The 57049-nt window shown below is 62.7% G+C and carries 56 protein-coding genes (1 of these 56 cut by a window edge); 17 read left to right on the top strand and 39 right to left on the bottom strand.

What is annotated here, in order from left to right:
• Window positions 1-373: the 5' portion of a peptide deformylase gene (def, locus tag CCS01_RS11500; RefSeq protein ID WP_104518998.1), read on the bottom strand. The gene continues 188 nt to the left of window position 1, outside the view; only the first 373 of its 561 coding nucleotides appear in the window; the start codon lies at window positions 371-373; its stop codon lies beyond the left edge, outside the window.
• Between the two features lie 167 nt (window positions 374-540).
• Between def and CCS01_RS11495 the strand changes: the two genes are divergently transcribed.
• The gene (locus CCS01_RS11495) at window positions 541-1020 is read left to right on the top strand and encodes an Hsp20 family protein (RefSeq protein ID WP_104518997.1); all 480 of its coding nucleotides are present in this window, start codon (window positions 541-543) and stop codon (window positions 1018-1020) included.
• 131 nt (window positions 1021-1151) lie between these two features.
• Complete coding sequence (locus tag CCS01_RS11490; RefSeq protein WP_104518962.1) at window positions 1152-1379, top strand: DUF1150 family protein; 228 nt, start codon at window positions 1152-1154, stop codon at window positions 1377-1379.
• A gap of 165 nt (window positions 1380-1544) precedes the next feature.
• Here CCS01_RS11490 and CCS01_RS11485 read toward each other — a convergent pair whose 3' ends face one another.
• The 8 genes from CCS01_RS11485 to CCS01_RS11450 all read right to left on the bottom strand — a co-directional run bounded on the left by CCS01_RS11485 (window position 1545) and on the right by CCS01_RS11450 (window position 10122).
• Window positions 1545-2336 (bottom strand): sulfite exporter TauE/SafE family protein, encoded by a 792-nt coding sequence (locus tag CCS01_RS11485; RefSeq protein ID WP_104518961.1) that lies wholly within the window; start codon window positions 2334-2336, stop codon window positions 1545-1547.
• Window positions 2337-2738: 402 nt separating this feature from the next.
• Window positions 2739-3491, bottom strand: coding sequence for a hypothetical protein (locus CCS01_RS11480; RefSeq protein WP_146101702.1), 753 nt, complete (start codon window positions 3489-3491; stop codon window positions 2739-2741).
• Between the two features lie 46 nt (window positions 3492-3537).
• Window positions 3538-4182 (bottom strand): cytochrome b/b6 domain-containing protein, encoded by a 645-nt coding sequence (locus tag CCS01_RS11475; protein WP_104518959.1) that lies wholly within the window; start codon window positions 4180-4182, stop codon window positions 3538-3540.
• Between the two features lie 14 nt (window positions 4183-4196).
• Entirely contained in the window at window positions 4197-5912 is a 1716-nt protein-coding gene (locus CCS01_RS11470) for a tetrathionate reductase family octaheme c-type cytochrome (RefSeq protein WP_204848230.1), read from the bottom strand.
• A gap of 1357 nt (window positions 5913-7269) precedes the next feature.
• Window positions 7270-8661, bottom strand: coding sequence for a cytochrome P450 (locus CCS01_RS11465; protein WP_204848229.1), 1392 nt, complete (start codon window positions 8659-8661; stop codon window positions 7270-7272).
• Window positions 8662-8723: 62 nt separating this feature from the next.
• Window positions 8724-9428 (bottom strand): flagellar type III secretion system pore protein FliP, encoded by a 705-nt coding sequence (gene fliP, locus CCS01_RS11460; protein ID WP_104518996.1) that lies wholly within the window; start codon window positions 9426-9428, stop codon window positions 8724-8726.
• Between the two features lie 185 nt (window positions 9429-9613).
• Window positions 9614-9868, bottom strand: coding sequence for a flagellar biosynthetic protein FliO (locus tag CCS01_RS11455; RefSeq protein ID WP_104518956.1), 255 nt, complete (start codon window positions 9866-9868; stop codon window positions 9614-9616).
• Complete coding sequence (locus CCS01_RS11450) at window positions 9865-10122, bottom strand: hypothetical protein (RefSeq protein ID WP_146101701.1); 258 nt, start codon at window positions 10120-10122, stop codon at window positions 9865-9867. Before CCS01_RS11450 ends, CCS01_RS11455 begins: the two co-directional genes overlap by 4 nt.
• 107 nt (window positions 10123-10229) lie before the next feature.
• Between CCS01_RS11450 and CCS01_RS11445 the strand changes: the two genes are divergently transcribed.
• From CCS01_RS11445 to CCS01_RS11410, 8 genes are all read left to right on the top strand, one after another.
• Window positions 10230-10601, top strand: a complete 372-nt coding sequence (locus CCS01_RS11445; RefSeq protein WP_239992117.1) for a flagellar basal body rod protein FlgB — start codon at window positions 10230-10232, stop codon at window positions 10599-10601.
• 2 nt (window positions 10602-10603) lie between these two features.
• Complete coding sequence (gene flgC / locus CCS01_RS11440) at window positions 10604-11017, top strand: flagellar basal body rod protein FlgC (protein ID WP_104518953.1); 414 nt, start codon at window positions 10604-10606, stop codon at window positions 11015-11017.
• Window positions 11014-11331, top strand: coding sequence for a flagellar hook-basal body complex protein FliE (locus CCS01_RS11435; protein WP_104518952.1), 318 nt, complete (start codon window positions 11014-11016; stop codon window positions 11329-11331). Before flgC ends, CCS01_RS11435 begins: the two co-directional genes overlap by 4 nt.
• A 3-nt stretch (window positions 11332-11334) precedes the next feature.
• Window positions 11335-11607: a flagellar biosynthesis protein FliQ gene (fliQ, locus tag CCS01_RS11430; RefSeq protein ID WP_104518951.1), complete on the top strand. Its 273-nt coding sequence runs from the start codon at window positions 11335-11337 to the stop codon at window positions 11605-11607.
• A gap of 3 nt (window positions 11608-11610) precedes the next feature.
• Window positions 11611-12375: a flagellar biosynthetic protein FliR gene (locus tag CCS01_RS11425; RefSeq protein WP_104518950.1), complete on the top strand. Its 765-nt coding sequence runs from the start codon at window positions 11611-11613 to the stop codon at window positions 12373-12375.
• Between the two features lie 3 nt (window positions 12376-12378).
• A complete protein-coding gene (locus tag CCS01_RS11420; RefSeq protein ID WP_104518949.1) occupies window positions 12379-13434 on the top strand; it encodes an EscU/YscU/HrcU family type III secretion system export apparatus switch protein in 1056 nt (351 codons plus the stop codon).
• Window positions 13435-13760: 326 nt separating this feature from the next.
• The gene (gene recA / locus CCS01_RS11415) at window positions 13761-14801 is read left to right on the top strand and encodes a recombinase RecA (RefSeq protein ID WP_104518948.1); all 1041 of its coding nucleotides are present in this window, start codon (window positions 13761-13763) and stop codon (window positions 14799-14801) included.
• Window positions 14770-15228 carry a cytidine deaminase gene (locus CCS01_RS11410; RefSeq protein WP_104518947.1) on the top strand — a complete coding sequence of 153 codons (459 nt, stop codon included), beginning with the start codon at window positions 14770-14772 and terminating at the stop codon, window positions 15226-15228. Before recA ends, CCS01_RS11410 begins: the two co-directional genes overlap by 32 nt.
• 279 nt (window positions 15229-15507) lie before the next feature.
• On the opposite strand, the gene CCS01_RS11405 is transcribed toward CCS01_RS11410, so the two are convergent.
• The 24 genes from CCS01_RS11405 to terL form a co-directional block, all read right to left on the bottom strand.
• Window positions 15508-15756, bottom strand: coding sequence for a type II toxin-antitoxin system HicB family antitoxin (locus CCS01_RS11405; protein WP_275112907.1), 249 nt, complete (start codon window positions 15754-15756; stop codon window positions 15508-15510).
• 678 nt (window positions 15757-16434) lie between these two features.
• Window positions 16435-18087, bottom strand: a complete 1653-nt coding sequence (locus CCS01_RS11400) for a thiamine pyrophosphate-requiring protein (protein WP_104518945.1) — start codon at window positions 18085-18087, stop codon at window positions 16435-16437.
• Between the two features lie 81 nt (window positions 18088-18168).
• Window positions 18169-19707: a hypothetical protein gene (locus tag CCS01_RS11395; protein ID WP_146101700.1), complete on the bottom strand. Its 1539-nt coding sequence runs from the start codon at window positions 19705-19707 to the stop codon at window positions 18169-18171.
• 525 nt (window positions 19708-20232) lie between these two features.
• Window positions 20233-22086, bottom strand: a complete 1854-nt coding sequence (locus CCS01_RS11390; protein WP_104518943.1) for a fibronectin type III domain-containing protein — start codon at window positions 22084-22086, stop codon at window positions 20233-20235.
• A gap of 39 nt (window positions 22087-22125) precedes the next feature.
• The gene (locus CCS01_RS11385) at window positions 22126-25398 is read right to left on the bottom strand and encodes a glycosyl hydrolase family 28-related protein (RefSeq protein ID WP_146101699.1); all 3273 of its coding nucleotides are present in this window, start codon (window positions 25396-25398) and stop codon (window positions 22126-22128) included.
• An 85-nt stretch (window positions 25399-25483) separates the two neighbouring features.
• Entirely contained in the window at window positions 25484-25969 is a 486-nt protein-coding gene (locus tag CCS01_RS32735; RefSeq protein ID WP_146101698.1) for a phage fiber-tail adaptor protein, read from the bottom strand.
• A 69-nt stretch (window positions 25970-26038) separates the two neighbouring features.
• Window positions 26039-27298 (bottom strand): glycine-rich domain-containing protein, encoded by a 1260-nt coding sequence (locus CCS01_RS11380; RefSeq protein ID WP_104518941.1) that lies wholly within the window; start codon window positions 27296-27298, stop codon window positions 26039-26041.
• Window positions 27299-27330: 32 nt separating this feature from the next.
• Window positions 27331-28014, bottom strand: coding sequence for a hypothetical protein (locus CCS01_RS11375; protein WP_104518940.1), 684 nt, complete (start codon window positions 28012-28014; stop codon window positions 27331-27333).
• Window positions 28004-29140: a baseplate J/gp47 family protein gene (locus CCS01_RS11370; RefSeq protein ID WP_104518939.1), complete on the bottom strand. Its 1137-nt coding sequence runs from the start codon at window positions 29138-29140 to the stop codon at window positions 28004-28006. The genes CCS01_RS11375 and CCS01_RS11370 overlap by 11 nt, the downstream gene beginning before the upstream one ends.
• A gap of 5 nt (window positions 29141-29145) precedes the next feature.
• Window positions 29146-29517, bottom strand: coding sequence for a hypothetical protein (locus CCS01_RS11365; RefSeq protein WP_104518938.1), 372 nt, complete (start codon window positions 29515-29517; stop codon window positions 29146-29148).
• Between the two features lie 20 nt (window positions 29518-29537).
• Window positions 29538-30059, bottom strand: a complete 522-nt coding sequence (locus CCS01_RS11360; RefSeq protein WP_239992116.1) for a phage baseplate assembly protein V — start codon at window positions 30057-30059, stop codon at window positions 29538-29540.
• A 24-nt stretch (window positions 30060-30083) separates the two neighbouring features.
• Window positions 30084-30893, bottom strand: coding sequence for a hypothetical protein (locus CCS01_RS11355; protein ID WP_146101697.1), 810 nt, complete (start codon window positions 30891-30893; stop codon window positions 30084-30086).
• A gap of 246 nt (window positions 30894-31139) precedes the next feature.
• Window positions 31140-31325 (bottom strand): hypothetical protein, encoded by a 186-nt coding sequence (locus tag CCS01_RS11350; RefSeq protein ID WP_104518994.1) that lies wholly within the window; start codon window positions 31323-31325, stop codon window positions 31140-31142.
• Window positions 31318-32061: a hypothetical protein gene (locus CCS01_RS32730; RefSeq protein WP_146101696.1), complete on the bottom strand. Its 744-nt coding sequence runs from the start codon at window positions 32059-32061 to the stop codon at window positions 31318-31320. Before CCS01_RS32730 ends, CCS01_RS11350 begins: the two co-directional genes overlap by 8 nt.
• Before the next feature lie 1131 nt (window positions 32062-33192).
• A complete protein-coding gene (locus CCS01_RS11345; RefSeq protein ID WP_193540128.1) occupies window positions 33193-33552 on the bottom strand; it encodes a hypothetical protein in 360 nt (119 codons plus the stop codon).
• Window positions 33552-33980, bottom strand: a complete 429-nt coding sequence (locus CCS01_RS11340) for a hypothetical protein (protein WP_104518936.1) — start codon at window positions 33978-33980, stop codon at window positions 33552-33554. Before CCS01_RS11340 ends, CCS01_RS11345 begins: the two co-directional genes overlap by 1 nt.
• Window positions 33981-33991: 11 nt before the next feature.
• Complete coding sequence (locus CCS01_RS11335; RefSeq protein WP_104518935.1) at window positions 33992-35554, bottom strand: phage tail protein; 1563 nt, start codon at window positions 35552-35554, stop codon at window positions 33992-33994.
• 163 nt (window positions 35555-35717) lie between these two features.
• Window positions 35718-36527 (bottom strand): hypothetical protein, encoded by an 810-nt coding sequence (locus CCS01_RS11330; protein ID WP_158258349.1) that lies wholly within the window; start codon window positions 36525-36527, stop codon window positions 35718-35720.
• On the bottom strand, window positions 36527-37171 hold the full coding sequence (locus CCS01_RS32725; protein ID WP_146101694.1) for a hypothetical protein: 645 nt from the start codon (window positions 37169-37171) through the stop codon (window positions 36527-36529). Before CCS01_RS32725 ends, CCS01_RS11330 begins: the two co-directional genes overlap by 1 nt.
• 3 nt (window positions 37172-37174) lie before the next feature.
• Entirely contained in the window at window positions 37175-37555 is a 381-nt protein-coding gene (locus CCS01_RS11325) for a hypothetical protein (RefSeq protein ID WP_239992115.1), read from the bottom strand.
• A gap of 326 nt (window positions 37556-37881) precedes the next feature.
• Window positions 37882-39204, bottom strand: coding sequence for a DUF4043 domain-containing protein (locus tag CCS01_RS11320; RefSeq protein WP_104518932.1), 1323 nt, complete (start codon window positions 39202-39204; stop codon window positions 37882-37884).
• 48 nt (window positions 39205-39252) lie between these two features.
• The gene (locus CCS01_RS11315; protein WP_104518931.1) at window positions 39253-39654 is read right to left on the bottom strand and encodes a hypothetical protein; all 402 of its coding nucleotides are present in this window, start codon (window positions 39652-39654) and stop codon (window positions 39253-39255) included.
• 7 nt (window positions 39655-39661) lie between these two features.
• Window positions 39662-41068, bottom strand: a complete 1407-nt coding sequence (locus tag CCS01_RS11310) for a phage portal protein (protein WP_104518930.1) — start codon at window positions 41066-41068, stop codon at window positions 39662-39664.
• 28 nt (window positions 41069-41096) lie between these two features.
• Entirely contained in the window at window positions 41097-42377 is a 1281-nt protein-coding gene (gene terL / locus CCS01_RS11305; RefSeq protein ID WP_239992114.1) for a phage terminase large subunit, read from the bottom strand.
• A 417-nt stretch (window positions 42378-42794) separates the two neighbouring features.
• On the opposite strand from terL, the gene tgt reads away from it, so the two are divergent.
• Genes tgt through queG form a run of 3 tightly spaced genes read left to right on the top strand, consistent with a single transcriptional unit; the run spans window position 42795 to window position 45508 of the window.
• Complete coding sequence (tgt, locus tag CCS01_RS11300; protein WP_104518928.1) at window positions 42795-43940, top strand: tRNA guanosine(34) transglycosylase Tgt; 1146 nt, start codon at window positions 42795-42797, stop codon at window positions 43938-43940.
• A complete protein-coding gene (gene queF / locus CCS01_RS11295; RefSeq protein ID WP_104518927.1) occupies window positions 43937-44401 on the top strand; it encodes a preQ(1) synthase in 465 nt (154 codons plus the stop codon). Before tgt ends, queF begins: the two co-directional genes overlap by 4 nt.
• A gap of 30 nt (window positions 44402-44431) precedes the next feature.
• Window positions 44432-45508, top strand: coding sequence for a tRNA epoxyqueuosine(34) reductase QueG (queG, locus tag CCS01_RS11290; protein WP_104518926.1), 1077 nt, complete (start codon window positions 44432-44434; stop codon window positions 45506-45508).
• On the opposite strand, the gene rsmI is transcribed toward queG, so the two are convergent.
• Window positions 45505-46398 (bottom strand): 16S rRNA (cytidine(1402)-2'-O)-methyltransferase, encoded by an 894-nt coding sequence (gene rsmI / locus CCS01_RS11285; RefSeq protein WP_104518993.1) that lies wholly within the window; start codon window positions 46396-46398, stop codon window positions 45505-45507. The genes queG and rsmI overlap by 4 nt on opposite strands.
• On the opposite strand from rsmI, the gene CCS01_RS11280 reads away from it, so the two are divergent.
• On the top strand, window positions 46383-47642 hold the full coding sequence (locus tag CCS01_RS11280; protein ID WP_104518925.1) for a penicillin-binding protein activator: 1260 nt from the start codon (window positions 46383-46385) through the stop codon (window positions 47640-47642). The two genes, rsmI and CCS01_RS11280, sit on opposite strands and share 16 nt — an antisense overlap.
• 44 nt (window positions 47643-47686) lie before the next feature.
• On the opposite strand, the gene trpS is transcribed toward CCS01_RS11280, so the two are convergent.
• From trpS to tsaD, 5 genes are all read right to left on the bottom strand, one after another.
• Entirely contained in the window at window positions 47687-48688 is a 1002-nt protein-coding gene (trpS, locus tag CCS01_RS11275) for a tryptophan--tRNA ligase (protein WP_104518924.1), read from the bottom strand.
• Between the two features lie 4 nt (window positions 48689-48692).
• Complete coding sequence (gene murJ, locus CCS01_RS11270) at window positions 48693-50282, bottom strand: murein biosynthesis integral membrane protein MurJ (RefSeq protein WP_104518923.1); 1590 nt, start codon at window positions 50280-50282, stop codon at window positions 48693-48695.
• A 63-nt stretch (window positions 50283-50345) separates the two neighbouring features.
• Window positions 50346-51308, bottom strand: coding sequence for an NAD(P)H-dependent glycerol-3-phosphate dehydrogenase (locus CCS01_RS11265; RefSeq protein ID WP_104518922.1), 963 nt, complete (start codon window positions 51306-51308; stop codon window positions 50346-50348).
• Window positions 51301-52308, bottom strand: coding sequence for a 23S rRNA (adenine(2030)-N(6))-methyltransferase RlmJ (locus CCS01_RS11260; RefSeq protein ID WP_146101693.1), 1008 nt, complete (start codon window positions 52306-52308; stop codon window positions 51301-51303). The genes CCS01_RS11265 and CCS01_RS11260 overlap by 8 nt, the downstream gene beginning before the upstream one ends.
• Window positions 52305-53360, bottom strand: a complete 1056-nt coding sequence (tsaD, locus tag CCS01_RS11255) for a tRNA (adenosine(37)-N6)-threonylcarbamoyltransferase complex transferase subunit TsaD (protein WP_104518920.1) — start codon at window positions 53358-53360, stop codon at window positions 52305-52307. Before tsaD ends, CCS01_RS11260 begins: the two co-directional genes overlap by 4 nt.
• 151 nt (window positions 53361-53511) lie before the next feature.
• Between tsaD and CCS01_RS11250 the strand changes: the two genes are divergently transcribed.
• From CCS01_RS11250 to CCS01_RS11240, 3 genes are all read left to right on the top strand, one after another.
• A complete protein-coding gene (locus CCS01_RS11250; protein WP_158258348.1) occupies window positions 53512-54231 on the top strand; it encodes a uroporphyrinogen-III synthase in 720 nt (239 codons plus the stop codon).
• A gap of 157 nt (window positions 54232-54388) precedes the next feature.
• Window positions 54389-55330 carry a COG4223 family protein gene (locus CCS01_RS11245; RefSeq protein WP_104518918.1) on the top strand — a complete coding sequence of 314 codons (942 nt, stop codon included), beginning with the start codon at window positions 54389-54391 and terminating at the stop codon, window positions 55328-55330.
• Window positions 55330-56613, top strand: coding sequence for a heme biosynthesis HemY N-terminal domain-containing protein (locus tag CCS01_RS11240; RefSeq protein ID WP_104518917.1), 1284 nt, complete (start codon window positions 55330-55332; stop codon window positions 56611-56613). The genes CCS01_RS11245 and CCS01_RS11240 overlap by 1 nt, the downstream gene beginning before the upstream one ends.
• Window positions 56614-57049 lie beyond the last annotated feature (436 nt).

Raw genomic sequence — 57049 nt, 5'->3', positions numbered from 1 at the left:
CGAAGTAGCGCACCTTGACGCGGGCCGGGCGGGTGACGTCGGCGTACTGGTTGGGCAGCGACAGGCAGCCTTCCTCGCGGGTGGCAAGATCTTCGCTGACCGCGACAATCTCGGGATTGATCAGCGTCAGCGGCTCGTGCTTGTCGTTCGGCTTCAGGTCGATGATAAGCAGCCGCAGGCCCAGGCCGACCTGCGGCGCGGCCAACCCGATGCCGGGCGCGGCGTACATGGCGGCGTACATGCGCGGGATCAGCTCGCGCACGATGTCGGCGTCCCGGTCCTCCACCGCGCGGGCGCGCGCCTTCAGGACCTGGTTGGGGGCGATCAGGATCGGGATCTGGGTGATGGCGGGGGGGGAAAGGGTTGTGCTCATGGTCTCGCTGATGTGGCGGCGTGATCGCGGCCGATCGGCACCGGCCAATGGAATGTCCCTAGCGATGAAACGGGGCCTCTTGCAAGTACGGCCGCTCTTGCCAAGATAGTGCGTCACCAGGATGCCGTCACGGGTCCCGGTAGTTGCTTCGCTCGCAGGAGGGGGCCTTGAGCACTCGAATGTTCACGTCACCGTTGTTTCTTGGCTTCGACCATCTTGAGCAGATGCTCGAGCGTGCGTCCAAAACGTCGTCCGACGGCTACCCGCCGTACAACATCGAGCAGATCAGCCAGACCGGGTTGCGCATTACGCTCGCCGTCGCCGGGTTCACTATGGATGACCTGCAGATTACCCAGGAGGATAACCAGCTGGTTATCCGCGGGCGGCAGACAGACGACAGCCAGGGGCGGATCTTTCTGCACCGCGGTATCGCGGCGCGGCAGTTCCAGCGGTCGTTCGTGCTGGCCGAGGGGATCGAGGTGCGGGGCGCCTGGCTCGACAACGGCCTGCTGCACGTCGACCTGGCAAAGCCGCAGCCCGAGGTCCGGGTGAAGAACATCCCGATCTCCCGCGCCACGGCGGGGAGCGTCATGCGGCCGAACGGGACGGACGGTGGAACGGTTGTTGAGAGTAAGGCGGAACAGTGATTAATTGCGAATGACGCAGGGGCCGCGAAGCGGGCCTGCGAAACCAAGAACGGCGACGGGGCTTTGTAAAGACCGTCGGAAAGGAGTACGAATCCATGAATATGAACTCAGGCGACCGGGCTGACACAGCCATGCAGGTCAATGAGCCAACGGTGATTGATGTCCGCCATCTGTCCGAGCAGCAGCTTGCCGCGCTGGGCATGACGCGTATTGCCTATGTGAAGCCCGTCGTCATTGACGGCGTTCCGGGTTTTGCGATCCACGCCGCCGACGGAACGCCGATGGCGGTCGCGGAAGACCGGGATGTGGCGGTCGCTGCCATCGTGCAGCATGAGATGCACCCGCTTTCGGTTCACTGATCCCCGCCATGTGTTCCACTGACCGGATGTCGCCGCCGCCACAGGTGGCAGCGACAGGCTGGTAACCCAGGGGAACGCCCAGGGCGACGTGATTGCGCTGTGGACCGGAGAGGCGCCCGGCACCCAAAAATCAGACCCAAGGGGTCCGTCCAGAGGCAGCTGGTGTTACCGGCCGATCCAGCCGGCGCTGTGCGCCAGCATGTAGAGTGCCACCGACGCCACGATCGCACCGAACACGCGGTTCAATGCTTGCCGGTTGCGCGCCAGGTGCCCGGCGACGGCTGCGCCCCCGACACCGCCGGCGACGCCGCCCGCCAGGAACAGCCCGGCGATGGGCCAGTCGATCAGGCCGGAAACGGCGTAGTTGATCGCCGTGGTCAGGCCGAAGGCGCCCACCGACACCAGCGACGATCCGATCGCCTCCAGCGTCGCCAGGCCGCAGATCAGCGTCAGCGCCGGCACGATCAGGAAGCCGCCGCCGATGCCGAAGAAGCCGGCCAGCAGGCCCGTGCCAAGGCCGCTGCCCGCGAACCGGCCGGCCAGGGCCGGGGTCAGGTGGAACGGCCCGGCGACGATGAGCCGGCGTGGCCGCTGCATCAGCGCGGCGATCACGATCATCAGCAGCGCGAACAGCACCAGCAGGCGCTGGCCGTCGAACGCCTTCCCGGCGGTGGAGCCGATGAACGCGCCCAGCACGCCGCCGGCTGCGAACACGAAGCTGGCGCTCCACCGGACATTGCCGGCGTGGGCATGCGAGATCAGGTTGACGAAGGCGTTCACCGCCACCGCCAGCGCACTGGTGCCGATCGCGATGTGCGGATCGCTGACGCCAACCACGTAGAGCAGCAGCGGCACGGCGAGCACCGAACCACCACCGCCGATCAGCCCGAGCGAGAACCCGACCAGGCCGCCGCAGCCGATGGCGAGAGCAGACTGCATCAGGTCCATGGGTGGCATGACGGTTGCTCCATGGCGGATGATCGCACAGCGACTCCGCCGCAAGTGGGACAGACGGGTTGGAAGGCCGGCGCGACGACGATCCTGCCAGCCGCCTGGATGGCAGGCTTGGCGACTGCGATCAAGATTACGGTATGCTACCGCGGACCCGATATGACCTGTGGTTGATCCGCGGGGTTCGCCGGCCATCGTCAGGGGCGTGCCATCCCGGCAGGCATGTGCCGCCACCGGTGGCCCGAACAAGCCGCATTGGCGCCAGGTTAAAGGGCAACAGGACATGGGTCGTCGCCCTATCGTTATGGCCGGGCGTGTCCCGGCCATCTACCCCGCCCCGTCGAAGCGCGGATGGCCGGGACACGCCCGGCCATGACGGAGGGGGAACGGATCGGGCCGGCCAAAGCTCTATGGCTGGCCCTGGGTCAGCAGGGTCTTGCCCGCGCCGTCCTTCAGCACGACGTCCTGCACCTCGATCGCCACGACCTTGTCAGCGGCTCTCGTTCCGGTGACATGCCCGGCGATGTCCACGGAAAACGGCTGGTAATTGTCAATGGCCGAGTCGATGGCGGCCAGGGCCGTGGCGTCGGTGCAGTGCAGCTTATGGAAGGACCCGGACTGCGGGTACACGTAATGGAACGGCGAGTTGTCGAAGTAGTAGCCGACATGGCCGATGAACAGGCGATTGTTCATCGTATAGGACTGCGCGGACTTGTCGTAACTTTCCAGCGTGACGTCGTCGGCCACGATCAGGATATCCGGGTGCGACTTCGCCAACCGGATCAAGGCGTCAATCGTCTGCTTTTGCGCAAGGGTCGGCCGTACCGGCGGCGGCGGAACGATGTCCTGGGTGTTCTCGGTCAGGATCGCGCTGTAGTCCACCGGACCGGTGGCGTAGGCGTAGTAATACACCTTCAGGAGAACCGCCGAATCCAGCAGGGCGCGGCCGTCCCGAACCTTGAACGCCTCCACGCTCAGCGCCTGGTCCGGCGCGGCGATCGACGGCGCGGTCCCCGGCGTGTCGGCGAGGCCCGGCGTCGATTGCTGTGTCCCGGTCGGCTCCGCCCGGGCCGCGAGCAGGGGCGCCGAGACGGCGGCGGCGCACAGCATCCGCACGGCCGCGGACGGTACCAGTCGAAATCCGGAAATAGTGCCAATCATCGGACAGTCCATTCAGGCTGATGGTCACGCGGTCCCGGACCGGCGCTCACGCGCCGGTCTTGGAGGCGACGGATTCCGGTTCGACCTCGTCACGGGCGACCTCCCACCCGGTGATCATGGCCTTGGTGTAGGTCAGCGGGGTCTTGCCGGTGGTGATCAGGTAGAGGTGCGCGATCAGGAAGAACAGCAGCATGTAGGCGGCCGCGGTGTGCGCCCACGCGACTTCGTTGACCGCCAGGCCGAGCGGCATGTGCGGCAGCCAGTCGTAGCTGTAGAGCAGCAGCAGCGCGCCGCTGACCCAGACCAGCGGATGAACCATCAGCTTCAGCCACAGATAGGCCAACCGCTGCAGGGGATTGTGCTTGTGCCGGATCCACTGGTGGTGCGGATAGCGCTGCTTGAAGAATATCCCCCAGATGTAATAGAGGATCATCTTGTCGATCTTGTCGAACGTCGGCGTGTACTGCTTCCACTCGCCAGTGGTGAAGTGCCAGAAGATCGCGAAAATCCACAGCGTCACCAGCGCCCAGGCGAGGTAGCCGTGGACCTGCACGGCCGTGCTGAAGTCGAACCAGTGCAGGTAGCCGTGGATCTGGAAGCCCGTCACCAGCAGGGCGATGATCAGCGCCGCCTGGGCCCAGTGCCAGAATCGCTCGAAGCCTTTGAACAGATACATCCGGTGCGCGGTCATGGCGTCCTCCTGTGTCAGAACTTGCGGCGCAGCCACATGGCGACGCGGATCGTTCCGTGCAGGAAGACGGCGACGCAGGCGAGTGCCGCCATCAGCAGGCCGATGCGCTCGATCCAGGGCTGATGGTCCGTGGCCCGGCCCGGTATGTAGACTCCGTCGATGTTCTGCAGGCGCCCGTTGTTCGCGTGGCAGTCCCGGCAGGCCAGCGCCTTGCTCTTCGGCGCCACCATGTGGGTGATCGGCCAGTACATCGCGGTCTTTTCAAAGCCGATCTCCCCGGAGAAGGGCAGGTTGGCTGCCTTCATGCCGACGGTGATGGCCTTCTTCCAGTCATACGCCATGGTGAAGGCGTCGTCGTCGAAGCCGAACGAGTGGAACACCGCGAGCGTCCCGGTCTTCATGTCGTACGGCTGGTTGTTGCGGGAAATCTTGAACGGCCAGATGCGCGACTTGCCGTCGGTCGCACTGCCCTCGATCTGGTTGATGGCGACGACGCCATTCTTGTCCGGCCGTGCCTTGTCACCGATGTGCAACCAGTCCTCGGTGCCGTTGAACCAGCGGTAGTCCGGTACGACGTTCACGCCCCAGGCGAAGCTGCCCTTGACGCCCCAATAGGTATTCCAGCCGCGCTTGTCGACCATCACCAACGGCGAGCCATTGGGCGCCAGCTTGCCGGCGGTGGCGTAGTTCCAGTCCAGCTTGGTCGGAAGACTGCCGCGGGCGAATTCAGGGATGTGGCAGGTCTGGCAGGCGATGTCCCGGGTATGCATGTTGAGCGTGCCGGCGACCAGCGCCGTGATGTCATCGTTACGATGATGCGGAGTCTCGCTGTGGCACGACTGGCAGGTGACGGCGTTGCCGTTGTGCGGCGCCCCGCGCAGGAAGGCATCGGACACCGGGACGGCGTCGATCGTGTAGTGACGGCCGCTGATGCGGTGGTCGCCAGATTGGTGGCACTGCTGGCAGGGGAAGTTCAGCCCCTTCGCGTCCATGTGCACGTCGAGATCGTGCGACGGTTCATCGAGCGAACTGTCGAGGTCGCCGTGCTTCACGCCGTCGCCGCCGCCGCCGTAGAAATGACACAGGCCGCAGGTGTAACGTGTCGGCGGCCCGACGCTCTTGGCGATCTGCGGCAGGTCCTCAGGCAGGACGTAGGGCTTGTCGGTGCCATAGACCTCGTTGCAGCCCGGGCGCACAGCGATCTTTTCCATCGCCGGGTTGCCGCCGATGAACGGAATCTTGCGATAGGTCTTGGTCTGGTCGTGGCAGGCGAGGCAATCGACCCGGTCCTCGGCGCGTTGGCTGAAGGGAATGAACGTGTTCGGGTCGGTGCTGCCGTAGCCGATGTGACAGACGGTGCAGAACTGTTCGTTGCTGATCGGACTGACACAGAAATTATTATAGACCTCGTTCTTGCCGACGATCCGCTTGGTTTTGGGGTCCCACGCCTTCCAGGTCCAGTGGATGTTGGACATCACCTGCCTGGCGGCCTGGGTATGACAGCTCAGGCAGGCCTGCGTGACCTGCTCGGGCGTCGTGAACGGCCCCTGGAGCTGCTTGAAATCCTTGTGGTCCTGCGGAGTCCGGGTGCCGACGTAGCCATCGGTTTCCTGCGGCACGCTCATCGGTCGCGTGACCGCCGCTACCTTCGTGGCGGCATCATCGTGCGCCGCCGGTTGGGCAAAGGCGGCTGCCGGCTGGCTGGCCGCTAGCATCAGGGACGCGAGCACGTTGATCGCCTGGCCGCGGCGGCGCGGGCGTGGCGTGGACTGGGAGGATGAGTCTCCGGCCCGGGCCTGACCGTGGCGGATGTGCAGGTCAGCGGCTACTGAATTCCGGGCCTGCGCACCAGCAGGCCGGCGTGCATCGAGGCCGATACGAGGCATCGGGACGTCTCCATCAACGTATTATTCGGCTCGGTACCCTGCGAAATTATTTGCAGCGAACCAAACCGCCGGCAGCCACGGCCAACATCTTTCGGAAGCGGGCCGATCCATCCGCGTTTCGGGGCGACATCTATTACAAACAGGTTATTCAATCAAGGCCGTTCGGGACGTATCGAGATATATTTTCTGAATATGCGAATTATCAGATATAAGGACATAATGTGTTGTTTTCGCTCGAATGTTTTGTGCCGGTGGCTGGCCTATGGCCGGCAAAGTAACAAAGATGCAGGCGCGGTACAGCTTTCGCGCTTCAGCCGGCAGCCAGACCAGCGCTACGTTCTCCCGCTGCCTGACCGCTTCGATCACGAACAGACCAAGGCACCCGCGGCATGCCCGGGCTTCCAGGCACGCGGCGCTGAGCACGGCCTGAGGAATCGAAGCTGAATGACGGTTCAGTATGCGGTTGTGTATCCGCCGTGCCGAGGCTGCTTCTGGGGCGCTTTCGGAGTCATGGGCCGTATCGCTGCATGAGACAGGGCCATCCCCTCATAGGCGTTAAAATAGGGGGTTGGGGGCACGGCCATTTCCGCAACGTCATGGTGGGCGAAGGCTCACCATCCACGCCTTCTGCTGATGTCGGCACCGTAAGGCGTGGATGGCGGTCCTTCGGCCGCCATGACGACAGTGCAATCGCGCCGGCTGTACTGCTATTTTAACGCCAATGGCGCCATCCCCTGACAACCGCCAGGATAACACCAGTCTTGGTGGATTCGCGTCTTTGTATCAAAGCCACCGGTTGTAACTGCATGGCCAATTACCGTGTTCCCCGGACAGGTTCGCGCGGTTTCTTACGCCGCTTCAACACAAGCCAGCCAGCAGCGTCGCCATGCCGATCGGCATTTTTCGCAGCTTTCTGGAAGAGACATGTTGCCGGCTTTCAGGACGCGCCGAGGTGGCTCGGCTGGTCAGGCTCCGGTCCCGGGTGCCCTACGCCTTATCCAGTCGCAGGCAAGTGGAACGACCAAGCAAAATAATCGGAGATGAACCGGCCCCTGCATCGCGGCCGGCTCGCTGCCATTCATTGCCGAACGGCGGGTCCGGCAGTGCTCCGCTCAACCGAGCCTATGGGTGGGGCAGGGTCGTTCCCCTTTCATGATGGCAGTGTCCGGCGGCAGGCGACCGTATCCCGCCGTGGGCTCTTCTACGCCATGTCCCGGACTGGCTGCAGCGTCACCGGCAGTCCATCCTTCGGCTGCGGTATCGGCCACATTTTCCACTCCGTCTCGTGGCCCGGCGCCACGCTGACCCGGACGTTCCGCAGCAGGTGCCGCATGAAGCACTTCGCCTGCATGAACGCGAAGTTCAGCCCGAGGCACATATGCGCGCCGCCACCGAACGGCACGAATGCATAGCGATGCCGCCCGGCCTGCGCGACGTCGGTGAAGCGTTGCGGATCGAAGCGATCCGGCTCGGGCCAGATCTCCGGCATGTGGTGGGTGAACAGCGGGTTGATCCCGACCGAGGTGCCGGCGGGGATCGCATATCCGGCGAAGGTGAAGTCGCGCAGCGCCCGCCGCGGCAGGGCCGGGACCGGCGGGATGATGCGCAGCGCCTCCTTGAACGCCATCTCGGTCAGCGGCATCGCCTCCAGCCGATCGAACGGCAGCGGCGCGCCGTCCGCAAGGCCGAGTCCGGCGATTTCCGCACGCAGCCGTTCCTGCCAGTCCGGATTGCGCGCCAGCAGCCAGACGAAGGCGCTGAGCGAGGAGGTCAGCGTGTCATGGGCCGCCAGCATCATGAAGCTCATGTGGTCCACCACGGCGCGGGTGGACATCAGCGTGCCGTCGTCCATCCGCGCGCGGCACAACTCCGAAAACAGGTCGTCGCCCCCTGCCTCCCGCCGGATCGGCACCTGCCGGCTGAGCCAGTCGACGACCCGGGCCCGCCCGCGCACGCCACGCTGCATCTGCGTCCCCGGCAGCGGCGCGCGGATCGGGGCGATCGTTGCCGCGACCATGTCGACGAAGGCCGCGGTGATATCCGCGGTCTCGGGGCCAAAGCCAACGCCCAGGAACGAGGTCGCCGCCAGATCGAGCGTCAGCCGCTTCATCGCCGGGTAGAACAGCATCGGCCCCGGCGCCGCCCGCCACTCGGCCACCCGCGCCGCGATGCCGGCATCCAGGGCGGCAAGATAGGCCCGCATCGGCCCGGCCTTGAACGCGACCGACAGCACGCGGCGCTGCAGGCGGTGCTCGTCGAAATCCATCATCATCAGCCCGCGCGGAAACACGCGGTCCATGAACCGCCCCCAGCCAAGTTGCGAGGAGAACAGCCGCTGCTGGTCGAACAGCACGAGCTCGTTCGCCTCCGGGCCGAGCAGGGTCACGCCGGTTTCGCCCAGGATGCTGGCGCGCACCACTTTCCCGTGCCGGGACCCGGCCGCTTCGAAGAAGCGCTTCGGATCGGAAAGCGCGGTGAACGTGCTGCCGACGAGCGGCCACCCCTTCTCGCCCGGGATATGCGCCAGGGCGCGGACGGGCGGCGGCATGACGGATCTCGGCACGGGTTGCGCGGCAGCGGCCGACGTGGTCACGAAGTCCTCCTCTGTTCCTGGCGGTCAGCCAAGCATAGGTGTGGTCGTATGATCTCCGATGATCAAGAACCAGGGGTCACAAAGCTCTGAACCAGGCTGCCGGCGACGAGGCGCCAGCCATCGACCATCACGAAGAAGATCAGCTTGAACGGCAGCGATACCGCGCTGGGCGGCAGCATCATCATGCCCAGGCTCATCAGCACGCTGGCGACGACGATGTCGATGATCAGGAACGGCAGGAACAGCAGAAAGCCCATCTCGAACGCCCGGCGCAACTCGCCGACGATGAAAGCGGGAACCAGGGCGCGCCAGGGGACCGACGCGGCGTCGGCGGAGGGCGGCAGGCGGCCAAGGTTCTGGAAGAAGGTCAGGTCCTCGTCCCGGACGTTGTCGACCATAAACTGATGGAACGGCGCGGTGGCGAGGCGCAGGCCCTCGATTTCGGAAACCTGGCCCTGTGTCATCGGCTGGATGCCGTCGGTCCAGGACTGCTCCAGCACCGGCTGCATGACGAAGAACGACAGGAACAGGGCCAGGCCGATCAGCACGATGTTGGGCGGCGTGCTCTGCGTGCTGAGCGCGTTGCGCAGCAGCGACAGCACGATGACGATGCGGGTGAACGCGGTCATCATCACCAGCAGGCTGGGGGCGAGCGACAGGACGGTGATCAGCGCGGTCAGCTGGACGATCCGCGCGGTCGCGCCGGCCTGGCCGGCGGCGCCAAGGTCGATGCTGACCGATTGCGCGTGGGCCAGCGCGGGCGCCATAAGCAATCCCGCCGTCAGAAGCCAGCGCCATATGGCAGGCCGCGCGAAGGTTGAGGAGACGGGCCGGCGGCCCTTCGTCATGGCGCCGGCAGGGTCTCCATCCACGCCTTCCACTGGTAGCGGCAAAGGTGTGGATGGCCGGTCCGCGTCGGCCATGACGATCGGGGCTGCGGTTCGCTGCAGCTTCATGGATCGCGCACCCACCCGACCACCAGATCCTGGCCGCCTCCGGTCAGCACGATCACCTGCCGATCGGCGCATTCAATAAGATGCAGGCGGCGGCGCGGGTCGAGCGCAACGGTCTCCCGCACCACCAGGCTGCGTCCGGTGCGGGGGACGGAGCGCCAGCCAACGGCTTGCAGCAGCCGGGCGAGCAGGCCAATGAGCGCGAGCACGCCCATCAGGGCCATCACGGCAACCGCGACCGTCTGGCCGGTCACGCCGCCTGCCTCGCCAGGGTTTCGAACAGGTGCTCGATCGGCGGTTGCAGGCTGGCCAGCTCGGCGCGCGCCTGCAGCCGGAGCGCGGGCGGCAGGTCGAGCGCCCGGGCGCAGAGCATGGCCATGGACCTTTCCAGGCCGCTCAGGTCCGGGGCCTGGCCTCTGTCGATCGCGGCCTGCGCCTGCTGGACGATGCCGCGGATTTCCGCGAGCAGGGCGCGCAATGGTGTCAGGCTGTCCGTTTCTGCCGGCATGACGCCATTAAGGCGCGGGAAGGTGAAGAAACGGTTAACGGGTGGCCGTTAACGCTTTCTTTAGATTTGCGCGCCAGACTGCGCGCATGGACCCAAGCAGAATTGCCTTGTTCGACGTTGCCGAAAAGCGGCTGGTCTGGATGGCGCAGCGGCAGGCGGTGCTGGCCGGGAATATCGCCAACGTCAACACACCGGGATACCAGGCACGGGACCTGACGCCGTTCGCGCAGGTGCTGGCCGGCAGCGGAACCCTGGCGCCGGTGCAGACACAGCCCGACCATCTGCCCGGCACGCTGCCGAGCGGCGTGGCATCGGTAACATTGCAGCCGGCCAAGGCGCGGATTATCGATGGCAACGCGGTCGCCCTGGACGGACAGCTCACCAAGGTCGCCAATACCGAGACGGCGCAGTCGCTGGTCACCACCATCTGGAAGAAGTACGTCAGCCTGTTCGACCTGGCGCTTGGACGGTCCGGTTAGCCATGGCAGGCGACCTGAACACTACCCTGGAAATTTCCGCCAGCGGCATGGACGCGCAGACCGCGCGGCTGCGGGTGATCGCGCAGAACATCGCCAACCAGAATTCGACCGGGGCCTCGCCAGGGGCCGATCCCTATCGCCGCAAGACGATTACATTCGAGAGCGCCCTCGACCGCGCGGCGGGCGTCGATACCGTTCGGGTCAAGTCCATCGGCGTCGACACCAGCGACCTGCCGCTGCGCTACGATCCATCGAATCCGGCCGCCAATGCGCAGGGCTACGTCAAGCTGCCCAACGTCAACACCTTCATCGAGGTGATGGACATGCGGGAGGCCGAACACGCCTACAGCGCCAACCTCGCGGTGATGCAGGCGACGCGCAGCATGCTCAACCAGACCATCGGCCTGCTGAAATGAGTACGATCCCGACCATCGTCGTCACGCCATCCGCCGCCGCCGAGGCGTATGCCCGCACGGCGCGCGAGGCCGGCGCCGGAGGGGCGAGCGGCGCCGCGCCCGATTTCGGCACGGCAGTGCAGCAGGCGCTGGACCAGGCGATCCAGACCGGCCACCAGGCCGACGAGCAGGCGATGCAGGCCGTCAGCGGCACCGGCAACCTGACCGACGTGGTCACCGCGCTGTCGCATGCCGAGTTGACCCTGCAGACGGCGACGGCGATCCGCGACCGCGTCGTGCAGGCCTACCAGGACATCATCAAGATGCCGATCTGAGCGATGAATGAACTGGATACGGCGGCGCTGTTGCGGGAGTGCCTGGTGGTGGTCCTGAAGCTGGGCGGGCCGGTGCTGGGCGTGGCGCTGGTGGTCGGGCTGGTCGTCTCGGTGCTGCAGGCGGTGACCCAGATCAACGAGGCCATGCTGACCTTCCTGCCCAAGCTGGCTGCCATCGGCCTGGCGCTAATCGTGTTCGGGCCGTTCATGGCCGCGACGCTGACGGCCTTTTCCCATACGATCTTCGACCGCCTTGTCGCCGTCGGCGGGTCATGAGCGATGGACTGGACCTCGCTGCTGTGTTGGGCGCCGGTCTTTGCTCTGGTCCTGGCGCGCGTCGGCGCAACGATGGCGCTGCTGCCGGGCCTGGGTGAGAGCGCCGCGCCGGCGATCGTGCGCATTGGCCTGGCGCTGAGCATCACGATCCTGCTGCTGCCGGTTGCGCAACCTCTGACTCCACCGGTTCCGGACTCCGGCCTTGCAATGGCGCTGATGGTGGCGGGGGAGGTCGTGACCGGGCTGTGGTTCGGCTGGGTTGCGCGGATGATCGTCCTGGCGCTGCCGATCGGCGCGCAGATCATCGCTTATCTGATCGGCCTGTCCAACGTGTTGCAGCCGGATGCGGAACTCGGGGCGCAATCGACGGCGCTGGGTGTGCTGTTCGAACTGGCGGCGCCGATGCTGATCCTGGTTTCCGGACTTTATGTGCTGCCGTTGCAGGCGCTGGCCGGATTGTTCACGCTGATTCCGCCGGGCCACATGTTGCCCGGTGGCGACGGCGCACAGGTCGCGCTGCAAACGGTCGGCACGGCCTTCGCCCTGGCGCTGCAACTCGCCTCGCCGTTCGTGGTGGCCAGTGTCGTCTGGAATGTGGCGGTCGGCCAGATCGCCCGCGTCGGCGGGCGCATGCAGATCTATTTCGTCGCCATGCCGGCGCAGATCCTGGGCGGGCTGGCTTTGCTGATGCTGACCGGCAGCACGATCATCCTCGTCTGGCGAGACAAGGCCGAGAGCGTCCTGGGCCTGCTGCCGGGAAGCCCATGACCGATGGCCGAAGAGTCTGCAACCGGCGACAAGACGGAAGCAGCAACCGCGCGGCATATCCAGCAGGCGCGCGCGGCGGGCAACGTGCCGGTTTCGCGGGAGGCGACAGTGTTCGCCAGCCTGACGGCGGTGGTCCTGGTGCTGGCCTACCAGTCGCAGAGCGGCCTGCGGGACCTGTTGCTGAACCTGCGGTTGCTCCTGGCCCAGAGCCATGGACCCGGGGTGGGGGTGGAGAGCATCGTGCCGCGTGTGCTCTCGGTGGTCACGCCGGTGCTCGCGGCGGCTGTCGTCGGCGCGGCCGCCGCGGTACTGCTGCAAACCGGCTTTCTGCTGAGTGGAAGCCCGCTCCAGCCCCGGGCATCGCGGCTCAATCCGTTTGCCGGGGTTAAGCGCGTCTTCGGCTGGCACGGTCTTGAGGAACTGCTGCGGTCGGTGGGCAAGCTGGGCATTTTCGGCGCCGCCATCTGGGTCGCGATCCAGGATGACCTGCCTGAACTGATGCTGCTGCCACGGGAGGACCCGGGCCGGCTGCCCTCGGTGGTAATCCGGCCGGTGTTCCATATCCTGCTGGCCAGCGTGCTGTGCCAGGCGGCCCTGGCTGTCCTGGACGTCGCCTGGGTCCGCTTCCGCTATGCCCGCGACCTGCGCATGAGCCGCCAGGACATCCGGGACGAACTGAAGGATACGGAAGGCAATCCGCACACCAAGGCCCGCATCCGCCGCATCCGGGTGATCCGGGCGCGCCGGCGGATGATGGCGAAGGTGCCCAGGGCGACGGTGGTGGTGACCAACCCGACGCACTACGCGGTCGCGCTTGCCTATGACCGCGCCGTCAATCCCGCGCCGCGCGTGGTGGCGAAGGGCGTCGACGCCGTGGCGCTGCGGATCAGGGAGGTGGCGGAAGCCGCCCATGTGCCGGTAGTCTCCAACCCGCCGCTGGCACGGGCGCTGTACCACCTGGACCTGGATGCGGAAATCCCGGCGGAGCACTACAAGGCGGTGGCGGAGATCATCGCCTATGTCTGGCGGCTTGGCCGGAGCGCACGGCCAGTATCTTGAATTCAGGAACAGGAGGCTCCGATATCATCGCCGGGTGGCTGCCGATCAGGCTATTCCGAATCGGCTGCGCAGGACGATTGTGGTGGCCGATCGATGGGCGTTGTGTCCGATGGGCGTTCAGGCGAGAGCTTCATGTTCGCAGAAAGTTCTTGTCGTGCGGCCGTGGATGGAACATAAGAAGCACAGGCGGCCAGGGATTCTGTTCGGCGACTCAATTGGACCAGAATCGCGACGATGTCTGCACGTATCGGTTGTAAAGTTGCGGCCAGTAAGCGTAAATTGGTTGACAGAGCGGTCAACCTGTCTCGAACCGAGGAACATGAGGAATGGAAAAGAATAAGGCGCTCGACGCGGCCGTGGCACAGATCGAACGTGCTTTCGGCAAGGGATCGATCATGCGCATGGGTGCGCGGAGCGGAGACGACCAGATCGAAGTGATTCCATCCGGCTCCCTCGGTCTCGACCTGGCGCTGGGCATCGGCGGCGTGCCGCGCGGCCGCATCATCGAGATCTACGGCCCGGAAAGCTCGGGCAAGACCACGCTGGCGCTGCACGCGATCGCCGAGGCGCAGAAGCGGGGCGGCACCTGCGCGTTCCTGGACGCCGAGCACGCGCTGGACCCGTCCTATGCCCGCAAGCTGGGGGTCGATGTTGATAACCTGCTGATCAGCCAGCCGGACGCCGGCGAGCAGGCGCTGGAGATCGCCGATACGCTGGTCCGCTCGGGCGCGATCGACGTGCTGGTGGTGGACAGCGTGGCTGCGCTGGTGCCGCGGGCGGAACTGGAAGGGGAGATGGGCGACAGCCACATGGGCCTGCACGCCAGGCTCATGAGCCAGGCGCTGCGCAAGATCACCGGCAGCGTCAGCCGCAGCAAGTGCATGCTGATCTTCCTGAACCAGATCCGCATGAAAATCGGCGTCATGTTCGGCAACCCGGAGACGACGACGGGTGGCAACGCGCTGAAGTTCTATGCCTCGGTGCGGATGGAAATCCGCCGTATCGGTCAGATCAAGGAGCGTGACGAGGTGGTCGGCAACCAGACCCGGGTGAAGGTGGTGAAGAACAAGCTGGCGCCGCCGTTCCGCCAGGTCGAGTTCGACATCATGTATGGCGAGGGCATCAGCAAGGTTGGCGAGTTGTTGGACCTTGGCGTGAAGGCCGGAGTTGTGGAAAAATCCGGCGCATGGTTCAGCTACGACAGCCAGCGCATCGGCCAGGGGCGGGAGAACGCCAAGCAGTTCCTCCGCGAGCACCGCGAGGTCGCGGACGCGATCGAGACCAAGGTGCGCGAGCACTCGGGCGTCATTGCCAACCTGATGATGTCCACGCCCGATGAAGGTGAGGAAGCCGAAGCCGCTGAATGATGCGGTCCTGCGGGATATCGCGCTGACGGGCGATGACCATGAACTGATCGCGGCGGCCAACGCGGTGCTGGAACGGCATTACCGGCCGTTCTGGCACATGGTGGCGGCGGCGTTGCGCAGCAAGGACGGAAGGATCTGGACCGGCGTGCATATCGGCACGACGGTCGGCCGCCTGGCTATCTGCGCCGAGGCGGTGGCGCTGGGCCGGGCGATCCTGGAAGGGGACGGGACGGTGCAGACGGCGGTGGCGATCCGCCATCCCAAGCCGGAAGAGGAAGATCGGGAACTGGCCGTGGTGCCGCCGTGCGGCGGTTGCCGGGAGATGATTTTGGATCACGCGCCCGAGGCGATGGTGATCGTTCGGGATGCCAATGGGCTGATCAAGCTGCCGGTACGGACGCTGTTGCCGCTGCCATACCGGCGGTAGGCGACCCTGAACGGCCGCGCCCTTGGGAGATGTCTCAGTTACTCACATCGGCGTGAGCGAGATAATGCTACCCGGCGAACCGCGCCTCACTGGCTTGCGGCAGCGTGGATATTGTTGGTCTTAATTCACGAGGCCATCCTATTTGTGCCGATATAGCGCACCGACCATTTGCAATAAGGGTGCGTCGCCTGGCCATAGCGAAAAATTCTGATCGAAGCGTTCTGTCTGATTCGCTCGATTTCCTCTTTCTGAGCCTCAATCAGGCTATTTGCGAGGCAATCAGCTTATCTTGGGCCTCAATTTGAGTATCAATTTCCTTTTTCCGTTGGCATACAGCGCGTTGATACAATTCGGCTCAGGTACTTCGCGACCCAGACGCTTTGCCTCATCAATCCATTCACCGATAGCACTTCGGATATCAGCAATGGCGGCCTCTTCGGTCGCGCCGTCAGCCATGCAACCGAGGAGGTCTGGAGCAACGGCAAGGTAGCCACCGCCCTCATCCTCGGGCAGCGCCATAACGACGATTGGATAGCTTTTTCAACCATCACCCCTCTCCTTAGCGTGGAGTGCCGCTATATGTGCTTCAGCCAATGATATAACGCATTCATGTAGGGCAGCTTAATAGGCCTGTGAAACGGTACGGACAAAATCCCAGGTAAGTGCGGGCTCGAAAGTTTGTAATGCGAGCCCCGAGTGGGTGGGCTGCATTCGATACCCAATTGTCTACACGCAGTCTTGAGGTCCTCTATCCTCCAGCCAGCCTTTGGGTTTGCCTTGATCTTATCAAGGGACTTTGTTCTTGGCTTGGTCAAGGGACTGCCGGGCGCGGAGATCGCGTCGGCGGCCGTGCCTCCCTTTGTTCGGGCATCGGCTGGTCCAGGTTGGATCAATTCACTTTGAACACTATAACGTCTCCGTATCTACCCTCCCAAATTAGCGCGTACCCCGAAGCTGGAATACATCCGCGGTCACCAAAGCCCGCGATCGTGGGCCGGGTTGGGACGGTGCAGACGGCGGCGGCAATCCGCCATCCAGCCGGAGGAAGAAGACCGGGAACTGGCCGTGGTGCCGCCGTGCGGTGGGTGCCGGGAGATGATCCTGGATCACGCGCCCGAGGCGATGGTGATCGTCCGGGATGCCAACGGGTTGATCAAGCTGCCGCTACGGACGCTGTTGCCGCTGCCGTACCGGCAGTAGGCAGCTTCAATCCACCGCACCATTGCGATGAGAGAAGGCCGTCTCGGCGCTGGTGATGAACTCCAGCAGTGCGGTCTTGCCGTCCTCGGTCGCCCGTCTGGCGCGCAGGATGGCGGCGGCGATGTCGCCGGGATCGGTCACCCGCTCGGCCCAGGCGCCAAGCTCCCGGGCAAGATTGGCATAATTGCCGCCGAGGTCCCGCGCCGCGTGCCGTTCGTGCGACAGCTTCATGTGCGGGATCTCGATCGCCATCGTGCTGTTGTTCAGCACGATCGTCAGGCTGGGGATGCCGGCGCGGACCGCGGTCTCCAGATCGAGACCGGTCATGCCGAAGGCGGCATCGCCCATGAAATTGACGCAGAACTTATCGGGCGCCGCGACCTTGGCGCCAATGATCAAGCCGAGTCCGGTGCCAAGCTGGTGCGACTTGCCCCAGCCCAGGTAGCCGCGCGGGCGCGTGGCGCGATAGAACGGCAGAAGCTGGTCGCGCGGGCTGCCGGAATCGTGCGTCACGATCGCCTCGGCCGGATCGATCACCCGGATGAATTCCGACATGACGCGATAGGGCGTGATGGGTCTTTCCGCACTGCTCAGCCTGGCATGCCAGCGTCCAAGCCAGGCATCCCGCTCCGCGGCGATGTCGGCAGCCGGGGACCGGTTCGGCAGGCGTCCGCCCAGCCGATCCTTCACGGCCGCGATCAGGCTGACCAGCGTCAACCTGGCGTCGCCGAGCAGGCCGATCTCGGTCTGGTAGGATTTGTGCAGATCGCGCGGGTCGTTCGTGGCGTGGATGATCGGCAGGTTTGGCGGCAGCGCGGGGGTCGTCAGTTGATGCCGGGTGAAGCCGCAGCCGATGCCGAAGATCAAATCGGCTTTGGTGTGCAGGAACAGCCGGCCGGGGCCGCTGAAGGTGTTCCCGCCGGAGCCGAGGGCCAGCGGATGGTCCTCGGGAAACGCGCTCTTGCCATCGACGGTGGTCATGACCGAGGCCTGCAGCAGCTCGGCCAGTTCGGTCAGTTCGGCGGAGGCCTCGGCATACAGCACCCCCTGGCCGGCCAGGATCATCGGGCAGGACGCGGCCAGCAGCCGTTTTGCGGCGTCATCGACGTCGGCGGGATTGGGCAGCGACAGGGACGGGGTGAACGGCCGATACGACCCGGCGTCGTTGCCGGCGTCGAGATCGATGATGTCGCGCGGGACCTCGACCATGGCGGGGCCGGGCCGCCCGTTCTTCAGGGCGGCGAAGGCGCGCCGCATGGCCGCGGTGGTGGCCTGCGGGACGACGATTTCCTCCACCTGCTTGGTGATGGAGGCATAGGTCCGGCTGGAGCGGAAGGTGGGAAAGACCTGCGATTGCTCGCGCGCATGGGCGAGCGGCAGGAAAAGGACGGGGACGCTGTCGGAGAAGGTGGTCGCGATGCCGGGAAAGGCGTTCTCGGAGCCCGGGCCGTACTGCATCAGGAAGACGCCCGGAGGCTTGCCGTTCGTGACCCGGGCGAAGCCGTCAGCCATATCGACGCCGACACGTTCCTGCCGGCAGATGACCGGGCGAATGCCGGCGGCGACGGCATTTTCGATCAGCGGGGTGGTGGGAAAGCAGAAGAGGGTGGATATCCCCTCCCGCCTGAGGATCTCCACAATGGCATCGCCTGTCCGCACTGGCGTTTCCCCTTGCTTGTGCGGAACGCAGCCTAGGAGAGGACACGCCGCAGGGGAAGATCGGGGCGCCGCGCCGATCCGTTACGAAGCACTATCGGACAGGATGATGCCGGCGAACGTTGCGGCCAGGGGACAGTCGATGGTCCAGTCCGTGCCAAGCTCGGCGCCGGCATCCCAGCCACTCGGCATCGCAATTGCCGAGAAATTGTCGGTGACGGCGTTGCCCCGGCCGATCTGGGTGGAGCCATAGGGGTAGTAGAGCTGGCACGCGGCGGAAGCGTTCTGAAGAGCACTTTGCAGGACCAGTTGCAGATGCGTCGCATCGAGCCGCTGGCAGGAAATCGCCGGGACGATCGTGCCGGCGTTGCCGGGAGCGCCACCGTCCATGACGGCGAAGCCGGCTCCTGACGCCGCCTGCAGCGGAACCTTCAGATCGTTTCCGGCGTCGTGGGTGACGGTCAGCACCAGGGTCGTGTTCGATTGCCGGTACACGTGGGTGATCGCCGGGCCTCCGACTTTCGGAATGACACCGGGAATACTGGCGATGGAGTCGGCACATTCCGCTGCCATCAGCGCCTGAGCGACAATCGGACTCGCCAGCCTGGCAAACCGCTGGTTGTCGAGACTGTCGCGATGGGAGGTATCGCCGCCCGTCGCGAGTCCGGTTGTCGGATCCCAGGACGAACCGCGCGGATTGCTGTCGCTGGTCTGGACGTTGCCGATAACGACACGCTGGTTCGTGTCCGCGGCCATGCTTTGGACAACCTCGCGATGCATCGTCATGCCGTCGGCGGTGCCATACGGTATGGCGTTCCACCAGACCAGCGGTATCCGGTTGGCGGTATCGGTCAGCATCGTCCGCAGCAGCGACAGAAACCGCTGTGCCGCGGCCTGGAACGTGGCCTTTTCGGAATAAGCACGCAGGCTGTCGGTTTCGCTCCAGGGCCATACGATGGCGCAAATATCCGATTGGTCCTCGGCCGGCAGCGCGGCGATGGGCTGCTGGACGGCGAGGCCGTCGGCGCCCAGCGCCCAGGTGGACGGATTGGAGCCATCACCGGGATTGTGCACAAAATCGCCCGGATATCCGGAACTTGTCGCATAGATCCCGTGGCCGCTTTCCATGGTGTAGCTGGCCGCGCCGCCGGTCGTGGCAAGAACATTCCAGGCCAGGGCACCCGTGTACCAGGCGACCCCGCGTGCCAGCAAAGCCGCGGCGCCATCGTTCAAAGCATAGTTGATGGCATTCGACTGGCCGTTGAACAGCAGATAGATGCCTTTTCGCGCACCACACACCCATCGGCCAGCATAGGCGCAAACCGAAGCAACGTCGGCATCCGAGAGCGCGCGTGCCCACTCCGCGGCTTCATGCAGCCAGCATTGCGCGGCGCCGGTTGCGGTGCCGTCGTGCAACAGCAGAACCGGACCCGTTTGCGCCGTGGCACTCCAGACGACCCCATGCGCAACCTGCGTGCCGTCGAGCCATAAGTCTGCGCCCGTCTCCGGCGTATAGCACAGGAGTATGGAATGCGTATGTCGCCGGGTCATGGACGAGCTGACGACGACCTGGCTCGCGCCGGGAAAAAGCACGAGACGGCCCGTGCCGCCCTGGCTGTCCACCTGCAGCACGGGCTGGGACCCGATCGACAGCAATGTGATCGGCTGCGTATCGACACCGCTGCCCTGGCGCCAGTTGGGCCGGGACCAGACCAGGTACCAGGTCCAGGCCGACGTGGCGCTCGCCTGGGACGCAGGCGCCTGCCAGCCGGTAAGAGGGTCCAGCGCGGGCTGCAGCAGCCCGGAACCCGTGACCGGATATCCTGTGCCCCCCAGCAACCCCGACAGATGCGGCACGCCCTGCGGCTGGCCGATCGGCGTCCGGAGGGAAAATGGCTGAAGGTTTCGGTTGTTTCCGGACAGATCCAGCAAGGCGCTGGCCGCGGTGTTCCAGCTTGCCAGTGGCACGTTGCCGGGACCAAGCAGCCCTGCCGGCTGACTGGCATCCCACCAGCCGGCGGTCCCGGACACTGCCTGCGTCAGGGACTGGAAGACAGTGGTTGTGGAAGACAGCGGTGCATAAAGCGCCAACTGACCTGCCCCGACGACCATCGGCTGGCCGGGGCGAACGAACAGAAGGCTCATGCCTTACTGGACCTGGAACGAGCTCGAACTGACGGTCGGTGAGCTGCCATCGAGACCTTCCGCCCAGGCATACCAGACGCCTGCTGTCGCCGGTGTCGGCACATAAGCGCCCCAGAGATCGGTGTTGACCAGGGAAGCGGCAGTCCAGGACGCAGGCGGCGTCGTGGCAGATTGCGAGAAGCCGAACTGAACAGGCGACGTTCCGGGCGTGACATGGGCGTTGACGCCAATGGAACCGGAGGCATGGGTGTACGGGCCGCCCGGCAGCAGGTTCCAGGTGATCCCAGTAACGGATTGCGCGGCGGCTTGCGTAACGGCGGTGACGACCGTGGAAGCGGTGCCGGCGCCGGATGCATTCACGCCGAAAACGGAGAAATCGTAGCTCGTCGATGCCTGCAATCCGGAAATCGTGGTGGAAGATCCCGTAATGGCTGCCAAAGACCCTGTCCAGGTCGATGATCCTGTCGTCCGGTACTGGATCGTGTAGCTCGTGGCGGCGTTGGTTCCGGTCTGGGCGGTCCACGTAAGCTGCACGGCGCTGCTTGATGCTGGTGTAGCCGTCAGGCCGGCCACCTGCGGCGGTGTCGTCGGCGTCGCGGCCGAGGTTGTTGCGATCAGAACGGCTGACGGCAGCCCTGTTCCGGCGGCATTCACCGCTTGCACAACGATATCATAGGTGGTTGCCGGCGCCAGGCCGCTCAAGGTGGTGGTCGTTCCGGTCACCGAGGCCGCGGTGCTCCAGGAGGCTGTTCCGTCTTGTCTGTACTGCACGGTATAGGACGACGGGCTCGTCCCGCTCGTGGGTGCCTGCCATGAGAGTGCGATGGTTGTCGATGTCACCTGGGAACTCGCCAGGCTAAGGACCTGGCCGGGTGCCGCTGCGGCGGTTCCCGCGACCATCGAGGCAAAGGCAACAGTACCGCCTGAATATGTTGCGCAGTAGATGGATGCCGACTGCTGCGGAGCGATGGCCAGACTGCCGTTTGAGCTGATGAATCCCGAACCGAGGGTGACATTGCCCGTGCTGACGTTGATGACCGTGCAATGAAATCCGTTGCCCATGTTGGCCGTCAGCGGCGTCAGCGTAACGGGCTGGCTGCATACCAGGATGCGGCCGTTGTGGACGGTGCCGTCCAGGTTCGTGGCGGTCGTGATCTCGACGACCGGCGTCTTGTATGTCGGCAGCTTGCCGGCGATCCAGACCCAGATTGCGCCGAAGGTCTGGCTGGCCATGATATTGCTGCCCTGCGCGGCCCAGATCGTATCCGAGTCGCTGGCCGCAACGGCTGTCTGCGCCTGATCGATCGTAACGCCGTCAAGGAAGCTGCCATAGCTTATTGCATAGTTGGTTCCAGCGTGGCCTACGGCGACCAGATCCTGGCTGGAAAGCGTATTGATGACGGGAAGGCCGGCAATGGCGCTGCCTGCACCGGTGGCAGCGGCTGTCGCGGTCGATGCGATCGTGCCGTCTGGCGTAATCGTTACGTTTGGGCCAGCCTCGAAAAGCCCCCGCAGCAGCGACGCCTGCATCAGCATGGGCGTGCCCTGGTTGCAGATCACCAGCTCGGCGTTGGGGGCCAGGCTGGACAGCGCGGGAAAGCCGGCGTGGTCAAGGCCGGTCGCCGCAAGCGTGCCGTTTGACAGGCTGACGCCGAGCCCGATGCTGATCGATTCGGGGCTGCCCGAGCCGATACTGGTGCGTCCAAGCAACGAACCGGTCTGGACGATGATCGCAGGTTGGGTAGTGGCGAGCAGGGAGCCCAAAGATACCGAGCGTGCGGTGCCGCCCTGACTTATTGGCACTGCGTCGGAAGCAGAGACGGTCGTCGCCGCCGGAAGCTGTGAGATGGTCGGCATCTATATTCTCTGTTGCATTGGAAATCGGGAGAGACCAGGCTATGCCGCTACCGCAAGTCCATTATAGATGGTTGCCCATTTTGTTCCGTCGTAGTACACCTGGACACCGGTTCCCAGTCCGGTTGACTCGCCCGGCTTTCGTCCGTTGCTGGCAAATGCCTGCGCCCCGGCCGGCATTCCTGCCGGAAGCGTTGCGACCGTGTAGGATGGCAGAACCGGAGGCGCAATGAAGCGGGGTGACACGGCATTCGTCCGGAATATCTCCCGCCAGCAGGAAGCGCCATCCGAGACGATATGATACCGGTCGTTGGCATGCAGCACCACCGGGCCGCAATCGATGGTGTCTGCTCCACTGGGAACAATACTGACGGATGGTGTGCCAACCACTGAAAACGTATAGCCGGTTCCGGAGGCGACCGTACTGGCGGCCGGCAACGTGATGGTGAAAGATCCGGTTCCGGTCAGGAAAACGATGTTGCCGGTTATGTAGTTGGGCAATGTGGCAGAGGCGGAATACACATTCGGAGCGCCTACTGCGATGCCCTTGCCAACGGGATAGGACAGGGCGCCCTGGTTCCAGCGCAGCGTCCCTGTTGTACTGTCGAATAAAAGCTTGTTGTTGTTTGTTTGTTCAAACGAAATTGCGTGGCCGGCGGCAAGCCTGATTGCCGGAGCGCTGCCGATCGACCGTGCACAGGTGGTATCGAGCACGGCGTTTGAGAAAGGGATGCCGATGGCGAAAACTGTCTTTGCGCTGCCGGACGAGCCTGATGCCAGGTACACGCCGACAACGGTCGACACCTCGACCGCGGCGCCGGATGTGTTGTGCTGACCAACGACGAGACTTTGGATTTGCCTGCTGTTGGCATCATCCAACCCGTTGCCGAACCAGTCCATCTCGGTGGTGATCGATGCGTTGACGGCACTTGACGGATTGCCGGTGGTATCCCTGTATTCTATGCAAGTCGCCCAGAGCTGAGGCTGGGGCAGATACTGACCATTTGATCCGATAGTGGCAGACTGGCGCAAGGTTTGGATATAACGTCCGACGTGTTGCGCTGCCGTGCTGGCTACCGGGGTTTGTATCCCCGTCCAGATCAGCCGGTCCAGGCCGCCCCATATGTAGTTTCCAGGGCTGTTGTAGATAATCGTGTCATTACGGGTATTTGTTGTAACGACGCCGTTCTGGCCGCCGGCGTGGCCGACGATGTAGCAAGACTGGTTGACCGCGAAATCGGTTGGCTGCGAGGATGCCTGTGACGATGAGATGCCTGACGAAGTGCTTCCAACCACGATGCCCGGCAGCGCGAAGGCAGCCGGTGCTCCGCCATTGGGAATTGCCGCGGCCAGGGGCGTTCCATCCGCCAGGACCGTTCCGTCAACCACCCACTTTACGCGCTTTGTCGTCGCGATGCCCCACGATCCGGGGGGCTGCAAGACAGTCGTGCCATGCGGGACATAGATTGTCGATCCGGCCGGGGCGGCCTGGTATGCTGCCTTGAAGGCAGCAGTATCATCCGTAACGCCGTCGAGCTTGGCGCCGTACGGTGGCAGGACGACGTTGATGACGCCTTGTGCGTTCGGATTCGCATCCACATAGGACTTCGTGGCGGCCTGAAGCGGCACCGTGGGCGCGCCCGAAAGCACAAGCGCGCCGGTCAAAGTGCCACCGCCGAGCGACAGAGCCGTCGCTACCTGACCATCGACGTAATGCTTCGTCGCGGCCTGGCTTGCCGTCGTGGGATCCGCAGAGAGGCTTAGTGCGCCGTTCAGACTGCCGCCGGAAAGAGACAGGGCACCAAGCAGCTTTGTATCGACATAGTTTTTCGTCGCCGCCTGAGCGGACATCAGCGGATCAGCCGATAAAATCAGAGGACCGCTGAGCGTGTCGCCTGCTCGCAGCACCCTTGTGTCGACATACTCCTTGGTTGCAGCCTGGGTTGGCAGCGCCGGGTCAAATGCCAGAACCACCGGACCTGTGAACGTAACCCCTGCCGGCTTGACGTAGTTCGCGACCGCTCCATCGACGTACTGCTTCGTCGCGGCCTGCAACGGAGAAGTTGGACTGGATGCCAGATAGAGCGCACCCGTCAGTGAATCGCCGGTACGCGCGACACATAAATCGACATATTGCTTGGTGCTGGCCTGCAGCCCAACCGTGGGATCCGAGCCCAGCAGGAGAGCGCCCGTCATCGAGAAGCCATTAAGCGGCAGGGCGCCGCCGATGTGGGTGTCCACATAATTTTTGGTGGCTGCCTGATTGGCAAGAACGGGGTCGGCAGCCAGAGTCAGTGCGCCAGTCAAAGTGTCGCCACTTCGAAGGACGCGTTGATCGACATATTGCTTCGTCGCCGCCTGAGCATTCATTGACGGATCCGAGGCCAGGAAGAGGCTGCCCAGCAAAGTGCCGCCGGACCTGGGCAATGCGCCGCCGACCTGGACATCGACGTAGTTCTTTGTTGCCGCCTGCAGCGCCAGTGTCGGATCGGCCGCCAGAGCAAGCATCCCGGACAGTGTATCGCCGGCGCGCGAAAGCTTGAGATCGGCATAATTCTTCGTCGCGGCCTGTCGGCTGCTGGCCGGATCACCGTTCAGCAGGAGCGCGCCCGACAGTGAGCCTCCGCTGAGCGGCAGCAGTCCAGCCGCCACCGCGTCCGCATATCCTTTTGTCGCCGAATCCATCGGACCTTGCGGCGCGGCAGCCAGTTTCAGGACTCCCAACATCGAGCCGCCGGTCAAAGGCAACGCAGTCGAAACCTGCTGGTCCACATAGGCCTTGTCTGCCGCCGCGGCTGCCGAGGCCGGCGCGCCGGCCAACACGAGCTGGCCGGTCAGTGTTCCGCCTGAAACCGGGACCATGGCGGCGGCCAGATCAGCCAGCTTCTGATAGTTCGTCGCGCCGGTAGCCGCCACCAATCCCTGCGACAGGTTGATGTCTGGAACACCCGACAGCCCACTCAGCAGTTGTTGATACGTTACGGATACAGTCTGCCCGCTCTGCGACAGGCACAACAGGTCGCCTGTGCTCGGGACGTTGCCTGGCGGCAGGTTACCGATGGTGAACGGTGTGGCTGCGGCAGAAAGTGTACCGCTGGTGAGGACCAGGTTCGCACCAACAGCGATGACCTCGGGCGCTCCCACACCGGAGCTCATGCGTCCAAGCAACGACCCCGAAGATAGGGCGAGCTGTGACTGAACGCCATTCAGCACCTGGGCGCGGGTGATTTTTACTGTGTTGCCAGCCTGACTGATAACCATTTCATCCGCGTCGGATGCTGATGTCGCAGGCGCAAGCTGATCGATTGTGGGCATTAAACATTACTTTCCGGCCGCTTCTCCGCCTCGGCGGCGCTGCGCCAATACTTGCTATTGTCGTAAGGACCAGGCTCTTCGCCCGCTAGCTGCTTATCAGCAGAGGATTGCCATTTTGATCGGTCAGCATGATGCCTGCCGAAGTCAGTAAGGCATCTGCCGGGACCTCCGGTATCGACAATAGCAGCACCGGCAGCAGGACGCTTCTTTGCAGTGAGCGCCCGTTTGTCGTTGTTATATTGAATGTAATTGAATACACCGTTCCGGCTTGGCCGCCGGAAAGCCACAGGACAATCCGTGTACCATCCGCTGTTGAACTTTGCATCACGAGGTCGCCCGGGTTGGACGGCAAGATGCCGACATCCAGCGTCGCAATGCCGTCGCCATCGTTGCCAATAACGGCTGGTGTGATATCCAATATATAATCCAGGACGTCACCCGGATCCTTCGTCGGCCAGTTCAGCGGAGCAGGGGCGACGGCAGTCGTTCCGCGCGGAACTGCGACGAATGAGTCAATGGTTGCCACACGGGCATGGCTTGGCTTCCAGACATGGCTTGCTGGGGTTGGCATGGCAGATCCAATTGTTCTGGTATCAGAGGAAGAAAGGTAAATTGTCGCTTGAGACAGGCAAATCCTGACTCAGTATCGGACGACGACAAGCCCGCCGCCACCACTTGCTCCGGGATACGCAGTGTTGCTGTTCGCGCCGGTTCCGGCGCCAGCCGCGCCTCCACCAGGGAACGTGCCAGGGTTCCCAATCGTTCCGCTGTTCTGCGAGCCGCCCATTGGGGCGCCCCCTCCCATTCCGCCCTGGTTCAGGAGTCCCGCCTGCCCCGCGGACCCTGTAAGATTGACGTCCCCTCCCACCCCATAGCCTGGCGGGGTAGCGCCATTTTGCGGCGCGGAGACAGTTGCCTGGGAGTTCAGGCTGCCTCCTTTAGCACTGACAAATGGCCCGAAACTTGAGGTGCCACCAGCTGTAGGCGCTGTTCCCCCGGTTGTCCCGCCCGACCCGCCGGCGCCGACCGTAACGGGAACGATTTGGCCTGGTGTGAGTCCGGTAACAAGTTTCTTCGCATATCCACCGCCAGCGCCTCCGCCGCTAGCCTGCCCGGGAGCCGAGGCATAACTTCCTGATCCACCACCCCAAACCTCTACCTCGACCTGGGTAACGCCCGGAGGCACAGTAAAGTTTCCTGAACTCGTGAAACTCTGCACGCCGGAGCCAAATCCCGGGCGCAACGCGGGTAGTTTCCAGGTCAGGAACGGCGCGGTCGGAACGACCGAAATCTGTCCGTTTCCGCCGTCGATCTCCGTCTGGCCATACGCAACCACGATCTGATAGAGCCCTATCCAGCCGGCATCCGCCGTAGGCGTAATCTGACTGCCAGAGTTCGCGGGAATGCCGGCCTTCAGCTGGACGACCAATGTTTGCGCGCGAAGGGTATTCTGGGCAGCCCCGGAATTGGAAGGGCCGCTGAATGATTGTGCTGGGTTGCTTGCATTGTAGTAAGGCAGCACAACCGGGTTATCATCCTGTTCCTGGAACGCGGCCTGTACCAGATAGGCTATCGATTGCCCAACGCTTGATGGAGCCGTCAGCGTGAGCGTGGTGGGCCAGGGATTGATGCCCATCTTGATGATAGCCGCGCTGGTATCGGCAGGGATGGATCCATAAGCCTGGCTGTCGATAAAGGCGAGTTGCGTAATGCTGCCGCCGCCAATCGTCACACTCATCGATGCGGGCGTTGTCGGCTGGCATGCCAGCCCGTCTACCACCGTGTTGGTGCCAAGAACCGCCTGGGCGAGAAATCCCAGTCCGATCATGGTGTTTTTGTTGATGGAAAGCAAGTCCGTGTCCAACGGAATGGCACCCGGGTAGACGATGGTACGATCCATACGAAACTCTCGCCGCTCATTACGGTTGATAATCAGATAATTTGTAGCCAGGCAGTAGCATTGACGGGCAGGAGGCTCAGAAGTGCTGACCTGATGTCGTCGTCGGTGATCTCACCCGGCAGGCCGGAGAGATCAACATATGAAATGGAGCCGCCGCTATATGCACCGGTTGTAATCCCGTACCCCGCCAGCGTGGCAACGCCCGGTGCAGCTGGACGCTTTACAGTAATGAAAAACTGGAGCGGCAGGTGAAGATTCCCCCAACCGCCCGCCTGGCCATAGGCCATCCCATAGCAAGGACAGTTGGCGGCGCCGAGGAATGATCCGTAGGCTCCGGTGTCGGCAGTTCTTGCTGGCTCAAAAATGTCCGGTTCGGAGCCGCAGACATCGCGAATGCCGGCCGTGATCGCGGTCCGGGTCGTTGCATCGCGAAGCAACGCCTTCTTGATGCGAGCCCGGAAGAAAGTATCGGCCTCGCCCGGCTTGCGTTGCACTCCACTGCCGAAATAGTCCACCGCGGCCATATCGAGCCAAACGTCGGACGCCGTTGTGATACGGGCTTGCTGGGCGACGTATGCCAGAAGGTCGTACAACCACACCCACGGCGTCGCAACTGCGCTGAGGATGGCGTCAAGATTAGGGGTCTCTTCGCCGAACCACCGCTTCGGAAGAACAGTCTTCAGTCGAAGAACGAAGTCTTTAAGGTCACCCACCATTGACGGTCACCGTAACGGTTCCGGCCCGTATGACGGTACGAGCCGGCGGAACGATATCAGACGGAAGCCCATTCAGCAGCACGCCGCTGACATTGTCGATGTTTGGGTTGGCCATATAAGCGCTTCGTGCGACCCGGGTAATCGAGGCAACCCGGCCTATCGTCAGCTTGTTAAGATAATCAGCAACCAATGCCTGGACCTGAGACAGGTAGGTCGTCGAGTCGTTAGATTGGCGCAAGGTAATGCACAACGTGACGTTGGCTACCATCACTGTCGGGGGCAGGACGAAGAACGTTGTTCCGATTGGCCGAACCGCGTCAACCGCCGAAGCAACCACAGTCAGGAGGTTTGCCGATGGGTGCCCAGACCCATCGTCAACCGTTACGACAAAACATCCTAACCTCGCGCTTCCATCAGCAGCGATGTTTTCCTGGATAAGGACGTCCAGGCCTTGCTGCACGTTTGCAACGGCATTCGTTATCGCAGCCAAGGTGGCACGTGATCGGCTTCCCAGGTAGTTTTGGAATCTTAGGCGAAACGCCTCGTCGCTCTCGGCATCGACTCCGTTGACGAACGGATTGGCGTTTGTAACGCAATCGATGCCCGGCAGCGAAGCCGCTATGATGGAGATTGCACCTGCAAGCACATTTCCGGCGGCTCCGCTGGACGTGCAGGTCACCGGCAGAATGGCATTGCTGACACCACTTGGAATGACATAGCCGGACTGCGACGCACTCCAGATAGAAGACGTGTCGTCTTCACTTACCGCAAAGCTAAGTGCACCATCTGTCGTTTTGACAACCGACCCAACAGGTACGAGCGCCGGCAACGAGTTGGCAAAACGGGAGAACAGCACGGTCCCTGATGATGGAGATGCCGGCAGTCGTGTCAGGCAAAAATCCTGCATCCAGCTGTCCAGATCGGCGCCATTCGAGGTTGCCGCCCTTGTGGTTTGCAGGACCTGGAGGATCAGCCACTGCATCCACAAGGCGACTGAAGCATTGGCCTCAAAAATGGCTCGAATGACCGAGCCTACGGATACATCTATCAGTACCGTAGCTGAGCTTTGCAGCGCGGCTCCCATATCCTCAATCAGCAGTGCGAACGTTTTGAGTGAAAGATTCATGTTACTCAACTGGAGCTTACACTGAGCTGGTTTGAGGAGCCAGATGAGGCATCAACGTAGGAGATATCAGCAATTACGATACCGTTGGCTGCATCGGCGATTCTGGTGCTTACCTGCGGGGGCGGCGCGGAAGAAACTGCCGCTTCCAGGTTTAGCTGTGCCCTGACGACCGATTCGATGTCCGCAGGCTTTGCCGGAGTTCCCACGAATTGGCCTAGCCCACCTCCGTAGTCGAGATGCCAGATATAGTCACCGCCGTTTGTCAGCAGACGTCTGCGCACGCGCCGATCTGTCATGTCGGATCCAGCTGCAAGCGCGAGATCTCCAGTGCTACCAACCGTCAGATCTCCGCCCCATTCCAGAAGGAGGTCGTTCATCTATGGTTCCTTTGCTCTGGCTAGACCAATTTGGAGGGACCCGTGGTTGCGCCGCCAGACGGTATCTGGTGGGTATGACCGTCGTAGGCTGCGCGCAGGCTCGACAATGATCCATCGCGATCGTAGACTTCGCCCTGGACATGCAGGTCACCGTTCATGCGGATGGTGCCGTCATTGCACAGCTTGAGGAAGCTGCCGGTTTGATGAACCAGCCAAAACTCGTTTCCGGGTGCCACCGGCGGACGCTGACCGTTTGAAAAGGCACGACCGACGATGATACCCTGCTCGATGTCTCCCTCCTGCGGAATCAGCAGAACCTGATCTCCCGGGTTGGGCGGACAGACCATTCCCCAGCCGTTGCCCACCCAATGCGATAACATTGGCAACCAACCCGATAGAACACCATCCGGTTGGATTTGCACTCGGGCCATGGCAGTCTGATAGTCAACCGAGGTGACAGTACCGAATTTCACCTGGCCTCCGGTATGGTCCAGGCTCCACGCATGCGATTTGAGTGCGTTGATCAAACGGTCGCCCATCATGCCCTGTACCTATGCGAACTTCGGCTAGACTTGAAAGAGATCGGCCACTGGCACCGCTATCACGGACTGCCTGGATCCAGTGACGGAGTTGTAGTAACGTTCGACGCTTTCGACACGATAGAGGCCATCCAGAGGCGACCCGGTCTGGCTCATCATCAGTCCAGTACGCGGCGCGAGCGCGAGATTCAGCGGCATCTCCAGCTGCAAAGTGGTCTGCAAGCGGCTGATCTCAGCCGCATATCTTGCCGCGGACTGCGTCACCTGAGCAGATGTAAAATTGGATGCCGAAAAGAGATATGGCTGTCCCCCAGTGCCAGATGACAACGCGGCGTCGGTAGAAACTGGTCCCGCTGCGCCGCTGATATAGGGGACCATGTTCTGGCAATTCCAGGATTGCATTCTCACCGTGGCGTTGCGCGACATTCCCAGCGCTCGGTCGAGGCGCAGACTTACGAGATCGCTTGCTACGATGTTGACCACGTTCAGCGGCACCGTCGTCGCTGGCTGGAAAAACAAGCTGTTGTCCTGGACAAAGGCGTCGAAGTTGCTTTCGCGAGCAAGCTGGACCACGAGATCCCAGTCAGAACATAGGCGTGAGTAGAGGCCTGTCGACAGGCGCGTATATCCTTCACCAAAGTACCGGCCGGTATTACCTGACGTAGGCGTCACGATTGCTTCGAGACTATGCCAGTTTGCAATGGTGGCCACTACCTGGGACGCGGTTTGGTTCACGAAGTCTAACTGTCGATAGGAGTCCACCAGCGACGCAGACAGATCTCGACCCTCAACCGAAGCTGTTCCCCTTGTCGCATCGATGCAGACCGTGTCGATCATGCCAGTGATCAGACTTGCCGGCGGCGGACCCATGACATTCGCGATGACCACGTTCACGCAGCCAGACGACAGGGTCGACCAGTAGTAGATGTCCCGAAGAGGCGGGACGCCCATGGCAAACGTCAGAGAGTAGCAATCGGCCGAGAAGCTGTTGGTTGAAGTGAAGGTTGCCGACAATAGGCCCGGGACCGCAAATCCGTCAATAGTTACGGCAGGTCGGGTCGTAGAAACGGATGCTCCGAGCACTTACTGCGGTCCGATGCCATCGGAGAAAGCGCTTGAGAAATCCGGGATGACGATTTGTTTCTCACCGGAGAGCATAGGATCCGACAAGCCATTTATCTTCGCAATATTAATCCACTGCAGTGCGTCGCCCAGCTCAGACGCTGCAATTGCAAACAGGTTGCCATCGATGGTCGTGAGATTATGCACCTGAACCCCCGGCGGAAGTGAGGCTCGTTCCAACTCGGCCGACATATGCTTTGGTCACAACCGCTGCCGCCAAAGCCCCAGCGGCAGTTACTGTGTTTCCGAACATCCGCTGACGAATGGGCGCATCCGCCTTCACGTCGATCTGTGACATCATGCTGTTCGAAGCGTCGCTAATTCGTTGGTCAATGCTCGCGACGGACGATTTTATTGCGGCGATGCTCTGGGAATGATCTGATGTTCCCACGGTGAGAGCATTGGACGCAGTCACGGCCGCTTGCAAGGTACCTAACTCGATGCCGGCGCCAATCGCCGCTGCTGCGGCATATGCGAGGTCGGCGGCCACGCTAGGATATAGCATTAGATCTACGGCATTGTTGGCACCTGGCTGCTGGACGACGACGCAGCCGACTTGATACGGTATCCACCATGGGTTATGAAAGTTGGCGACGAATGTCCTGACAATAACCTGGTATCTGAAGGAATCCCAGGTCAGCCATACGACCTCACCGGTCAATCTCAGGCTGTCCATTGCGCGCATTCTGGCCTCGGCATAAGGGCCGGAAAACGTCCCGGAAAAATATATGTCTCCGTCATCTGGGCCGAGCCGCTCAATAACGCGGTTGCCGCCAGAGAGTTTATGAATGACTACTCTATGGCGCCCACCAAATCGAATTGATGGGGGTATTTCGAAGTCCTGAAGATTGATGTCGCCGATCTGTACCGGGGATGCTTGCATCTTTGTTTATCCTCGGGATCAAGTGGTTGGGCACCGCAGACAGAAAGTCTTCGGATTCTAGAAGGGAGATACTCGGCTTTTAGGAATGCCGATCCGCGGATCGACGCCAGTCATGCCGGCCGCAGGCCTCGAAAGCACGCGTCCGAGGTGATCCACGGCCCATCGTCCCAAGGAAGCGCCGTCAAGGTGTAATGTAACGACAGGTGCCTTGTTTGACTGGGTCCCGCCTTCTTTGTTCATAGTGTCCGATGCTGCAGGGGGCAGGCTTTCGATCTTAAAGGGAAGCGCCTCATGTTCATTGTAGATCGGCGAAGGAGCAAACGAGATATCAGTCCAAGATGCTTCAGAGCGCGGCAGACGAGTTTCCATCTGCCGGCTTTCAACCTGCCGTAGATCGGAAACCGCTTTGGTCGGACCGAGGGATGTGGACGGAGGCGATGTTTCTCGCCGAGGGAGCGCGATCCGCTTGTTGGAAGACAGGCGGCGTATCCAGCTCGTCATCGGGCGGTATGTGTCAAACGAACGACCGCTGTAGTCCGAGAATGACAGCCGACCCGGCTGGGCGCCCCGCTGATTGCTGGTTGTGACCTGCAAGAACTGAGTATAACGGCTTTGGGTAGAAACAGCCGGGTACGGCACAAATCGAGGCCGCGCAGGTCCACTGTCAAACAGAGGGCGGCGACTGGTCCTGCTGCCTCGCTTTACTCGCGGCAGATCAATCAGCTGGTACGACTTCGTCGGCCACTGCCTGGCGGCGTTTGTATTGGAGACAGTGGCCGCAAGGCTGGCATTGGGTTCCGCATTTCGTTTGGCAAGAGGCCCGAATCGAGCAGGTGCGGTGGGATAGCCAGGAAACCGCACAGCTCGCTGCAGCCTGCGCAACCAGGTTGTTCGCTTTTCGCTAACAAACCTCTGCTGATTTATATTCGGCCGCCGCCTTTGGCGAATCGTCGTGTAGAGCATAGGATTTCGTGCTCAATTATCGTGGCTCGATCCAGGTGAAGCTTGACCAGTCGAATAGATTTCCATGCAAGCAGCCCATGGCGATAACGTAAGCGGTTCGATCTGCCGCGTCGAGCGAAAAGGCAACGTCAAATGGCACCCCGTTTTGAACCAGGTAGAGACAGTCGATCAAGACAGGGTGCCGGGCAAGTTTCCCACGTGTTCTCTCGGCGGCGGTTCGCCCTGGCTTTCCTCGAGGGCGTCCGCGATTGCTGCAAGCCCCTCGTCCCCTAGCCGATCAACGATGCCTTCAATCTGCGTCTCGGTTGTCGGCCGTGGTATTGGGACGCCGTCGATCTCCGTTACCGAAAAGGCCAGCCCTGCCATCGACAGCCATGATGTATTCTGGGACAGGTCCGGACCGGCTGCTTTAAAGAGCCGAAGAGTGTCTAGCGAGGTCAACTGGCGCAGCGTGAGCTTGCGTCCTCGTGCATCAATCGCCGTAATAATCCGTTCCGAACCACCAATGACGGATTGTGACGGGCTCATCAGATGCGTCTCTTGCGCGTCGCAAAGAATTCCAGCCTTTGCTTTACGCTCGTGTCGCCTTTCCAGATACCGGCGCTGGCAAGCTTGAAAACCACTCCGTCGTACTGATATGTTGAAACCGAACCATCCGTTTCTGTTATGTACTGGTACATCGTGCCTGGCTGAGCGGCGGCGCCGTTGTAGAAGTCCTGTTCAATGGTGGAGATGAAGTCGTCGAGAACCGGTGATCCCCGTTCCACCTCGAAATTTCCTTCCCATCCCTTCGGCAGTTCGGCTCCAAGCTGAGTTCCGTCAAGCCGGCTGACCCGCACAGGGCTCGTGAGCTGGCGGCTCTCGAATCCGGTTACATGGCTCATATCGACGCGACCGTTGGATCCCATCACGACCAGCTGGGTGTCGCGGCCAATTGAAAACGTTGTCAGACCCACTTCTTGAGCTCCTAGCTAATCTGGCCGGTGGGCAATGTCTGGCGCGCCACCTGAACGGTCTGGCCTCCTTCAACATTGACAATGAAACGTTCGTTGATCGCCTGATATTGCACTTGGGCGTCCGACTGAACGTATCCCAGACTGGTACGCGACGACGGATTATTGGAGGTGTCGCAGATCACGCTGAATGGAACGGAACCGTCCGTGCTACCAAGCAGCCCCTGTGCCAGCATATTGTTCAGGAAGGACAGTTGGGTGGACCTGATTTGAGCGAACAGGGTGCTGTTGATAACGGTGCCAACGTATTGACCCATTCCCGCAGCTAGCGTCGCAGCTATATAATTGGTCAGTCTGGTGTAGTCGTCACCGTCAATCGCCTGATTGGACGAGGTGTTGTGGCCTCCCCGGACACCCCAGAAGGAGCCCGCAGGCTGCGGGTTGCAAATGATGTCAATGCCGGCGGCAATCAGCGCGGTCAAGTCAGCCGATGAGTAGGCCGAATTCTGGCCGGAGCCCGGCGCCCCGGTGCGCTGGCTGCCGATAATACCGTAAATTGGCTTGTTCAGGCTTGACTGCTCGGGCGACAGATTTGCCAGGCGTCCTGCCGCGAAGCCCTGAGGCGACACAAGCCGCACTACGGTGTTGACCTGGTCGGACCACCAAAGCCAGTCGCCGAACATCAACTTTGCCGAGTAGCTATCCAGTCCGGCCTGGGCTTTGGTCGTTACGGCATTTGAAATCGTGTCGCCGGCAGGAGTGGTAAGAATCATGTAGATTCCTTCCTGCAGACCGAACTCCGCCTCGACGCTCCAGGTCGTCGAGTCATCGCAGTCGGCCAGCAGCGCCAGTCCGCAACCTTGTCCTCTCAGCGCGTACATGCCAGTCCGCGTGGAGGAGTCGGAGCCGACGAGTTGGGTGCTTGAGACAGACGTCGCACCGTCAGATCCGGCGCTCGTGGATCCCAGTGTCAGTGAGAACGGCGCCGGCGAGGCGGTTGAACCTCCGGCGCTTGCGACGACCAGCATGGACGGTCCACGTTGCGGACCGAGGCCCGTGTTGACCGCTGCGGCAAGATTGTTCCAGAAGACGGCTCCGTCGCCGGTAAGACCGTCGTAGATCTCAGGTTCAAAGCCTGACACCAGGACCGAAAGGCGCCACGTCGCTGGCTTGGAACTCTGCGCAAGCGTGATCGCGATGCTGTTGCCCAAAGAACCTGTGTAGACCGCCGCAAAACTTGCGTTCGTGCCCGGAAGGATAGAGTATGCTGCCGTATCGGTATCATCCGTCACGCGAACACACCGGAAGCTTTGAGCACCCTGCTGGACTGCGGTGGCGACCTGAGTGCCCATGTCGTATTTCCTGGGCATCAACGCGCCGAACGACTGGGCATAATCGGCCATGGAGCCAACAATCGTAGGTTCGTTGACAGGACCCCATGACGCTGTACCGACGACGCCGATGATGTTGGTCGGAACACCATTCAGAACGAGGTTTTGTGGCGGGACGATCTGAACATAGAGATCCGGAAGAATAAGCGACGTCGTGTTGACGGTGCCTTGCTGTACAACTGGCACGGACTTATCCTTTTGACGCTGCGGATGAGGTAACTTTGACCACAAATCTCTTGTAGTCGGAGCCAAGTATTTGGTTGATTTTTGCGACATCGGCTATGATGTCGCCTCTGACGTAGCCCAGGAACGGCCTCGTCGCGACAAGATGGAATGTCATCGTGTATACCTAACCATAAATGAGATTACCATTTACCGCTGCAGCACCAAAAATCATCGAGGGCTGCTCGATGTTTATTACGGTGGGATACTCGGTGCCATAGATCAGGTCGCGACGATAGAGCAAAGCGTTCTGCGCCTGATCGTAACTGGCGGTGTTGCGGTAAGTGATCCGGGCGGCAGTGCCATCCGATAACGACAGAAAGTTTGCCTGATTCAGCGACGTGTCGATGGCTGCGGCTACTGAATCGCGCGTGGAAGGGCTTGGACACCAGCAGATGATTCGCACGTCCTTCTCCTGGCGGCGACTCTCGAAGACTGCCGGGCAATCGCGCACGGTTCGCACGACGACGGAGCGAGCGCCTGGCAGGCTTATACTCGCCGCCTGCGTCAACGCCAAGCGATCGGATTGAATGATCTGGGCCAGGTTGGCCGCGACCAGTTCGATCGTATCTCCGGTTTGAACGCGATAGATATAGGGTTTCCCGTCAATCAGTGCTCCAATCACGTCTCCCACGGTTGGAGTTCCGCCGACGGTGACCGATGAATTCGTCGCGCTGGCGGTGACTCCCGGCTGGAGAGGGGTGTAAGTCCAGTCCGGTAGATACCGTGTCGTAGTCTTTCCGCTGTCTCCGTCAGCCGCAATCGATACGTTGATAGCTCCGGCTGCAAGATCGGTATTCAAGGTTGCAGTATTCGGCCAGCCCCTGTATACTCTGCACAAGGCTCCCACGATACTGGACTGCGCTGATCCATTCGGATACAGGCTAGAGCTGACAGCATCGGTGACTGCCTGCTCGACGTCAGAAATATCTGCCATCAGGTGGTGGCCATTTTAGCGGTGATTCTCCAACCCAGACTTGTCAATTCAGCGCTCGAGATGATGGCGCTTTGCCCCAGGTCGTCGCTGATTCTGTCGCCTGACAGCAACAAAATCCCATTGGGCGCCGGAACCAGGATGTCCAGATACATTGTTGCCTGGTCGGTGGGAAGACCGACAGACGTCGAACCGCCCCGACCTCCGGACAGGACGCTGGCCGGCCACAGCTCCATCAGTGGCATCGTACCATTAACCGTAAAGCCGCCGTAGTTATTTTCTCCCGTTGACGTCTGTAACGTCGGGCGTGCTATCGAAATGGTTCGATTGGTCGTAACGCATAATACAGGCAGCAGGGGGGCCTGCGAAGCGATGAAATACGTGTCGGATTCAAGAACCAGGTAATCTCCCGTGCGGGTATAGCTGGCATCGAAGATACCATGCCAAAGCGGCCGCCCGTAGGTATCTGCGGCATTGACCCCACCCTTGGCTGGCACGAAGGCTGCAGGAAGGCGCAGGAAACGGTTTTGCCTCTTGAGCGGATCGAATGGGCCGTCGGGGCGAAACGCATCAGCGGGTTGGCCAACGTGCCGAGCCGATCGGCCCAGGCCGAAGTACAGGCGATCCTGAAGTCTCCGGCTATCCATGTGCTATACAACCAGAGAAACTGTGCTGCCGGAAAGGGCGTTGCCCGGCGGAACGCCGAGAAAGCCGCAAAGGCGCCGACGCCACTCGTCAAGAAGATCGATCCTGTCGCTCATTTCGCTTTTGTTGCGTGTCCATATTCCGGCCTGGTCGGTGTCCAGGCTGGCGGCGGCCGCGGGAACCGCCAGCTCAAGAGCCAGGAGCGTGCCGAGATACCGGCGCACGACAGCAACCTCTGCCGACGAAAGATTCGTCAAGCGGAACTCCAGCAATCCGTAAACCTGGAAGAAGCGCCATGACTGCATGCCGCTCGGAGCCGCACCGTACAAGGGATATCCGCAGAACCGGCGGATATCCACTTTCTCGGCGTCTGTTAGCGGGTTCACAGGATCGATCCGTCACCGCGACTGAACAGGATGGTGCCGGAACCGGACGGAGTGATCGCCGCTGCGTAAGTAATAAGGCTATTGACCGACAGAATTAGCCGACTGCCCGGCAGAACTGGCATATCTGTCGCGGCCGCGGTGACACTGGAGTCCGAGCCGAACCTGATGTAGCCGAGGGCACTCGATGTGTTCGTTACCACGACAGTGTCTCCACCGCCTACCAACAGGGTATTCGATGACACAGCGCTCGCTGCGATACCAACGGTACCCGTTGGGCGGAAGGGGCTGACTGAGCCGATCGGCATGGCGATTAGGCCCTTTTCTTGTTAGCCGATGTGTTCGACGATCACAGCGCGCTTGTAGGCGGCGTTAGTCGCGGTGGGTATCGTCGTGGAATTCGTCGTTGTGTCGGACGGTGCGCAGAAGCCACCGATCCAATACCAGGACTGTGCAATGATCTGCTGCAGCCGATCAATCGCCTCGCGGGTTACCATAGCAATGCCATCGACGACCGATACAATCGAGTCCGCGGGCGCAACATCGGCGGCGGCGATGCCGGCGAAGTCACCTTCGATCAGCGCGCCCTGCCCGCAGATCACGGGCCGGCGGACCATAAGGCTGGCCAGAGTAGGATGCGACTGCACGAACGCCTCGGTTGTCGGCACAAACCGCAGTCCCAGGAAGTCGTTCGTCATACCCTTCCTGAAGACCTGGTTGGCCGAAGTCGCGCCCTGGAAGAGCTGCTTGAAGTCCGGATCGGCAAACAACTGGCGAGCCGAAACCGGGTCCAGATAGCAGTTATAGGCGCCGTCTATTTCCGGCACCGCGTTCAAACGCAGTTTGGCGACGGCGTCCAGGAGGCACGACATGGTGAGGGTGTCGGAGGCGGTGAGCAAGGACGTGTTGGTCCGCTGGGACGGCCGCACTATGGAGGAGGCGTTCGCGGCGGTTACAGTGTTTCCTGCCGTTCCGTCCAAAACAGAGACGTTGCTTGACAGCGTGAGCGTGCCGGAAATGCCATTCGGAGCCGTCGAGACGTTCGTAGTGTCAACCGTCGTCGCAACCAGCGTGTAGGCGTTCGACCCAATGGTAACCGTCATCGGATTGCTGGCGCTCACGCTCTGCTGCACGCCGTTGACGAAGACAACCTGGAAGCCACGTACGTCATCGACCGTAACGGTAGGTCCCGCCGACGCGAGTGTGGTACGAACCCGCGAATTGCCGCCCATGTAGGCCGCAAACAAAGCATTTCGGCCAAGTTCATCCAGGCTGCGCGCCGCCTGCTCGCCATTCACGTAGGCATTTTGCAGGAATACCGACGCTATGGCCACACGCTCCGCGACCACGTTGAGATCGGTTGTCGCGGCATAATGATTGATTGTGATCGTGAACTGTTCTACGCCCCATGAAGTCGGCGTCAGCCCATTGTCAAAGTTTGTGTTCGCGGCGGGCGCCAGGGGGGTCGTAACCGTGGGTTTCAGTCCGGCACGGGTCTTGGTCAGGGTTTCACCGATCCCTGCCGCGACAGTGATGCGATCCGCGCAGGCCCGATAGCCGAGCCGCGACCGCAGCGCCTGGGAAAATTCACGCTCCAGGAAGCCTTGCTGGATGATCGGCTGCAGCGAGGCGGGAAAATTTTGGATACCCATCAAGTGTCCTACGAATGATTGGTTGTTTCGCCAGAAGCGACGAATGGTCTAGAATTGGTGTCTCGTCAGGGCGGCCCGCGCAACGGCATATTCTTCATCCGTCATCTCGAGGGCAGTCTTCTGACGGACAGGCTGCGATGCAGGCACGGCCGCGATGCTCGAAGAAGAGGTTGGCCCGAACAACCAGGGCTTATCCCGACGAAGATCTTCCATAAGCTTACGTCCGCCGACGATCCTGTCGTTGGCATCAAGCACAATGGCAGAGGCATCGAGAAGCTTAAGCCCATCCAGGTCGATCATTCCTGCCTTGATTGCTTCGGCCCGGAGGCCGGCCGCTACCAGACGGGCTTGATACTGCGCGTGAAGCTTGCTGATTTCATCTTCGGCGGTGCGGTCCTGCGGTTGGTCCTGTATCGCAACAGGCTGCTCGTCGTTCAGTGTTTCATCCATCTCCAGCTCATGATGTTTCGTCGACTTCCGAAAAATTGACTTCCTCCGAAAAATGTTCGATATCATAACTTGCTGCAATGGTACGGGCTGCGGTTTCACGGCTGATGCATCCAGCCGCGACAAGGGCCGTCAAGGACTGAACATCCTTCTGGCGATCATCGGCCGTGGTAGGATACCATCGCGGCCACTTGAGGCTGAGCGAAGCAGTCATATCGAGAGGAGCGATTTCCTGCCCGAATACAGCCAGGGGATATACCTGCGACGCACGAACGATCAACCGCGCAAGCTGCAGCAGCCCCGCTTCGCCGTAGCTCGTGCGCATATTGTCCGCAAGCCAGATCAGCCCCTGGTTGAGCAGCTCCAGCGCGCGTCCGGATTGTGCGGCGCTCATACGCTCAGGGCTGGCCCGATTACCGTGAACGCTTTCAAGAGCCAGCTCCCGCAGGGTCCGGACGTACTCGATGACCGCGCTCGATGCGGTTCCCCCGATTTCCAGCAACCGGGCGTCACCCTTCTCGGAGACGACAAGGGCATTGCCGGCGCCCTTCACGAGGTCGCCGTCCACGAATGCGGGATCCTTCAACAACAGTGTTGGGTCGCTGCTGTATTTCAAGCCGCGGCCCACCTGGCTGAGCTGGTAGTCTATTTCGATCTGCGTGTGCATGGCCGCGGCGAAGGTGCACGCGCCGTCACAAGGATAGCCGGTCGAAGGCAGGCCAGGCAGGTTCTTGATCCAAACAATAGGAACTGCCCCCAATTTGTGGGACACCGTCCTGGTGTCATCGATCACCGGAGCGACCGTCGAACCCACACGAACGGGCTGGAACCAGGTTTCACTTGATTGGTCCCAACGGCGTGCGAACCAGTACTGCGCGTCAGGATCGTCGATCTCGTAGCCGTTGGCGATCAGGTCAGCGCCCGACACCTTATAGCGCTCGTCGACAGATGCCAGCGTATCGGGCGCCTGTGGATCCCATTGGGGAGTAAGATACAGTGTGTCCAGGACCTCAACAAAAATGCGGCCCTGAAGAACCCGGAGCAGCAACACGACTGAACCGACAGCGCCGCGTATGGCTGCTTCGGTCATTACGAAATTGAGGCGCGTTTCCTTGATGATGCCCGCGAATACGTCTCGAATACGGGCGTCGTTGCTGTCGATGCTTGGAAAATGTCCTTCGCTGAACAGCAGCGACACACTGTCCTCTACGACGATCCGGCAGAGCGGATACCTGACGCTCGGCCGCCGCTGACGAAGGGGGATGTACTCTCCGCCCGGGCCCCGCTCCTCGTGGAAATGATAGGGCAGGGCGTCGTACAAGGTGCCATTCAGTACACGACCAAGGGTGCTCAGTCGTCGGACGCGGTCCGGATAGTCCGGGTCACGGGGAACCAGTTCGCAGAGCGTATCAAACATCGTCTCTCGCGGTTACTTTGCGGTGGCGCTAGCGGTTGAAGATCGACACGGGAACCGGACCTGCCATCCCTGGGCGGCCGGTCAATGTCGTGAACGCACGCACCAGGGCGTCCACTTGGTCATCCTTGTGCCCCCAGGGAAAATCACGCATTTCTTCAATCAAGGTCTGGTTCCAGTCACCGGCGGCGACCGAGATGTTTCCGGCTTCAACCTGAGAGGCCAGAGGCATCGCGCGGGTTGCTTTCGATCCGGTCTCGCGGGATGAAACGACATGGAATCCCGCTAACTGGCGGACAAGATAGGCCATCTGGCTTTTCCCCGCCTGTCCAGGATCTTCCGGAATCGCCACGATCACGTTCTTGCCATCTTTGTGTGCGGTCTTGACGATCAGTTCCTCCACTTGATGCGGCGTTCCCTGCAAGCGGACAACGTCAAGAATGATGTAGCGACCATCCGAATTCCGCTGCATCCTGATGCCGACAGTCCAGTCCGGGTCGTTTTGACCGGTGTTGCCGGTGGCTGCCAGGTCCCAGGCGCGGACAACTGTATTGATTGCGCCTGGCTCCGGCGTTGGCCTGATCGCGATCTTGTCGATTGAAAACAAACGCCCCGTCGAAGGCAGAGGTGTTTGCTGAAACAGGGCCGACCATGCGCGTTCGCCAATCAACTGGCGTTTTCGGGTCAGGGCGCCGTAGTCTTCCCACTCTGGCCAAAGCGCCGCACCGACCGGCCTGCCAAGCGGGTCGTCGGCCTCGGCGAGGGCCGGCAGTCGAATCACACGCCATTCCGATTGAGCCTGGCTCAGTAGCTGTCCGCCCAGATCATCCTGATGCCAGCGGGTCATGATCAGGACGATCCTGCCGCCTGGCTTCAGGCGCGTAATGATATCCGACTTGAACCACTCCCAGACATAGGCCCGCTGGCGAGGACTTTCCGCATCCGCCTGGGAACTGACCGGGTCGTCGATAATGATCAGATCGGCTCTGCGGCCAGCTACTGCGCCACGGACGCCAACCGCCATGTACTCACCACCGCAACTTGTGGTCCAGTGATCAGCAGCGCGCTGGTCCTTGCTCACGCAAAATCCTAGGCATTGCTGTCGCTCAATGATCAGGGCGCGGACGCGGCGACTGAAGTGTTCAGCCAGGAACGCGGAATGCGATGCAGTAATGATAGAGGAGGCCGGATGCTGGCTGAACCACCACGCGGGAAAAAGAACCGATGCATAGGTGGATTTCGCCGACCCGGGCGGCATCAGAACCATAAGCCGATCGCACAGGCCGCGCGAAAGGTTTTCCAGTTCCGACACCAGATAGAGTTGATGGGACGCAGGCCGGTAGCCTGACTTGCTTAGTACTTCCTCGGCCCAGACCCGCAGAGTACCGCGGAGTCTGCCTCTGGTGAGAATCTCTTGTTCAATAGCAACACTGAATGAATGGAAGCTGCGAAAGACCAGCTATTGTCCGGCATTCCAATGGAAGGTGCCTGTGACCTGATAGCCGGTCAGCACCGGAGCAGGCTGCCAATGCACCACTCCGATCATACGCAAACCTATACAACTTTTTGGGGCGTTTGGTCAAGCCTTTTTTCCTATCCGGGCGATATGCCCGGGACGGGCCGTCGCAGGCGTTCCAGGAAGATGGCAGCGATCTACTCTTCTCAATCGGTCAGGCGGCCGGCCACAAGACTCTTGTCATGGGATACGCCGCGGCCCTAGGCAGGGCCAATGAACCTCAACTGCGCCTCAACCGAACGATTTCGCTTCGAGGTCCGGGCAACGGATGGGCTTGCACGTGCCGGCGCCATCCAGACCGCCCATGGCCCGCTCGAGACTCCGGCTTTCATGGTGGTAGGGACTGTTGGAACCGTCAAGGCCATGACGGCCGACGCTGTCCGGTGCACCGGAACCCAGTGCGTGCTGGGCAACACCTACCATCTCATGCTGCGGCCGGGTGCCGAGCGTATTGCCGCATTGGGTGGCCTGCACCGCTTCATGGACTGGCCGGGGCCGATCCTGACCGATTCGGGCGGCTTCCAGATCATGTCGCTCGCGGCTCTGCGCAAGATCGATGCTGACGGCGTGACCTTCCAGTCCCACATAGACGGAAGCCGGCATCGGTTGACGCCGGCGATCTGCATGGAACTGCAGCGGCAGTTCGATTCGACCGTCACAATGGTTTTGGATGAATGCACTGCCTTTCCGGCCACCTATGAGGACGCGGAAGCATCCATGGAAATGTCGATGCGGTGGGCCTTGTCGTCGAAGGAGGCATTCACCCGGCGGCCCGGGTACGGCCTGTTCGGCATCGTCCAGGGCAGCACTTTCCCCGATCTACGTCTGCGTTCCGTCAAGGCCCTGAAGGATATCGGGTTCGATGGCTACGCCGTTGGCGGGCTCGCGGTCGGAGAGGGGCAGGCGGCCATGCTCTCCACGCTCGACATCACGGTGCCCCAACTGCCGGCCGATGCGCCGCGATACCTTATGGGCGTAGGCACACCGGACGACATCCTGGGCGCCGTGCAGCGAGGTATCGACATGTTCGACTGCGTCATCCCCACCAGAGCCGGCCGAACCGCCCGCGCCTATACCTCTGCGGGCATCCGCAACATGAGAAACGCGCGCTATGCCGATGACGCCGGCCCGCTGGATCCGGAATGTCCGTGCCCGGCCTGTACTCGCCATAGCCGAGCCTATCTGCACCACCTGTTCCGGACGCAGGAAATGCTGGGCCCTATGCTTCTCACCTGGCACAACATCACCTATTACCAGTCGCTGATGCGAGGCATTCGGCAAGCGATCCAGGCCGGTGGTTTTGCCGCTTTTGCAGCCGGCAAGCGAGCCGCCTGGCAGGCTGGGGATGTGCTGCCATGACCGAGACGCCCTATGACCATCTCACGCTGCTTGGCCATCACGCGGCACAACCGGGCAGCCCGGATGCGGCGAAGCTGGAGCGTGTGGCCAATCCCGCGCCCGGCAAAGCGTACGTCATCCGCCTGACCTGTCCCGAATTCACGTCACTCTGCCCGCTGACGGGGCAGCCCGATTTCGCCCACATCATGATTGACTATATTCCTGGGGATTGGATCGTCGAAAGCAAGTCCTTCAAGCTGCTGATGGCCTCGTATCGCAACCACGGTGCTTTCCATGAGGGTTGTACGATGGAAATTGCCGCCAAGCTGGTCGATTTCCTGAATCCGGTGTGGCTGCGGATCGGGGCTTACTGGTATCCCAGGGGTGGAATCCCGATTGACATCTTCTGGCAAACCGGGCCCGCGCCATCGGACGCCTGGCTCCCGGCGCAGGACGTGCCTCCCTACAGAGGCCGGGGATAATCTATCATATCGCGCCCGCAAGGTTATGCTTTGACAGAAACCACAGTACGGAAGACCGGCACCACGACTGACCTCAAAACCCGCATCCGTGACAAGGCCCTGCAAATTGGCCTGGATGCGGTCGGTTTTTGTCCAGCGGACCTGGCGCCTGAAGCGCGGGAACGGCTCACGCATTTTCTGCGGGCAGGCTATCATGGCGATATGGGATGGCTCGCCGACAGGAAGCAACAGCGAAGCCAGCCCAAGGCACTGTGGCCGGATGTCCGAAGTGTCATTGTCGTGGGCATGTCCTACGCTCCGGCGTACGACCCGCTTTCAGCGGCCGGCCAGCGGAACTGCGGCAACATATCGGTCTATGCCCGGAACCGGGACTATCATGATATTATAAAGGGGCACCTGAAGCACCTGGCGCAATTCCTGGTTTCGCGCTTCGCCTGCCAGGTCAAGGTCTTTGTCGATACCGCGCCGGTGATGGAAAAGCCTCTGGCGCAACAAAGCGGCCTGGGCTGGCAAGGCAAGCACACGAACCTTGTTTCACGCGAGTATGGCTCGTGGTTGCTGCTGGGCGAAATCTACACGGACCTGGAACTGCAGGGTGACGATCCGTCAGCCGATCATTGCGGCTCCTGCTCGCGATGCCTGGATGTCTGTCCAACCAGGGCATTCCCGGCACCATACCGGTTGGATGCGAGCCGATGCATTTCCTATCTGACCATCGAGCATCATGGACCGATTCCCACTGAGCTCAGGCCGTTGATGGGTAATCATATATACGGCTGTGATGATTGCCTGGCGGTGTGCCCGTGGAACAAGTTCGCCACGCCGACGACCCATGAAAAGCTGGTCGCTCGTGGCGATCTCGCCGCACCGGCTTTGTCGGATCTGGCGGGTCTGGATGACAAGACCTTCCGCGCCAGGTTTGCCGGTTCGCCGATAAAGCGGACCGGACGAAACCGTTTCGTCAGAAACGTACTAATCGCGATCGGCAATTCCGGCGATCGGGCCTTGCTGCCCGTTGCCCAGCGGCTGCAGGCCGATCAGGACCCGGTTGTCGCCGAGGCCGCACACTGGGCGGCAGCCCGCCTCGCGGCTGCGGCGGGTTGCTAACCTTCCTGATGAAGTTGCAGCGCACGGGCGTAAACGAGCTTTCTGGGAAGCCCGGTCGCGGTGCTGACCAGGGCGGCGGCATCCTTGACGGTCTGCGTCGCCAACGCCGCCCGCAACCGTTGGTCCAGGTCCTCCGGGTCCTGTGCCTCCGGAGGCCCGATCAGTACCGTGATTTCGCCACGCGCAGGCTCATGGGTGAACAAAGCCGTGAGTTCACTCACTTTGCCGCGAACCACCGTTTCAAATCGCTTGGTCAGTTCGCGCGCTACGGCAGCGGAACGATCGCCGAACGTCTCTTGTATGTCAGCAAGGGTCTCAAGCAGCCGGTGCGGCGCTTCGTGCCATATCAAGGTCGCTGATAAACCAGCGCGTTCGGCCGCTCGCAGGCTACCGAAAGCCACCCGCCGCGCGGCCTGCCGAGGTGGCGGAAAGCCCAGGAACATGAACGGCAAGGGGGGCAAGCCCGACAGGATCAGCGCGGTAATCGCCGCATTGGGCCCCGGAACGGCGCTGACCGGGAGGCCGGCGGCGATCACGGCGCGCACCAGTCGGTAGCCGGGGTCTGATACGACAGGCGTTCCCGCATCGGACACCAGGCCAATGGCTTGCCCCGCGCGAAGTTTGTCGAGCACCAGCGGTATTTTGCTGTCCTCGTTATGGTCGTGCAGCGCATCGGTCCGGGTATGAATGTTCATGGCCGTGAGAAGACGCCCGGTCCGGCGGGTATCCTCGCACAGGATCAGGTCGCATGATCCCAGCACCGCACGCGCACGTGTACTAATATCGCCGAGGTTGCCGATTGGCGTGGAAACAAGCACAAGGCCATTCGGCGGGTCGGGCTGGCCGTCTCGCAGGTCATCGGGAGACGTGGCCGATGCGGCAACGGGCATTTCTCTTCCTTATCTGCGTCCTGACGCTCTCAGGCTGCGGCGAGCAGCTCTCAGGGCGATACGGACCGGGAAACCAAATTGGACCGGGCGGCGCAAGTCCGCTCGGCATGGGCGGTGGCAACCCATCGGCTGCAGGCCAGAAGGTCGCCATTCTGCTGCCGCTGACGGGCCCGCTCGCCGACCGCGCCAAGGATATGCTCCAGGCCGCGCAACTTGCGTCGCAGAATGGCGGACCGACGCTGGATGTCATCGACACCGGCGGCTCTCCCGCGGGCGCGGCGACGGCTGCACAGGCCGCGGTCCGTGCCGGGGACAGCATGATCCTCGGCCCGTTGACCTCCGCCGAGACAGCATCAGTCGCCCCGATTGCACGGGGTGCCCACATCCCTGTGCTCGCCTACACGAACGATACTGCGCAATCCCAACCTGGCGTATGGATTCTTGGCATAACTCCGGGGCAGCAGATCCGCAGGCTGGTGGCAGCCGCGCAGGCCCAGGGCAAGAACCAGTTCGCCGCCCTGCTGCCTTCGACGGGTTTCGGCCGCGCCATGGCGGACGGCCTCACCAAAGCGCTTGAAGCCGATCGGTTGCCGCCGGCGACAATCCGCATGCATTCGTCCGGCATGGCATCCATCACGGCAGCAACGAAGGACGTATCCGATTACGCCGATCGGCGGGGACCGATTGACGCGAAGGTGAAAGAGGCGCGTGCCCTGGGCACGCCCGAGGGACGCCGGGAAGCGCAGGAACTGGCCAGGACGCCTATTCCGCCCCCGCCGTTCAATGTACTCCTCCTCGCCGATACCGGCGAGGCGCTGCAGGAGCTCGCCGCTGTCCTGCCGTATTATGATGTAGACCGCTCCATGGTGCAGATCATCGGACCGGCGTTATGGGCGAGTCCGGCCAGCGGGTCAGGCGCCGTTTCCGGGGCGTGGTACGCGGCCCCGGACACCAGTTCACGCAGCAACCTGGAGCGGGACTACACCGCGAAGTACGGTACGCCGCCATCGCCGCTGGCCGACCTGGCATTCGATTCCGTCTCGATCGCCGCGGTGATCCTTGGCCGCGGGAGTGCCGATACGGCCATACTGACCCAGCCGGCCGGGTTTGTTGGCGTTGATGGCTGGCTGATGTTCATGCCCGATGGCCAGGTACGACGCGGCCTGGCGGTCTATCGCATCGAACGCGGCGGGCCGGCGTTGATCGATCCCGCCCCGCAAGCCCCGAACGTCCCCGGCGTATAACGGCCGGGGACCGTGTTCGGTCCTTGATCCTGGCGGATGCTGGGTCAGCGGACGTTCACGAAGCCAACCAGGCGCTCGGCCTCACGGACGATGGGATTCGCGATGGCCTCAGCCCGTTCGGCGCCGGACGCCAAAACCTGCAGGAGTGCCGCCTCATCGTCCAGAAGCCGCCGCGTCTCGGCGGCGATGGGCGACAGCCGCTCAACCAGCAGGTCCGCCAGCGCCGTCTTGAACGTCCCGAAGCCCTGTCCGCCGTAGTCCTTCAGCACCGCGGCGTGGTCGGTTTCCGCCAGCGCCGCGAAAATCCCCACCAGATTCCTCGCCTCCGGCCGATCGGCCAGTTCCGAGACATCCGCCGGCAGCGGGAGCGGATCGGTCTTGGCGCGGCGAACCTTCAGCGCAATCGTGTCGCTGTCATCGTTCAGATTGATGCGGCTCTGGTCGGAGGGATCGGATTTCGACATCTTCTTGGTGCCGTCGCGCAGGCTCATGACGCGGGCGGCCGGTCCCATGATCAGCGGCTCGATGGCGGGGAAGAACTCCACCCCGTAGTCATGGTTGAACTTCTGGGCGATGTCGTTGGCCAGTTCCAGGTGCTGCCGCTGATCGTCGCCGACTGGCACCCGGGTCGCGTGATAGGCGTGAATGTCCGCCGCCATCAGGTTGGGATAGACATACAGGCCTGACGAGGCATTCTCGCGATCCTTGCCCGCCTTGTCCTTGAACTGCGTCATGCGGTTCAGCCAGCCGAGACGGGCGACGCAGTTGAACATCCAGGCAAGCTGCGCATGGGCCCGGACCGCCGATTGCAGGAACAGGATGTGCCGCTTCGGATCAACGCCGCAAGCCAGCAGGACAGCCGTCATCTCCAGCGACTGCCGGCGCAGGGCTTCCGGTTCCTGCCAGACCGTGATCGCATGCAAATCGACGACGCACCAGATGCACTCATGATCGTCCTGCAACTTCACCCAGTTGCGGAGGGCGCCGAGGTAATTGCCCAGGGTCGGGATGCCGGACGGCTGAATGCCGGAGAAGACACGCTGCATACTGTTAGGTCTCTGTCGTTATGACCGGACTGGTGGCCGATTTATTCACGCTCTGCAAGCGACGGCGGGACATGACACGCTTGATGTCCCGTAGGTTGTAGGCGCCCAGCACGGGCACGGCGACGGCATAGCCCAGCAGGCCTGTCACGATCAGGGCCGCCAGGGAGGCGTAGCGCGGCCAGCCGTGAGGCGCGACGGCGAAAAGGTGTATACGTACGAGGATCAACCCGCCTGTCATCACCAGCGACGCGCCGATCATCCCGATGAGGCGCCGTATGAGCTGGTGGTCTGGTTTCAGGTGCGCCCGCCGCAGCAGGATGGTCGCCAGGCCGATGACGTTGGAGATCGCCGCCACGCTGGTCGCCAAAGGTGGCCCGATATGCGCGAGCGGAACCATGAAGGCCACGTTGAGCGTCAGGTTCAGCCCGACACAGGCCATGCCAACTTTCACCGGCGTGCTGGTATCGCCCCGCGCGAAGAAGGCCGGAGCCAATACCTTGACCAGTACGAACGCAGGCAGTCCCACAGCGTAGGCCGCCAGGGCCTGGGATGACAGGCGCGCGCTTTCCAGACTGAAGGCGCCATGGCCGAACAGGACCAGGATGATCGGGTAGGCGCAGACGATCAGCGCCAGCGCCGCGGGCAGCGTCAGGAACAGGGCGTATTCGATCGCGCGGTTCAGCGTGTCGAGCGATGCCGCGGCTTCGCCGGCTCGCACCTGGCGCGACAGCAGCGGCAGCAACGCCGTTCCGACCGCCGTCCCGATCACGCCCAGCGGCAACTGCTGCACCCGGTCCGCGAAATAGAGGACCGAGACGGTGCCGGCGGGCAGCAGGCTGGCAATGATCACGTCGACCGCCAGATTGAGCTGCGTCACCCCCGCGCCGACAAGACCGGGCGCCATGCGCCGCATCAGCAGCCGCATCTGTGGCGTCAGCCGTGGCCGCGGGATCGACAGCGTCATGCCGCCGCGGCGGAGCGCGAGCAGCAGCAGGCCAAGCTGGGCCACGCCCGACAAGGACACACCCCAGGCAAGCGCATGGCCGATCGTCGGCACATACGGCGTCATCCAGAGCATGCAGGCGATCGAGACGATATTGAACAGGACGTAGGAGGCCGATGCGGCAGTGAATTTCTCCATCCCGTTCAGGACGCCCGAGACCAGCGCCGCCAGGCAGATCAGCACCAGGTACGGGAAGGTGATCCGCGACAGGTCGACGGCAAGCTGGAACTTCGCCGGCGTCGCGCTGAACCCGGGCGCCAGTACCAGCATCAGGTACGGCATGAAGATTTCGCCGAGGATCGTCATGATCCCCAGCCAGAACGCCATGACGGCAAACGCCTCCTCGGCGAACTGCTTGGCGGCCTGCTTGCCCTCGGCCTGCAGCAGTCCGGAGAACGCTGGGACGAAGGCGGCGTTGAACGCCCCCTCGCCGAACAGCCGGCGGAACAGGTTGGGCAGCTTCAGGGCGACAAAGAAGGCATCGGCAATCAGCCCGGTGCCGACGAACGCCGCGATCAGCATGTCACGCGCGAAGCCAAGCAGGCGGCTGACCAGCGTCCAGCCGCCAACGGTCAGGATTCCCCTCAGCATAAGGGCACCTCGCGCCGGGCCAGGGCCTTGAATTGATGCTGCCGGGTCATGTGCGGAGCCTTGTCACTCATCCCGTTGAGGACGCGACATGAGTTCTGAGATCGATTGATCGAGGGTTTTCCTTCCCGACAGAAACTCGGCCACCGCCTGGCAAATCGGCAGCTCGACCTTTCCCGCCCGCGCGACCAGGGCGGCGGCGGTGGCGACGCCTTCGGTCACGGCAGTCCGGCCGGCAAGGATCGCTTCAAGGCTCCGGCCCTGCCCGAGCGCATGGCCAAGGCTGAAATTCCGGCTCGACATCCCGGTGCAGGTCAGCATCAGGTCGCCCAGTCCGGACAGTCCCGTCATGGCCTCCGCCCGCCCGCCGAGCGCAACGGCGAGACGGCACAACTCGCTCAGCCCGCGGGTTACCAGCGCCGCGCGCGCGTTCTCGCCCAGGCCGGCGCCGATGACGACACCCGCGGCGATGGCGATGACGTTCTTCGCCGCGCCGCCGAGCTGGGCGCCGATGGGATCATCATTGCCATAGAGGCGAAACGTGCTTGTCCCGAAGGCGACGCGCACCTGCTCCCGCAGATCCGCGTTCACGCTGGCGACGACCGTGGCGGCCGGAAGGCCAGCGGCGATCTCGTGCGCGAAGTTGGGGCCGCTCAGGACCGCGAGCGGGCGGTCGCCCGTGACGTCGCCGGCGACCTCCAGCGGCAGCATGTGGGTCCCGACTTCCACGCCTTTCGCGCAGATCACGATGCCCCCGGCCGGCGGCCGCAGCTTCAGGAGTGACGTGCGAAGATGCTGGGTCGGCACCACCCAGACGAGCAGATCCGATGCATCGGGAAGCTGATCCATGACGGTGACCGAGTCGGGAAGCCGCACGCCCGGCAACCGGCCATTCTCGTGGTTTCGCGCGATGGCAGCCACCGCCTCCGCTGTACGGGCCACCAGGGTGACGCTGTGCCCGGCCCGCACTGCCTGGATTGCCAGGGCCGTGCCCCAGGCTCCGGCGCCGACGACTGTAACCTTACTCATCTGCTATCCTGATTACGTCAACACCCGCACCGCTTTCGTCCTGGCCGAGACCACGGAGGACCGCGTCGGCGATCGCCTGCCCCTGTTCCGCAAACCGGTAGGGCGGGTTGATCACCAGCAAGCCGCATCCGTTGAGCCGCTCGGCGTTGGTCGGGGCCCGCAGGTAAAGTTCGATCGCGATGATATCGCGGATTCCTGTCATCTTGAGATTCGCGTGAAAGCCCCGGACCGCGGCGCGCTGCTTGATCGGGTACCAGGCGGCAAACACACCGTGGCTGAAGCGGCTGTGTCCACGCTTCAACCCTTCCGTCACAACGGCAAATTCGTCCTGGCTCTCGAACGGTGGGTCGATGAAAACCAGTCCGCGCTTCTCCCGGGGCGGCAGGAGGGCCTTCAAGGCGTCCCATCCGCTGCGGAAATGCACCTCGACCTGGGGATCGTGATGAAACAGCCGCCGCAGGGGGATGACGTCTTCCGGGTGAAGTTCGCAGCACGCCAGCCGATCGGCTGGGCGCATGAGCATAGGCGCTGACTTAGGGGGTCGGGCACGGCGATCTGCTCCTGTCGTCATGGCGGCCGAAGGGCCGCCATCCACGCCTTTGTCTGGTTCGGCATCGCAAGGCGTGGATGCCGGGCCTGCGCCCGGCATGACGGTATGGCAACGACCGTGCCGCTCGCCCGCTAAGTTAGCGCCTGCGGGCCGCATGAGGGCCCTGATCAGCGTGGGCGATCCGGGATAGAGGCCAAGGCTCCTCACCAGATCCAGATAGCGCCTGAGAGGAGCCGGCTGGCTTGCCAGGAGGCGCCGGATGCCTGCGTCCGCTTCGCCAGTCCGCCGGGCCGCGTCATCCTCCAGATCATACCGGCCCACTCCAGCATGTGTATCCAGCACGAAATAAGGCGTCGGCTTGCGCGCGAACGCATCGACAAGGTCTGCCAGCAAGGCATGCTTGAAGCAGTCCGCGAAATTCCCGGCGTGGTAGGCGTGGCGGTAATTCATGCCGACCGCTGCGATAGCGCTTCGAGCGGCCATCGCGGCAGCGTCGCAGCACTTACGTCGTCCCGGAGGTCACGCCGCAGCCGCTCGAGCCCAGCCCAGGCAACCATGACCGCATTGTCCGAGCAAAGCCGGATCGGCGGCGCGACCAGACGAAAGCCACATGTGCCCGCCGCGTCGGACAATGCCGCGCGCACCCGCTTGTTCGAGGCAACCCCACCGGCCGTCACGATCAGATCGGCATCGGCGAACTGCTCGCGCATCATTGTCATGGCATGAACCGCCCTGTCCGCGAGCACGTCCACGATGGCCTGCTGGAAGCTCGCCGCGACATCGGCGCGTTGCGCGCGCTCGAGAGGTCCATCGCCAAGCCTGGCCACCGCCTGGGCCACCGCGGTCTTGAGCCCCGACAGGCTCAGGTCGCATCCGGGGCGGCGGAGCATGGGCCTGGGGAAGGGAAACCGGTCCGGGTCACCCTCTGCGGCGATCCTTTCCAGTGCCGGGCCGCCCGGCCAGCCAACGCCGAGCAGCTTCGCAACCTTGTCGAACGCCTCGCCGACGGCATCGTCCACGGTGCCGCCGAGACGCCGGTACTGGCCAAGGTCCATCACCGCGATGCATTGCGAATGGCCGCCCGAGAGCAGGAACAGCAGGTAGGGGAAGGGCGCTCCGTCATCGACCAGGCCAGGCAGCCGGGCGGTCAGGGCGTGCGCTTCGAGATGATTGACGGCGACAAAGGGCAGATCATGGGCGATGGCAATGCCCTTGCCGAACTGGGACCCGACGATCAGGCCCCCGATCAGCCCGGGCCCCGATGTCGCCGCGACGCCACCGAGTTCCTTATAGGAGACGTTGGCGTTCGCCATGGCCCGGCGCACCAGGTCGGGCAGGTAGCGCAGATGGGCGCGGGCAGCGATCTCCGGCACGACCCCGCCATACGGCTCATGCTCCGCAAGCTGGCTGAGCACCATTTCGGCAAGGATATGGCCGTCGCCGTCGATGACCGCGGCGGCGGTCTCATCGCAGGAAGCCTCAATCCCCAGAACAGGTCCCATCGTGTCCTTCGAGTCACCCGAACGCCGCCGGGCGTGTCTTGGCCCATATGGGGCTGCCACGGCAACCTGTCTTCTTCACCCGCGGCGAAATGCGTGGCACAAGGGTAACGATGCATCCGTAAAGACGGCGATGTTGCCTGTTGGAGGTTCCTTGACGCGTGCGGCCCCGGCAAAACGCATACTGATCACCAGGCCGGAGCCAGGTGCCTCCCAGACGGCCGATCGGCTTGTCGCCATGGGCTTTTTGCCGGTGGTCGCCCCGGTGCTGGCTATCACGTCCACCGGGTCGGATTTCCGGCTGCCGGATCGCCTGGCGGCAACCCTCGTCACCAGCCGCAACGCCGTGCCGGCTTGTCCCCCATCCTGCCATGACCGTCCGGTGTTTGCCGTCGGGTCCGCGACGGCCGCATGCGCTGCCGAGGCGGGGTTCAGCCGGGTCATCGACGCCGACGGCGACGCGGCGGCCCTGGCGACGCTGGTGGCCGCCTCGCTGTCGCCCGGGGATGGCAGCCTGTTTTTCCCCACGGCTCGCGACCAGGGCTTCCCGCTGGTCAAAGCTCTGCGACAGCATGGCTTCCGCGTCATTCGCCGAGTCGCCTACGAAGCGACGCCCGTTCCGGTTTTGCCCCGGGAAGCCGTATCCGATCTGCAACATCGGCAATTGACGGCCGCGTTGTTCTTCTCCACAGAGACGGCAAGGCACTTTGTGCGTCTTGTCCTCGAAGCGGGACTTGGGGAGGCAGTGAACAATGTCGAAGCAGTGTCTATCAGTGAACGCGCAGCCATGCCATTAAGGAAGCTCCCGTGGCGGCAGATATGCGTCGCCTCGAAGCCCAACCAAGAAGCAATACTGGCGCTGCTGAATGAGTGAACATACCGAACCCACGCCACCGGATCACGCTGGTGATGCGGCGGCACCTGCGCCGGCAGACTATGCTGCTGACGCAACCGCGCTTCCGCCACAGGATCGCGCCGATGCCGCAGTTACGCCTCCGCCGCCAGCGCCGGAACCGCGCCGGCGCAGTGGCATGCCCTGGCTTTACAGCCTGGGCTTCCTGGTTCTGGCGGGCGGCATCTACGCCGCCTGGGAATACCCGCGTCAGACGGTAGCGCCCGATCTGGCGGCCGTTCAGCAACGGCTCGCGGACTTCGATGCCCGTCTGACCCGGCTGGAACAGCGTCCGGCGCCTGTCGCCTCGGTTCCCCAGGCGGATCTTGGCAAGCTCGCGTCGCGCATCGATGCGCTGGATGCGAAGATCGCCGATCAGGCGAAGATCACCGATCAGCTCCAGACGAAGGTTGGCGATCAGCTCAAAAATGCCGATCAGGCAGCAAGTGCCGGTCAGACCGAACTGAGCAGCCGGGTGAATGCGGTTTCGGGCAAAATCGACTCGCTGTCCGGGCATATCGAGACGGGCCTGGACGCCATCAGGCAGCAGACGGATCACCTGGCAGCGCGCGTTGCGGCCCTGGAGAAAGCATCCGGCGGCGCCGATACGGTATCAAACCAGCTGAACCGTCTGGCCCGTATCCAGGAGGCCACCCTTGCTCTCGCCGCAGGCCGCCCGCTTGGGGACATTCCAGGTGCGCCGCCGGCCGTGGCGCGCTTCGCCCACACGGCGCCGCCTACCATGATCCAGCTTCGTGAGTTGTTCACGCAGTCGGAGCATGCCGCCATCGCGGCCAAGCAGCCGGATGACACGTCTGTTCCGCTCGTGGATCGCATCTGGCAGCAGGCGCAGGGCCTGGTCACCGTTCACAGGGGGGAAAACGTCGTGGTGGGCAATCCGGCCGCCGTTACGCTGGGTCATGCGCGCGACGCTCTGGACGCCGGCGACCTGAAGGGCGCGATCAGTACCGTTGAGGAGCTGAAAGGACAGCCACGTGATGCCATGGCCGGCTGGCTCAAGGAAGCCAGGTCGCTGGCGGACGCGCGCGCCGCATTGGCCAACATGGCTGGTCAGAGCTGATGCGCAGGGTCTTCCTTTTCCTGATCGTCGCCATAGCCTTCATCGCAGGGGCGTGGCTACTGGCCAGTGTGCCCGGCCGGGTCAATGCAACCGTTGGGTCGTTCGAGTTCGAAACATCGGCTCCCGTCGCGATCCTGGCTGTCATCCTGCTTGTGCTCGCAGTGATCATTCTGCTGCGCGTCATCACAGGTCTCGCCAGGATTCCGCGCTCGGGCGCCGGATGGCGGCGCCGTCAACGCGTGAGAGCCGGCGAGGCCGCCGTCACGCGCGTGCTCGTGGCCCTTGCGGCGGGGGACCAGGCGGGTGCTCGCAAGCAGGCTCGCCGGGCGCGGCAGTTGCTTGGCGACTCGCCGCAGGTCCTGTTGCTGCTGGCGGAAGCAAGCCGGCTGGCCGGCCGGGAGGATGAGGCCAACGAGGCGTTCCGGTCGCTGACAAGGCAGAAGGATGCACGGTTCCTGGGCCTGCGCGGACTCTTGCGCCAGGCGATCGACCGCCGGGACTGGGCCGAGGCCCTGACCATTGCGAATCAGGCCGAAGCGGTACGTCCCGGCACGACATGGCTGCGTCAGCAGCGCGCTGAACTGGCGCTGCAGACCGAAAACTGGAGCGAAGCGCTTGATCTGATCGGCCAGGATGCGCGACGGACGGTTTATTATACGGCCGCGGCCGATGCCGAGCCCAACCCGGTTCGTGCGCTCGGCTATGCCAAGCAGGCGTGGAAAGAAGATCCGACCTTTCCGCCCGCCGTCCTCGCCTACGCCCGTCGCCTGCGCGTCGATGGCAATGAGCGCCGTGCGCGTGCCTGCGTGACGGACGCCTGGCGGCGCGCGCCGCATCCGGATCTGGCAGAGTTCATACTGGCTCAGGAACCGGACAAGGCATCGCGCTATGAGGCTGCCAAGCTATTGACGCAGCGCAATGAGACCAATCCGGAGAGCCGGCTGCTCCTGGCCCGGACCGCGCTAGAAGCCGGCTTTGTCTCGGACGCGCGGAACCAGATCGAAGCCGTGCGCGCCGAAGGGTTCAACCAGCGTCGTGTCTACCTGCTTCTCGCGGAGATCGAGGAACAGGAAAGGGGCGACACCGAGGGCGGCCGCCTCGCGCAACGGGATGCCCTGCGTCTGGCGGCCGGCGCCGACCCCGACCCGCGTTGGCAATGCGCGTCCTGTCACGCGGATCATGTGACGTGGCAGCCGAAATGTTCTTCCTGTGGAGGGGTGGCAACGTTGCGGTGGGTCAGCGAAGTCGGCAGCAGCAGGACCGTGCCAGCTATTGTCAGCTGACAGACGCTACAGAAAATCGCAGGTAGGTTGGGATGCGCAGTCGCTGCCTCGTCGTCATGGCGGCCGAAGGGCCGCCATCCACGCCTTTGCCGACATCAGCACCGTAAGGCGTGGATGGCCGGCCTACGCTGCTGCCGCGTACACACATCTCTGAAACGACCTCCGGTTATCTGAAAAAGTCTCTTGTTATCAGTGGATTGGCCAAAGGTTTCTGTATATACAAAAATCTCCCCTAACCCATTGATAACAAAGGATATCGCCTAACGTAACCGGGAGTTCCCCCGGCTCTGCCGGGGAGGCAGCAGCAGTTTGACATTTGCGGGGGTAGGCCCCGGTTCGCCCATCAATGAAACTCTGGAGCGTGAGCCGCCAAAGCACACGCTGATGGAGTTCCATCAATGGACGAATTCGAGAGCCTAAATCACACCAAATGGGA

The organism is Rhodopila globiformis (assembly GCF_002937115.1).
Classification (GTDB): Bacteria; Pseudomonadota; Alphaproteobacteria; order Acetobacterales; family Acetobacteraceae; genus Rhodopila; species Rhodopila globiformis.
The sequence above is the reverse complement of the archived record's forward strand: the minus strand, read 5'-3'. Positions and strand labels throughout refer to the sequence as shown.

What these genes read in the sequence shown, in the direction of transcription:
- trpS (WP_104518924.1), bottom strand. Translation starts at nt 48,688, where the DNA reads ATGCAGCGTGTCTTCTCCGGCATTCAGCCGTCCGGCATCCCGACCCTG.
- CCS01_RS11450 (WP_146101701.1), bottom strand. Translation starts at nt 10,122, where the DNA reads ATGCCGGCAGAAACGGACAGCCTGACACCATTGCGCGCCCTGCTCGCG.
- CCS01_RS11475 (WP_104518959.1), bottom strand. Translation starts at nt 4,182, where the DNA reads ATGACCGCGCACCGGATGTATCTGTTCAAAGGCTTCGAGCGATTCTGG.
- CCS01_RS11490 (WP_104518962.1), top strand. Translation starts at nt 1,152, where the DNA reads ATGCAGGTCAATGAGCCAACGGTGATTGATGTCCGCCATCTGTCCGAG.
- tgt (WP_104518928.1), top strand. Translation starts at nt 42,795, where the DNA reads ATGAACCTCAACTGCGCCTCAACCGAACGATTTCGCTTCGAGGTCCGG.
- rsmI (WP_104518993.1), bottom strand. Translation starts at nt 46,398, where the DNA reads ATGCCCGTTGCCGCATCGGCCACGTCTCCCGATGACCTGCGAGACGGC.
- CCS01_RS11375 (WP_104518940.1), bottom strand. Translation starts at nt 28,014, where the DNA reads ATGGTGGGTGACCTTAAAGACTTCGTTCTTCGACTGAAGACTGTTCTT.
- CCS01_RS11370 (WP_104518939.1), bottom strand. Translation starts at nt 29,140, where the DNA reads ATGAATCTTTCACTCAAAACGTTCGCACTGCTGATTGAGGATATGGGA.
- CCS01_RS11435 (WP_104518952.1), top strand. Translation starts at nt 11,014, where the DNA reads ATGAGTACGATCCCGACCATCGTCGTCACGCCATCCGCCGCCGCCGAG.
- murJ (WP_104518923.1), bottom strand. Translation starts at nt 50,282, where the DNA reads ATGCTGAGGGGAATCCTGACCGTTGGCGGCTGGACGCTGGTCAGCCGC.
- CCS01_RS11380 (WP_104518941.1), bottom strand. Translation starts at nt 27,298, where the DNA reads ATGGATCGTACCATCGTCTACCCGGGTGCCATTCCGTTGGACACGGAC.
- CCS01_RS11280 (WP_104518925.1), top strand. Translation starts at nt 46,383, where the DNA reads ATGCGGCAACGGGCATTTCTCTTCCTTATCTGCGTCCTGACGCTCTCA.
- fliQ (WP_104518951.1), top strand. Translation starts at nt 11,335, where the DNA reads ATGAATGAACTGGATACGGCGGCGCTGTTGCGGGAGTGCCTGGTGGTG.
- CCS01_RS11345 (WP_193540128.1), bottom strand. Translation starts at nt 33,552, where the DNA reads ATGAGCCCGTCACAATCCGTCATTGGTGGTTCGGAACGGATTATTACG.
- CCS01_RS11365 (WP_104518938.1), bottom strand. Translation starts at nt 29,517, where the DNA reads ATGAACGACCTCCTTCTGGAATGGGGCGGAGATCTGACGGTTGGTAGC.
- CCS01_RS32735 (WP_146101698.1), bottom strand. Translation starts at nt 25,969, where the DNA reads ATGCCAACCCCAGCAAGCCATGTCTGGAAGCCAAGCCATGCCCGTGTG.
- CCS01_RS11245 (WP_104518918.1), top strand. Translation starts at nt 54,389, where the DNA reads ATGCCCTGGCTTTACAGCCTGGGCTTCCTGGTTCTGGCGGGCGGCATC.
- CCS01_RS11315 (WP_104518931.1), bottom strand. Translation starts at nt 39,654, where the DNA reads ATGGATGAAACACTGAACGACGAGCAGCCTGTTGCGATACAGGACCAA.
- CCS01_RS11265 (WP_104518922.1), bottom strand. Translation starts at nt 51,308, where the DNA reads ATGAGTAAGGTTACAGTCGTCGGCGCCGGAGCCTGGGGCACGGCCCTG.
- queF (WP_104518927.1), top strand. Translation starts at nt 43,937, where the DNA reads ATGACCGAGACGCCCTATGACCATCTCACGCTGCTTGGCCATCACGCG.
- CCS01_RS11330 (WP_158258349.1), bottom strand. Translation starts at nt 36,527, where the DNA reads ATGGCAGATATTTCTGACGTCGAGCAGGCAGTCACCGATGCTGTCAGC.
- CCS01_RS11480 (WP_146101702.1), bottom strand. Translation starts at nt 3,491, where the DNA reads ATGATTGGCACTATTTCCGGATTTCGACTGGTACCGTCCGCGGCCGTG.
- CCS01_RS11485 (WP_104518961.1), bottom strand. Translation starts at nt 2,336, where the DNA reads ATGCCACCCATGGACCTGATGCAGTCTGCTCTCGCCATCGGCTGCGGC.
- CCS01_RS11420 (WP_104518949.1), top strand. Translation starts at nt 12,379, where the DNA reads ATGGCCGAAGAGTCTGCAACCGGCGACAAGACGGAAGCAGCAACCGCG.
- flgC (WP_104518953.1), top strand. Translation starts at nt 10,604, where the DNA reads ATGGCAGGCGACCTGAACACTACCCTGGAAATTTCCGCCAGCGGCATG.
- CCS01_RS11360 (WP_239992116.1), bottom strand. Translation starts at nt 30,059, where the DNA reads ATGATGGGCGACCGTTTGATCAACGCACTCAAATCGCATGCGTGGAGC.
- CCS01_RS11355 (WP_146101697.1), bottom strand. Translation starts at nt 30,893, where the DNA reads ATGATCGACACGGTCTGCATCGATGCGACAAGGGGAACAGCTTCGGTT.
- CCS01_RS32725 (WP_146101694.1), bottom strand. Translation starts at nt 37,171, where the DNA reads ATGGATAGCCGGAGACTTCAGGATCGCCTGTACTTCGGCCTGGGCCGA.
- CCS01_RS32730 (WP_146101696.1), bottom strand. Translation starts at nt 32,061, where the DNA reads ATGCAAGCATCCCCGGTACAGATCGGCGACATCAATCTTCAGGACTTC.
- fliP (WP_104518996.1), bottom strand. Translation starts at nt 9,428, where the DNA reads ATGGCGCCCGCGCTGGCCCACGCGCAATCGGTCAGCATCGACCTTGGC.
- CCS01_RS11390 (WP_104518943.1), bottom strand. Translation starts at nt 22,086, where the DNA reads ATGCCGACCATCTCACAGCTTCCGGCGGCGACGACCGTCTCTGCTTCC.
- CCS01_RS11425 (WP_104518950.1), top strand. Translation starts at nt 11,611, where the DNA reads ATGGACTGGACCTCGCTGCTGTGTTGGGCGCCGGTCTTTGCTCTGGTC.
- recA (WP_104518948.1), top strand. Translation starts at nt 13,761, where the DNA reads ATGGAAAAGAATAAGGCGCTCGACGCGGCCGTGGCACAGATCGAACGT.
- CCS01_RS11260 (WP_146101693.1), bottom strand. Translation starts at nt 52,308, where the DNA reads ATGAATTACCGCCACGCCTACCACGCCGGGAATTTCGCGGACTGCTTC.
- CCS01_RS11385 (WP_146101699.1), bottom strand. Translation starts at nt 25,398, where the DNA reads ATGCCCACAATCGATCAGCTTGCGCCTGCGACATCAGCATCCGACGCG.
- CCS01_RS11310 (WP_104518930.1), bottom strand. Translation starts at nt 41,068, where the DNA reads ATGTTTGATACGCTCTGCGAACTGGTTCCCCGTGACCCGGACTATCCG.
- tsaD (WP_104518920.1), bottom strand. Translation starts at nt 53,360, where the DNA reads ATGGGACCTGTTCTGGGGATTGAGGCTTCCTGCGATGAGACCGCCGCC.
- CCS01_RS11240 (WP_104518917.1), top strand. Translation starts at nt 55,330, where the DNA reads ATGCGCAGGGTCTTCCTTTTCCTGATCGTCGCCATAGCCTTCATCGCA.
- CCS01_RS11410 (WP_104518947.1), top strand. Translation starts at nt 14,770, where the DNA reads ATGAAGGTGAGGAAGCCGAAGCCGCTGAATGATGCGGTCCTGCGGGAT.
- CCS01_RS11320 (WP_104518932.1), bottom strand. Translation starts at nt 39,204, where the DNA reads ATGGGTATCCAAAATTTTCCCGCCTCGCTGCAGCCGATCATCCAGCAA.